The sequence below is a fragment of the Phyllobacterium endophyticum genome, from assembly GCF_003010935.1.
GTDB classification, from domain to species: Bacteria; Pseudomonadota; Alphaproteobacteria; order Rhizobiales; family Rhizobiaceae; genus Phyllobacterium; species Phyllobacterium endophyticum.
This window is the reverse complement of record NZ_PGGN01000005.1, coordinates 1-56,232: the sequence shown is the minus strand read 5'-3', so window position 1 is coordinate 56,232 and position 56,232 is coordinate 1. Positions and strand designations below refer to the sequence as shown.

Genomic DNA, 56,232 nt, shown 5'->3' with positions numbered 1-56,232 from the left:
ATGAAGGTTTCGGCACCCGGGAAGGCGATACGATCGGGCTGCGCATCGCCTCCGAAAATGGTCCTGCTGCGTTCTATATTCCTGGTTGCGCACGCATCGATGCCACCCTCGAAGACAGGTTGTCAGGTGCCGAATGTCTCCTCTTCGATGGCACTGTCTACACCGATGATGAAATGATCACTGCAGGCGTCGGCGCCAAGACTGGCGCCCGCATGGGGCACCTGCATATGGCCGGGGAGGGCGGATCGCTCGCCGCCCTGGCGGATCTCGGCATCAGGAAGCGGATCTATGTCCACATCAACAATACCAATCCGGTTCTGGACGCCGCATCGCCCGAACACGCGGCTGTCATCGCCGCAGGCTGGAGAGTAGCATTCGACGGCATGGAGGTCAGGCTTTGAGCGATTTCGCTGATGCGGCTCGCAACGGATTGTCACCGGCCGGGCTGGAAAGGGTTCTGAGGGAGGTCGGCGCCGAGCGCTACCACAATCGCCACCCCTATCATCACCAGATGGTCAGCGGCGCATTGACCAGGGGGCAGATGCAGGCTTGGGCGCTCAATCGCTATTGCTATCAATCGGTCATTCCACGCAAGGACGCGATGATCCTTGCAAGGTCCGAGGATCCGGAATTTCGTGCCGAATGGCGCAAGCGGATCGAAGATCATGATGGCGACGACGGCTGGAGCGGCGGGATCGCGCGCTGGCTCAAGCTGGCGACAGGTCTTGGTCTTGCTGCGGATGATGTCAAAAGCGAAAGGCTTGCGCTCCCGGGCACGCGTTTTGCCGTTGGCGCCTATCTTTCCTTCTGCACGAACCGCACGCTCCTCGAAGCAGTAGCGTCGTCGCTGACCGAGCTTTTCTCTCCCGTTATCATCGGCGAGCGCGTGCCCGCCATGCTTGCGAAATATGACTACGTTACGCCTGACATACTTGCTTATTTCGACAAGCGCCCGACACAGGCTTCGCGCGATTCCGATTTTGCACTGGCCTATGTGATGAAACATGCCGACACGCCGGAAAAGCAGCAGGCGGTCATAAATGCCTTGGTCTTCAAGTGCGACGTTCTCTGGGCGATGCTGGATGCGTTAGCGCACGCTTACGGCGAAAAGGGCAATATTCCGCCTGGCGCTTTCGCTCCGGAGGTGGCATGACTCACACCACGCGCGTTCGAGCGGTTGTTTCCCTGCAATCGCGTCCCATATTAAAGTCTCATGCGCGGCTCCAGTATGATAATGTGCGCGAAGCCTGGGCATTGCTGTCGCCGGAGCGGGTATTCTGGCCCAATGAGGTCAGCCTTGACATCCTGAGGCTGTGCGATGGCAGGCACAGCGTTGCACAGATGATTGCATTGCTGGCGGACCAGTATGCAGCCGACGAAGCGGAAATCGCACCTGATGTAACTGGTTTCCTGCAGGAATGGTCCGACAAATTTCTGGTGACGTTATGAACGAACCTGTTCTACCCCCGATCGGCATGCTGGCGGAACTTACCCACCGCTGCCCGCTTCAGTGCGCCTATTGTTCCAACCCGGTCGAGCTCCTTAAGGCCAACCGCGAAATGGATACGGCGGGCTGGCTTTCGCTGTTCGAGCAGGCCGCTGACCTCGGAGTTCTGCAGGTGCATCTTTCCGGCGGCGAACCGACGCTTCGCTCGGATCTCGTCGATCTCGTTGCCTGCCTCGCCCGCCGCGGCGTCTATACCAATCTCATCACGGCTGGCGTCGGCATCGCCGAAGGACGTATCGAGGCCCTGGCCGCTGCCGGTCTCGATCATATCCAGCTGAGTTTTCAGGGCGCGTTCGCCGCCACCACCGAGAAGATCGGCAATTCCCTCGGCGCCCACCAAAAGAAGCTCGAAACGGCGCGGCGCGTGCGCGCGGCCGGGCTCCCGTTGACGATCAATGCGCCGATCCATCGCCACAACATGGAAGAGGTCCCGGATTTCATCGATCTCGCGCTTGGCCTCGGCGCCGAGCGGCTGGAGATCGCCAATGTGCAATATGCAGGTTGGGCGCTGCTCAACCGCGAAGCACTCATGCCGGAGCGCGAAGCGGTCGAGCGCCAGGTGCAGATCGTCGAGGAAGCGCAGGAGCGGCTGCGCGGCATCATGACGATCGATTTCGTCACGCCCGACTATTTTGCCATCTACCCCAAGCCCTGCATGGGCGGCTGGGCGCGCGACGCGTTCATGGTTGCACCTGATGGGACCGTGCTGCCATGCCACGCCGCCGCCACGATCAAATCGCTGCATTTCGAGCGTTTCGGCGATTGGAGCCTCAGCCGCATCTGGCATGAATCGGCCGCGTTCAACGCGTTCCGCGGTACCAGCTGGATGCAGGAACCGTGCCGGAGCTGCGAGCGCCAGGAGATCGATTGGGGCGGCTGCCGTTGCCAGGCCATGGCGATCGCAGGTGATGCCGCCGCCACGGATCCGGCTTGTGTTCTGTCTCCGCTGCATGCGCGCATGGGCGCTCTGATCAACGAGGCCATCCGCACAAAGGCGGCGGATACGACATCCGGTGCCTTCACCTACCGCCGCATCGGCAAAGTGGCCGAACCTACGGTTTGACGATCGATTGCTGGATGGTCTTTGAAAGGCCGTAGAGGCGCTGTTCGATAATGGTCGGCACTTCGCAGACATAGGTCAGCGACTGCACGCGTTCCTCGTAGATGCGGGTTTCCCAGGTCAGCCTTTCATTCAGCCTGTCGAGCTCTTCCGGATCGGCGTCGGGCTTGGCCCGCATCGCGTCCACCATAGAGGCCTGCTTGCGCAGATCCTCTGCCATGGCCCGCTGCTTGTCGGCATAGCGCGAAATACCTGATATCACCTGCTCGCGCTCGCGGTTCAAGGTGTCGAACACGCCCTGGAACAGCATGAACATCTTGTCGTTCACCTGATCCTTCGGCAGTCCTCCTGCAAACTCCACGATCTTCTTTTGGGCAGCGTCCAGCGGATTTCGCCTTGCCGCAACCTCGCTGGTCAGAGCGTCGACTGCCGGGTCCTTATCCCAGTTCTTCGCACTCTCCGGAATCTCGGGGCCATTCCACACTTGGCCGACGGAAAGCTCCGGCACTTTGCGCTGGATGCAGGGCCAGCTCGGATCCTTGTTCGCCGCGGCGTATGCAGCATGGGAAGAAAACAGCAGGAAAATGCCCGCCGATGCAGCGAAAATCATGCCTGGCCGGCTCAATTGGTGCCTCCCTCTTGCTTCTTGATGACGAGCCCTCGCGAGGGGTCGTAGGCGATGATGGCGCCCGAGATGAATATGATGGTGAACGCGCAAACGACGGCCAGCGAAGTCCACTCGATCTGCCCATAGAAAGCGAAACGGATCAGTTCGACCGCATAGGTGAACGGGTTGAGCAGGCAGATCTTGTAGAGGAGAGGACTTGCCTCCTGCACGCGCCACAGCGGGTAAAGCGCCGAGGATGCGAAGTACATCGGGAAAATGACGAAGTTCATGATGCCGGCGAAATTCTCGAGCTGCTTGATCAGCGAGGAAAGCAGCATGCCCAGGGCACCCAGCATCATGCCCGAAAGGAACAGCGCCGGCAGCGTCAGCAAATAGCCGAGCGGCGGCGCCTTCACGCCCCAGAACCAGGCGATGAACAGGAACGCATAGACCTGGATGATCGAGACCGCGACCCCGGCGAGGAGCTTCGAGACCAGCAGGAACCAGCGCGGGAAAGGGCTGACGAGCAGCGTGCGCATATTGCCCATTTCCCGGTCATAGACCATGGACAGCGAGGATTGCATGCCGCTGAACAAAAGGATCATGCCGCAAAGCCCGGGCGTTATATAGACCTCGTAGAGCACATAGGTCTGATAGGGCGGGATGATCGAGACGCCGAGAACCTGGCGGAAGCCCGCCGCGAAGATGAACAGCCACAATAATGGCCGCACCAGCGAAGAGATAAAGCGCTCGCGCTGGTTGAGATAGCGCAGGCCCTCCCGGATAAGTATACCTTTGAGGCAGACCAGATAGTGCATGATGCCGAAGCGGCTGCGTACGATCGGGCGCTGGCTGGCGATGTCGGTCATACCCGGCTCCCCGTTTGCAGCGCCACGATTCCGGTGAGCCGCGAAAAGGCCTCGTTGATCGTTTCGGCGCCGGCATTCTTCACCACATCGCTCACCGGCCCATTGGCAACGAGCTTGCCCTGGTTGAGGACAATCACCTGGTCCGCGTGGCTGACCTCGTCGATCAAATGCGTTGCCCAAAGGACGCTGATGCCCTTTTCCTCCACCAGCTTGCGAATATCGGCGAGGATTGTCGCGCGGGACTTGATGTCGAGCCCCACTGTCGCTTCATCGAGCAGCAGAAGCGAAGGCTCATGCAGCAGGGCACGGACAATCTCGACGCGGCGGATCTGACCGCCTGACAGGCTTCGGGCTTTCTCGTGCAGCCGGTCGCTCATGTCGATGGATTTCATCAGATCGTGGATGCGCTGGTTGGCCTCCCGGGCGCGGATACCATGCAGCGAGGCATGATAGGCAAGGTTCTGCTGCACGGACAGGTCGAGATCGAGGGTGCGTGCCTGAAAGACGATCCCGAGACGCCGCAATGCGTCCCCGGGCTTGCGATCGATATCATGGCCGAACACGTGTATCCGGCCATGCCTTGTCGCAAACAGATGACTGATCAATGAGAACAGTGTTGTTTTGCCCGCGCCGTTCAATCCAAGCAGGACCGCGAACCGGCCGGCTTGTATGGAAAACGTGATGTTGTCGAGCGCTTGCCTTTTGCCATAGGCGTAGCTCACCGAGGCGAGATCAAGCGCCGGAAGGCTTGCATCCGGCATCGACTTGTCGTGAATGTTCCTCAGTCCCGCATTCGTACCCATCAAGCTCCACCCTTGGTACTCGATCTGACACTATCCTCGCGCCATCTGACGGCTATTTGATGGTGATCGTACCCTTCATTCCCTTGTCTGCAAGGTCTGGCACCGACCATGTGTATTTACCGGGTCGAACTGCAGTGAATTGAACATTGATCGTTCCCGGCGCGTCGAATTCCAGCCATGCCGGGCTGCCGTCCATGTGCACTTCGAGATCGTTGATGACGATCTGGTTCATCCATACATTGCGGAAGAGATCGGTAACGAACTTGTACTCCAGGCCGGCGGCAGACGTGATCTTCCAGCGATAGCCTTGTCCGGATACGAGTTCGAAGTCCTTCTGGTTGACTGTGAATTCATCGTCCTTGGAGCCAAGAATGAGTTCCGGCACAGTCTTGCTTGCTCGCGTGACTGCCGGCGGCTTTGCCTGCATCGCTGCTTTCGGTTCAGGCGCAGCCTTGGCGTCGTCATCATCGTCGTCGGCTTGCGCGAAGGCAAAGGATTGAGCCAGTCCGATGCTGAGAAACGTGGCCAGTGCGAGTGCTTTATAGTTCGTCATATTTCCTCCCTGTCATTGGATAGTTGGTCGCTGTTTTACTCTCCCCCGCAACGAGGGAGAGCAAGCCGGCTAGTTCGGTGATACCGCAACGCCCCAGGGCAATTGCCCCACCGTAACCGATTTGATCGGCTCGTCTGTTTCCGTGTCGATGAACGTGATGTCGTTCGACAATCCATTGGTGCTGATGATCTGCTTGCCGTCCGGAGTGAACGCCAGCTGCCAGACACGCTGGCCCACCAATATGTATTTTTCCACCTCGTAGGTTTCCGTGTTGACTACTGCGACGCGGTTCGCCGGTCCGAGCGCCACGTAGGCCTTCTTGCCGTCGGCGGTTATGCGCACGCCGACCGGCTGGATCTGTTCGGAACGCAGTCCCTGGATTTCGAAAGTGATCTTATGCGTCACCGCGCGCGATTTATTGTCGATGACGGATACTGTGCCGCCGATTTCCGCCGACACCCAGACCTCGGAACCGTCAGGCTTGAACTCGGCAAAGCGCGGCCGCGAATCGACCAGTACATTGTCGGTGATCTCGTGGGTCGACGCGTCGATGAAATGTGCCATGCTTGTGGTCTCGGAGGTGTTGACGATGGTCTTGCCATCGGGGCTCACGCCCATGCCTTCCGGTTCCACGCCGACCGGAATCTCTGCAAGAACGCTTTTGGCGTTGACATCGATCACGGTGACCAGATTGTCGTCCTCATTGGCGATATAAAGTGTCTCGCCATTGGGCGAGAGGACGAACAGTTCCGGATCCGGACCGGATGGAAGCGACCCCACGATCTCGTTCGTGCTGGTATCGATGATCTCGACCGTGTCGTCATCGCTGGCGCAGACGTAGAGAAGCTTGCCGTCGTGGGAAATCGTGATGCCGCGCGGCCGTTGTCCGACATCGATGGTCTTGACAACCTCCATTGTCTTGGAATCGACCACCGTTACCGTGTTGTCCTTTTCATTCGAGACATAAACCATATTGGCCCAGGCGGGCTGTGCAAGAAACGGCAGCGCTACAGTCACAGCGAGCAGGCATATATGATTTCGCATCTTGGTCCTCCCATTTAAGTTCATGTTCTAGTTGAGGGTGCATTTTGTTTCAGGCTTGTCCACGCCCAGCGTGTCGAGCTCTGAAAACTGGTGCAGAAAGCCTTCCTGCGGCGAAGTGGAAACGACGCCGTGCCCGTCGCCGATTATGATCGGCTGGCGCAGCTGCCAGTTCCACGTGCGGAAACTCAGCTTCTGCCCCTTGAAGGCGGCGATGGAGAAGTCATCGGCCTTGATGAAGTTTTCGACCTGTTTGGGATCGTTTCCCTTGGATCGCGTGACAGCCTCTCCCAATATGCGCACCGCAGTCCAGGCTTGCATATCCTTCGACAGCATTCGCCGTCCGGTTGCCTTGAAGAAACGATTTTGAATCTGCGACCCTCCCCATTGTTCACTGGCCGGATGCCAGCTCGAGGGCACAAGGCCCGCCGTTCCCGCAACAGGGCGAGGAGTCCACGTCCGGTAGGGAACGTAGCTGCCGAATACCTCGCTCTCGTCGGCGACGATGACGACGTCATGCTCCGGCAGGTTCTGTGTGAATACAGGCATCTGCTTTTGCACCTGGATTACACCCGTGTCGGTCCTGCGCGCTGTGCCCTTGTCTTCGTAGAGCCGCTCTTCCACGATGGTCGCACCGAAGCGCGTTGCCGCGCGGCGGATAGCGTCGGCATAGAGCTTGTCACGCTCATGCGAGCCATGGAGCAGCACCCATTTGCGCCACTGTTTCCAGACGAGGTACTGCGCCAGCCCGTCGGCAAGCATGCTGCGCGTCGGTGCCGTGTGGAAGACGTTGGAGCGGCATTGGTCCTCTCGCAAACTGTCGTCCGTGGCGCCCACGTTGAACAGCAAAACGCCGCTTTCCCTGGCGAGATCGGCTATCGACAGCAATTGCTTGGCCGAAATGTCAGCAAGAATGAAACGATCCCCGCGCGCGAGCATTTCCTTGAAGACGGGTACGACATCGGCATCGAACTTTGCCTCTGTCACGTCAAGAGCAAAACTCTGGCCGAGAAACTTGCCGGTCGTGTTGTTGTCATTGATCGCGACATTGGCGCCGGCCACGCCCTCGTCGCGCGGCGGTATGTCGAGTACGGAGAGAGCCAGCTGTGGCTCATAGGCGCGAAGATAGCCGATCCGCGTCTCGACTGCCGGTTTCGCGGGCTTATTCGTCGCAGCCTCTTGCGCGGGTCCGTCGGACACGTTGACGAAGAGCAAAAAAAAGCCGAATAAAACTGAGAGAGTGTATGGCACCGTACTCTTCATGATCATACCAATGAGACTAGCCGCCATTCACGTGATGGCGGTCGCTTAAGAACAGAGGTGCCCATAGTGGTTTTAAACAACCCCGCCATAATCTCAACCCTAAGTGTCATCTTTTCTGTCACGCGAGGCAAGATTTCGCTTCTCTCTCGGGGGCCGTGCCAATGACACAGATGCTGGCAAGCGTACAGGACGTCATCGAAGCGGAAATCGTTTTCCAGAACGGTGCGGATATCATTGATCTGAAGGATCCGGCCAATGGAGCGCTGGGTGCTGTCGAGACATCGAAGCTTCTGGAAGTCATAGCTTTTATCGCGCGTAGGCGGCCCGTCAGTGCCGCTTGTGGCGATCTTCCCATGCAACCTGAAGTGGTTCGCACAAAGGTCGAGGAGTTTGCCGCAACCGGGGTGGATTATATCAAGATAGGGTTGCTTCCGTCAGAGCACTTAGCCGGCTGTCTTCAGGCGCTGGCGGCTCTCGCGTCACACAATAAATTGATTGCGGTGCTATTTGCCGACTATCGCAACGCCTACAAGGAAACTCTTCTGCAGGAATTGTCTGCCGCTGGATTTCACGGCGTGATGATTGATACCGCCGACAAGGCGAAGGGCCGCCTGCTGGATCATATGACGCCGGACCAGATCGGAAAATTCGTCAAGGATGGCCAGTCGCGCGGTCTGAAGGTTGGCGTTGCCGGATCGCTTGAAGCGCCTGACATCCCGCGCCTCTTGGCCTATGCCCCGGATTTTCTCGGCTTTCGCGGGGCGCTCTGTTCGGGTCTCGATCGCACTGCGCCGATCGATGCACAGGCGACGGCGAAGATTCGCGGCTTGATCCCCGAGGCCCTCGAGGCAAGCGCGCCTTCGGGCGTGGACTACAAGTTGCTCGCGGCCCGCGGCTATTTCCCGGATCCTTCCGAGGCGGGGCTTGGAACCGACAAGATATTCGTCCGCGATTTCGTTCTGCCAGTCCATATCGGTGCATATAGTTTCGAGCATGGCAAAGCCCAGAAAGTCCGTTTCGATGTCACCGCCGATGTCCTGCGGGTGACACGCAACCCCGAAGACATGCGTCATGTCGTATCCTACGATCTCATCATGGATGGCATCCGTGCCATTGTCGCGCGCGGCCATATCGAACTGGCCGAGACGCTGGCAGAGCAAGTCGCGGCTTTCGTCCTTGAAAATCCTCGTGTGACCCGCGTCGTCGTGCGGGCCGAAAAGCTCGAACTTGGACCCGGCGGCGTCGGTGTCGAGATCGAGCGGAAAAACGATGTGAAGAATTCATCGGCAAGGCCCCGGCCGGTTCACGCCCATGGCGGGCGGAAATCTTCATGAAACCCCTCGTCGTCAAGCTCGGAGGCAGCACGGCAGGTCATGCTGAAATGCAGCGCTGGATCGACCTTCTTGCCAGCGCGACCTTTCCGCTGGTCATTGTGCCGGGCGGCGGTCCTTTTGCCGATCAGGTGCGGATTTCGCAAAAGCCGCTCGCATATTCCGGCGATGCGGCGCACGCGATGGCGATCCTTGCCATGGACCAGTTCGGCATCGCGATAGCCGAGCGCCACCCACGATTGCAGGTGGCGCGATCACTCGCGCAGATCGATGAGGTCCTCGATGCCGGTTCCATCCCTGTCTGGCTGCCGTCGTCGATGGCGCTTGGCGCTCCGGACATACCCTGTTCATGGGATTTGACGTCGGATAGCCTGAGTGCCTGGCTCGCGCGGCTTTTGGCTGCCGATGACCTGCTTCTGGTAAAGCAGACAGACGAGTACGTCCATTATGCGACTGTGCGCGAGCTTGCTGGCGCCGGGATCGCGGATCGCATGCTTCCCGACATGTTGGACGAGGCGACAAATCTTCATGTCGCCGGTCCGCATGTGCTGGACAAGCTCCTGCTCCCGTTGGATTCCGTTCCCGGGCGCAGGATGTTCCGGCACAGACATGTTGAAGCAATGGGTGCGCAATGACGAGGCTGCATACACCCCGCTGGGCCTGGGCTCTGACCGGTTCCGGCCATTTCTTCATTGAAAGCTTCGATCTGATCCGCACGCTCGAGCACTGCGACGTCTTCGTCTCGAAAGCCGCGAACGAAGTGCTTCGCATGTACAAGCTCAAGCTCGATTTTCCGGAGACAACGCGAGTTCTGCATGACAAGACTGCGAGTTCCGTCCCCATTGGCGGGTTCTACACCGGCGTCTATCACACGGCGGTCATTGCTCCCGCGACCTCCAACACGGTGGCGAAGTGCGTCGCCGGAATCTCGGATTCGCTCCCCACCAACGTCTATGCCCAGGCGGGAAAGTGCCTCGTGCCGTCGATCGTCTTTGCCTGCGATACGGCGCCGGAGCTCGAAACCATGGCGCCAAGCGGTATCGTCAAGGTCTACCCGCGTCCAATCGATCTGGAAAACACTGCAAGGCTCAAGACCTACGAGCGAACCCAGGTCGTCGAATCGCTGGCCGAACTCATCGAAGCCATCACCGCCCGCCAGAGGGTGATTTCCGACGATGGCTGAGCATCTGCTCTTCCTCACCGGGCATCTTGCCCGCGCGCGGCTGGAGCGTGTGCTCGCCGACCTTGGCAAGACTGCGTTCACCTATGATATCGTCGATATTGGTGTGAAGGTTGCGGCGTTGATGACCGAGGAGATCATCGCGCGCCGCCTGAAACCACCTGTCACGGCAGACCGCATCATCCTTCCCGGGCGCTACCGTGGTGACCTCGGGAGCTTGAGCCAGCGTTTCGGCGTCCCCTTCGAACGCGGTCCCGACGAGGTTGCCGATCTGCCGGCATTTCTCGGGCGCGCCGGCAAGCCGGTCGATCTTTCAAGGCATGACATGCGCATCTTCGCCGAAATCGTCGATGCCTCGGCGCTGTCGCTTGAGGCGCTGATGCAGCGTGCCGTCGATCTCGCGGCCGCCGGTGCCGACGTCATTGATCTCGGTTGTCTGCCGGAAACGCCGTTTCCGCATCTGTCCGATGCCGTTCGCGCCCTGAAAGCGCGAGGTCTCAAGGTCAGTGTCGACTCGGCCAATCTCGAGGAGCTTGAAACTGGCGCAGCGGCCGGTGCCGACTATCTCCTGAGCCTCACCGAACATACCATCGGTCTCGCAATCAAATATGGCGTCACGCCTATCCTCATCGCCGCCATTCCGGGCGATCTCGATTCGCTCGGCCGGGCCATTGACGCGGCGCAGGCGGTAAACATCCCGTTCATCGCCGATCCGGTGCTCGATCCCATCCATTTCGGCTTTGCCGTCTCGCTTGGGCGGTTCCTCGAAGCGCGCCGACGTTGGCCTGACATCCCGATGATGATGGGAACGGGCAATCTGACCGAACTCACCGACGCCGATTCCTCCGGCGTCACCGCTCTCCTTGCGGGGATTTGCTCGGAGCTTTCCATCGGTAATGTCCTTGTCGTCAATGTCAGTCCACATACGATCCGGACGGTAGAGGAACATGACAGCGCGCGCCGTACCATGTTCGCAGCCAAACAGGATCACGCCCTGCCGCGCGGCTATGATGCCGGTCTGCTGCAAGTGCACGATCGCAAGCCCTATCCGAACAGCGCCGCGGACATAGCGGCGCTTGCCGCCGACGTGCGCGATGCCAATTTCCGCATCATGACCGCACCGGATGGGGTGCACATCTTCAATGCCGGAGGGCATAGGATCGCGCAGGATGCGTTTGAACTTTTCCCCGGCCTCGACGTTGAGGGGGACGGTGCGCACGCCTTTTATCTTGGCGCTGAGCTTACCAAGGCGGAAATCGCCTGGAAGCTGGGCAAGCGCTACACACAGGACGAGCCGCTCACCTTTGGCGCGGCTCTCCCTGGCAAACAGCAGGACCGCCTGCGGCTGGCGGAAGCAGGGCACACCCTGCGGTTGAAGAAGGATAAGGCGCCGTGACCTATATCAGGGAAACGATTGTCACCACGGTCGACGCCAAGGGCGTTGCGCACATCGCCCCACTCGGGATCATCCAGCAGGATCATGGCTGGGTCATAGCGCCGTTCCGCCCGTCCAAGACCCTGGAAAATCTCGCCGCCATCCCCTTCGCTATCGCAAACTACACGGATGACGTGCTGATCTTCGCCGGCTGTCTCACCGGTCGCAAGGAATGGCCGACTGTTGCGGTAAAGAACTGCCCGGTGCCGCGATTGGAAGCGGCGCTCAGTCATTCGGTGCTCGAGGTGGTCTCGGTCGATGAGGATGCTCTGCGTCCGCGTCACTTGTGCAAGGTCGTGTCCGAAAAGATGCACGCTCCCTTCACCGGCCTCAACCGCGCAAAGGCAGCCGTGCTCGAACTTGCGATACTCGTCAGCCGGCTTTCCATGCTGCCGCCGGAAAAGGTGGAGGCCGAGGTCGCCTATCTGGCGATTGCTCTGGAGAAGACCGGCGGCCCCGACGAGCTTCAGGCATGGTCATGGCTGATGGAAAAGGTCAGGGATCACCAGGATGCGGCGGATGCGAAAGGTAAGAATGCCGTGCCTCATCGTGGCGGTCAAAGTTAGTGAATTTTGACCGGTTCCCGACGGGAGAGGGTGCGCGATTGCCCAAGACCTGACAGGCTCTAAGCGGGCAACGTACTGAACGGATTCTGATACTTGACGCCAAGCGGTCTGAAGTCTCTTTCGTTGATCGTGAGTACGGTCAGATCATTTTTCTGTCCGGTTGCCGCAATCGCAATGTCCTCAAAGCCCGGGCTGATGCCTGCCGCACGCGCTGTTGTCATCAGATGCCCGGTCATTCTTGCGGTGTCGAGGTCAAGCGGCAGAATACGGTTCCCGTAATAATGACGAATTTCCCCCCACCACTCTTCGAGGTGTTGCGATTTTCGTGTGGCGCCTTTGCGGGCGGCACTCGCTATTCCATCTTCGATCTCCGCGGCCGTGATGACTGATAGCCACAGATCCGCCGAACGGCTGACGATCCATTCGACGACTTTCTCGTCAGCTTCAGTCCTGCGCATTGCCGGGGCAAGCAAGCTGACAACATTCGTGTCGAGGAGATACACGATCAGAAAGCTGAGCGGTCCAGGCCCTTCGCAGGCTTGCGTTCGGGTAGGTCGCCCTTTTCCAAAGGTGAATTGGCAAGCAGCCAGCCAAGCGAAGGGACCCGGCTCAACCGTTCGTATTCGCAATAGCTGATGATCACAGCCTCCCGCTTGCCGTGACGTGTGATAACAGCAGTTTCACCGGCTACTGCTTCATCGATGACATGGGAAAACGTTGCCTTGGCATCCTTCAACTGAATCTCTTTCATCAGGACATGCTCCAGTGTGACCCTAGTGGTCATATAGAGGAAAAATGCGCCGTGACAAGGGTCCTGTAGGCCTAGGCGCCAGTTTGTTGATCCAGATGCATCGACATTGACGCAAGCAGTGCGACTGCCGCGGCCGGCGCTGCCTTGCTTGCGTCGTCCCGCGCATCTTCAGGGGCGGGTATGAGCGAACCGAAATCGACATAGGGCCGTTCCATTCGTTTCGCCAATTGCCTGATTTGCGGCCGTCCGATACCGGCACCGATGAGTGGCGCAGCGCCGTCCAGTTTGCGTGCGACGCGGAATGCGCCATCATGGATCATGCGCAACTGATGCTCGCTGAACCAGCGCGCAATATCGATCCATTCGCTTTCTTCAAGATCGCCGCTGTCGCGCCCGACCATGCGCGCTATGCGTTGTATGGAACCGGCAACAGTCTTCGGCAGGCGGTCTGCGGAAGGATATTTGTCATCCGCCTCGTCCAGCGTGCCGAGAATGCGGCCGAGATCGGCCGTATTGGCGAAATATTCGTTCATCAGCGGCGTCATGTGCCCGCGCACGGGCACCAGGGCGGCAATGCCTATCAGCGCGGAACGGGCAAAACCGGTATAGACCAGTTCGCCCGTCAAAAGCCGCTCGGCGTCGGAATACCCGTCATTGACCAGCTTGCCTTCCTTGAAAGCCAGTATGTCCGTCGTCGTGGATCCCATATCGACGAAGAGCCCTGTTTCGGCCAGTCTTGCTGCAAGGCTCGCGGTGGCGTGCCAGTTGGCCGAGGCGATATCGCTGCCAAGGCCGCGCGCTGAACTGATCTCGCAGAAGCCGGATCGGCCTGCATAGATCAGCGTATCCGCCGTACCGAATTCTTCTTCGATAAAGTCCAGCAGGCCGGCAATTCCCGCATCGCGCGAGCCGAATGTATCGGACAATTCTCCCGTCATGGTGAAGACATTGACGTTGCCGCCGCCCCGCAGCGGGCCGATCTCCCGCAATGCCTCGCGTGTCTGATCCAGCCCGAGCCAAAGCGGCGTCTTGAAAATTTGCGCCGAGACGATCTTGCCATCGCGGCACTGCGCCATCTTCAGATGAGCGCCGCCAATATCCCAGCCGGTCACAAGAGGCTTTCCTTCGCTGGCAAATCGGGATTTCATGGCCATATCATTCCTTCACAGGGCTTATCGTGCATATCATTCCGGTACTCGACATAAAAGACGGTCTTGTGGTTCGCGCGCGGTTGGGTGATCGCGATTCCTACCGGCCCATCGAGACGCCGCTTAGTGCAACTGCCGAAATACTCGATGTCGCGACCGGCTTGCGCAAACTCTATCCTTTCCCGGCTTTCTACGTCGCTGATCTCGACAGCATTCAAAGGCGCCCTTCGGCGGGAAGCGCATTGGAAAAATTGAAGCCCTTGCTCAGCAAGGCCGACGCCTGGCTCGATGCCGGATTTGCGGATCGCCACGCGATTGAGCAAGGCTTGGCGACAGACGGTATATTGCCGGTGCTGGGTTCCGAGTCCCAGACCGACAATTTGGTGCTTGAACATTTTCACAAGGATCCACGCCTGGTTCTCTCGCTGGATTTCCGTGGCGATCAATTTCTGGGACCTCCATCCATTATTGAAAATGCAGATCGCTGGCCATCGCGCATCATCGTCATGACGCTCGGCCGCATCGGGGCCAATTCCGGTCCCGATTTCGAGCGCCTGGCAGAGATCAAGCGTCGCGCTGGCGACCGTATGGTAATAGCCGCCGGCGGGGTACGCGGTGTGCACGATCTCGAACGATTGCAAGCGCTGGGCATCTCGGCCGCACTCGTCGCAACGTCGCTGCATAGCGGTGCGCTGACGCCGGATATGATCGCATCATTGATGAAGAGCTAAGCACAGCAGTAAAGCCAACAGGAAACAAGAAGGGAGAAAGATCGCTCTTTCCCCCTTCTTCCTGTCTAGAAACCCAGACTCTTTGCCAACCGGCGCAACAGACCCTCCGGTTTCACAGAGGGTATGCTCTGTGCGGGGTTGTCTCGTGTCTAAGCGCTGAACGGATGCTTGACTGAATCGCGCTGGGCCGTTGCTTCGGCGGCAGTCGGCTTGCCCGTTACTGCGCGCTGGATCGCTTCCTTGGTTGCGCGGTAATTGAAGTCCTGGATCTTCGCGTCGTCTTCGGCTTCCCAGTGGATGAAGACACCGACGCAGATAAACAGATCGTCAGCTTCGTCCGCTGGAATGGTGCCATCGGCAACACTGTCCTGAACCGCTTTTGCCACTGCATGCTGTGCAGGTCCGAACATCTGAACCGCCTGTTTGGCGCCTTTGATCGTAACCTTGTTGAACAATATAGTGTTCGGCTTGCACGCCATATTCGGCGCTATGACCGCAAGAAGGGAGGTGAACCCGTCCTTGTTGTTCGTCAGTGCATTGCAGAATGCCGTTTCGACAGCACTGCCACGCGGTCCGATCAGAAGATCGATATGCGCGACTTCATTCCCATCGCCTATGAGCGATTCGCCAACCATAACCTTGTTGATTTTTGCCACGGCCTAATACCTCCCTAAACCGTTGTCCCAATGGTTTGTCCAAAGACGCCGTACCTCGAGACACGACTCCCGATGGACAGCTATCCTTGTTCACAGCACCCTTTGAGCGGGGTCGGTTGGCCAGATAGCAGCGGACGAAATCCGCTGTCGAAATTCAAGCATTTACCTCGTCATTATGCAAGGCCAAGTTGAGATAGAACGTAAAAAGCGTCGCGACCGTAAGGTCCGCCGACGTTCCCGGATTGATGTTCGCCTTCTTTAATTGTCCGTCGAATGCGAGGAGAAGCTTTTCGCGCTCCCTGCCATCCCCGATGGCTTCGACACGGTGCAGAATCGCCTGCGCGTCCTCGCGGGTTTTTCGCGCTACCGGATTGCCGTGCTTGCGTGCCACATGGCTGTCGGGAAACGATGAGAGAAAATACAGATAGGTGAAAACGACCGGCCACATCCCGCTTTCGCCCCGGTCCACGGCAGCGCGGTATGCACCGAGCCCTCCGGTAAAAACATCGGCAAATCCGGTGACATATTGCCGGGCGATCATGTCCCGGTCCGCAGCCTCGCCCATTGCTTCGAGAAGCGGCACCTGCGGCACAGTCGAGACATCATGCTTTGGCGCTGACCCAAGTCCGCCCGGCTGGGCCAGCATGATCGCCGCGAAAACTTCGCGCGCGTCGTCGGTGCCGAGCTTTTCCAGCACTGAGCGGAGCGCCGCGCGCAGATCGGTGACGCCTGCCTCTGCCGCCTTCGCCAGGGGAGCACACAGAAGCAGGATTCCGAGATTGGTGTTGGTTTCCACCTTGCGGCGCGTTGCCTTCACGGCTGCAAAAATGCGCTGGCCGACAGTCAGGAGAGGGTCGGTGACAGCATGGGACGAGGCCTGTGCACTGTCGAAAAATTGCTCGGCGCTCATGCGGTGGCCATCGGCAAAACGATGCACGTTGCCCGGCTTCAGCGCGTCGATCTCGATATAGCACGCGTCGATATACGCTCGCCTTATCTGTTCGCGCGTGGGGGTCACGCGGCCGGCCTCTCGTCGAGTTCCTCTTCGATGGAAGCAGCCAGTGCCCGGGCGATACAATCGGCAATCCGCACGGGAACAACGGATTGCAAGCCTGTCCACGCCGGCATGCTGTTGACCTCGAGCACGAGGAGCCTGCCATCGGCCGCCGGAATGATATCGACCCCCGCGAAATCAGTGCCGATGGCAGCAGAGGCCGCAAGCGCCAGACTTTCCAGTTTGGCACGCAAAGGCCCTTCGACCGGCTCTGCCTTCGCACCCTTGGCAATGTTTGTTATCCAGCCCTCGGCGCGGCGCGCCATCATGCCAAGCACTTCGCCATCGCAGGTGAAGACGCGGTAGTCGCAATAGGGCGGGCCCGGGCGTGCCACAAAGCGCTGGAGGTAATAGACGTCGTCGACCTCCCCCGGCTCGGGCAGGTCTTCAAGGTTGCGGATGAGGCGGATACCCTTGCCCTGCGACCCGAAAAGCGGCTTCAGCACCAGCGGACCATGCATCAGTTCGCGCTCGGCGATGGCCTTCGCATTGGCGATGCTTTCCACCGCAAAGGTCTCAGGCGTCGGCAGTCCGGCCTGCGCCAGGAAGAACGTGGTGGTCGATTTGTCGACGCAGCGCTCGATTGCTTTTGCCGAATTCCACACGGGAACGCCAAGATGCGCGAAGGCATGCAGGATGCCGAGGCGGCGGGTGATCGCTTCGAACGTCCCCGACGATATCGAGCGGACAATGACCGCGGCGGGCAGGGCGCCATTCATGCGCGGCACCGCTATGCCGGAAGGGTAGCGGCTGTCAAAACCCACATCCACCAGCGGCAGCGCCAATACGTTGAAGCCAAGAGCGCGGAGCGAAGCGCGTAGCTGTTTCACCTGCCGGTCAGGCCGGTCGGAAAGGATCAGTATAGTGTCTTGCATTCTATCGCGCACCTCAACCCAGGGATTGTTCCAGCATTGCATTGTGAATTGCTCCGCCGCGGAACGTATCACCGGTTTCGATCGCCGTAACGATTACCTCCGCCGGGCTGAACAGGCGCGGATCGATGGCGTAGAAATCGCCTTTGAATTTCTTGAAGATATCGGCAAATGGCTGGCCATGGTCGCGGGACGTATGGCTTGGAAGTTGCTCGGCAAGATCTTGTGCCGCTTGTGCGCTGCCCTTGACGAAAAGCTGGACAGTTCCGCCATAGATGATCGCATCATTCGTCCGGCCCATGGCCCTCAGGAAATCGGGATGCGGCGCGGGGATAGGCGCGCGCCCCGCGCCATCGACAATATTGTCGAGCGGAAACTTCAGGTCGTGCGCCTTGTGCAGGGCAACTTCGAGGACGCGACCGACAATCTGCACCGATCCGGTTAGGCTTTGCGTCGGCGCATAGATGAAAGTCAGCCGGTCGGGAGCAAGACCGGTCGCCTTCGACACTTTTTCCACGATGGCGGCGGGCGGCGGTGTCGAGGCTTCGAGGATGACCACCGACGTCGCCGCCTCCGGCTCGCGATAGGCGATCTCATCGAACAGCGGTTCGACCCGTGCCAGCGCCCTGACCGGGCCGGAGCCCATGGCGAAATATTTCTCGAATGACAGGTTCCACCCGGCATATTGACTGCCGAGACAGGCGAGAACCGGTTGCGAAGAGCGGACGTCGATCGAATAGGGCCATTTTCCGCCATTGAGCGCCGCCGACACGTTGCCAAGTCCGCCAATGCAAATTTCGACGATACGCAGGCCTGCTTCAATGCCGCCACGCCGTTCGGCTCCCGCGTCGATCAGGTGTTCGCCAAGGCTGCCGCGGCTGTGACTGATGCCAAGCCGGTCCGCATCCTCGATCATTCCGTCGGCTATGCGTTGCGCATTTCTGTTGAGATAGGCATGACCGTCCCTCATGGAAAATCCCCCCTCCAGTTGATCGATAGTTCCTTGATGCGGTCCTTCACGGCACGCATGGCCGCAGCAGCCGAAGGCGCCGTGGCAAAGACAGTGCAGACAGGATCGCCTGCTGCGAGCGTGGTGCCTGACATCTGATGATCCGCCGTCAGCGCCGGCCAGTCGATCTTCGGGAAGACGTTGATGGCCTTCGCCGTATAGGCAATCCCGGAGGCGGCTGAACCGGAATACTCCGGCACTGAAATGTCAGCCCCCATGATCGCCCGCAGGTGTTCGCGCAGCAGCGGCGTGTGATCGCTGTCGAAGATGTCGAGCGTCGCACCCGGGCGCGGATTGATTTCGATCAGATGCAACCCGCCGTCACCTTCGATGAAATCGGCACTGTTGAGTCCCGCGAGTCCCGTACGTCCGGTCAGGGCAGTCAGCCAGCCCTCGACCTTTGATGTCTTGCTCCGTTCGAAACGTCGCAGCCGCACCGCGCCGCCATAACGGTAAGGTGTATGCCTTGACGGCGAGGACCATTGCCTGCTGAAGCCGACAATGTGGGCTTTCCTTCGATCCGCAACAAACAACACTGAAATGTTCTTGCCCGCCACGAAGCGCTGAAAATAGTGCTCGGCGCCTGCATCGCCTTTGGCGCGTTTCACATGCGAACCGCCCGCGCCGCCGGCGAGCTTGGTCAGCCATCCCTTGGGATTCGCTGGCGGATCGATGCGAATTTCCGGGTGCGGAATATCCAGCTCATCGCACAGAGCCGCCAGGCCCTGCGGGTCTTTCACGAGACGAACGGTCTTGCCCGAGTTGCCGGCGAGCATGAACCTGCCCGCGATGATGTCGATCATTTCGCTCTTGCGCTCGAAGCCCGAACCGTAGATCACCGCCAGCGGCCGGTCATCGCGCGCAAGGTCGGCGAGCGCCTCGATGATCCGCTCATCATCGATCCCGCCCCGCAGATTGCCCGCAAGCTTCACAGCGCGATCGGCCAGCGCCAGTGTATCGGCATCGTTGAAAAGGTCGGCGACCAGCGGGCGAAAACCGGCTCGCCGTGCCGCCGCCGCGAGCGAGCGTCCGGAGATTGCCGCGATTAGGATCGCGCTATTTGGCGAGGTCGCGGGCAAGGGTAAATGCATCCCGAAAATCATAGATGACCGGCTTTTTTGCCTGGATCATCTGTTCGAACAAACCGGCCTGCGTCTTGTATTTCACATTGCCGATGGAGAGCGGGCCAATGCCGACAGCCTGTGTCGCATCGAGCGGCTCGCCATTGGCGTTGACCTTCAATCCCTCGATACCCGCTGGCGGAACCGCGTTGACGTCAGCGGCGACGAGGAGGCCGCCCGCGGAACCGAGTTGCGCTCTGGAAATGACCTGAACCCCTGCCTTGGCCGCCGCAAGAACGACCTCCGCGGCCTCTATCAGCGCGCTCTTGGGGGTTTCGGTAGAGCCGTCGGCGGGCTCGACCGTCACGCCAAACCTTGCCTTGATGGAGGCCGCAACCTCCTGGACGCGAGCCAGGCCGTCATGCCCGACGATCGTCACCCGGGCACCCTGTTCGGCGGCGATTACGGCCGTGCAATAGCCGACGACACCCGTCGCGCCGAACACTGCCACGGAGGTTCCGTTCAGTTCGCGATCGTGATGTTTGACAAGCGCCTTCTCCACCTTGGCAACCATTGCGGCAGCCGTGGTGAACGAGCCTGCCGGATCGGCGAACACCGAGATTTCAAAGGGCGGCACCATGGCCTTCCTCGCGGCATCGAGCATATCCAGCGCCGTCGGCGCGTCCTTGCCCGCAAGGAAAATGCCTGTCGCGACACCCGCATCCGGCGGGCGCGAAAATATGGCGTCCTGAACGAGGTTGCCCACGTCGGCCAGGGTGACATCCGTATAGGGAACTACGGCATCGTAGCCTGCATCGAGCGCCATGTTGACGTCGAACGGGCTCATCTGCCGAAGTGGTGTCAGCATGTGAAGGATGGTCTTGCGGCTCACTGTTTCCGCTCCTTGTTGATAATGGGCCCTGAACTTAAGCTGTTGCGAAGTTTAATGTGGTGTGCGTGATATCCGCACCCGCGTTTCGGCCCGCAACGATCTGGATGGTGGTGCCGGGCGACCGCCCGCCAATGGCATCGACAATGCGCGTCGCCTCCGTCTGCGATGCGGCGAAGGCGAAACCCGTCGGTCCCCACGAGCTCTGGCCAGCGCCGGCGGCACCCGCCTCTGCAAGCCGTCGCATGGTGGCTTCGACATGCCTGCTCGTGAATACGCCGCCTTGCGCGGGTGCAAAATAGCTGCCGATAGCCGACTGGATCGCTTCGACAGCCTTGCCGAACGATGCCAGATCCCGTTCGATCAGAGCCGGCATCATGCCCATGACCACATGCCGGCAGATTTCGGCCGAAGTCTCTTGCGGAAACGCCGGTAGTGAGCGGAAGGCCTCGATCTCCGCCTCGCCGTGAATGCCCTGCGTCGCGGCATCGAAGACGAGAATGATGCGCCAGGCTTCAGGCAGTGGTATGCGCGAGACGACCGTAGGCGCTGCGCTGCCCGGTGCCTTGCCGGCATCGACGATCACGCCGCCTTCGTCGAACGCCGCAATGCCTATCCCGGAGCGGGAGCCGCGCCCGAGCAGCACGGCGTCGTTGACGGCATCGAGTGGCAGGCCGTGCAGAGTACGGATCGCTGCCGCCACGGCGAGCGCAATTTGCGTGCCGGAACCGAGGCCGACATGCCGGGGAATGGCGCGCTGAACGTTGATGCGGTGCTGTGCCTTGATGCCGAGATGGTCGCACAGGGTGGTCACATGCTGCTTTATGCGCGCCTGTTCGTCGCCATTGATCATGGTCTCGGCCGAACGCGAAACCGTCAGGATTGTCGCTATGTCCTGCACAGGCAAGCCGACGCTGCCGAAGCGTTCGCTGCCCGAGCGCGGAATGTCGAGAAAGCCGAGATGGAGACGTGCCGGGACTTTGATGGTGACGGATTCCGACATTTGCTATTCTTTACATAATCTCAAAAATCGGGCCCTGCGCTATGATATCGTCTTTCGACCGAGGTGCAAGAGGTTCATGGATTCATGCATCCGGCAATGAACGAGGAAGTGGGAGTGGCGCTGATGACCGACGATAAGAAACCGCGGGAAAGAGTATATTCCGAAACCGAAATTGCGGAAAAGCTCAGTGCGGAATTGCCGCACTGGCGTTACGAGAACGGCTGGATCCGGCGCAAGTACAAGACGCATGGCTGGAAATCGACTCTGATGGTGATCAACACTGTCGGGCACCTCGCCGAGGCAGCCTGGCACCACCCGGACTTGAAGGCATCCTATGCCTGGGTCGAGGTCCTGTTGCAGAATCATGCCGCCAAGGGCATTACGGACAAGGATTTCGAGTTGGCGAAGAAGATCGAGAGCGTCGTGCATTGGCAGCCAGGCAAGGAGGCGGGATCGCTGGAAGGAACGCCGCAAACCGACCAGCGCTTCGCCTATGTGAAATACGACGATTAATCCGAATATTTGCACGCCGCTATCGGGTGTGTCGAGATTCGCGACAATGACGCGGCGAAAACGGTGGTTTTTGGGGCCGCCCTTGCGGCGAGCGGCGCGTACTTGACCTACGAGAGCACCGGATCGCAGAAAATTACCGTTTGCAGACCGTCTTGGCGCGAATATCGACGCTCCCTAGGGTTCACATTCGAAAAAAAGGTCGCTAAGTATAGGCTGGCACCAGAAAGTTGCGGAATATGTCGGTTGCATGGGTTGGCAGCCAGCCGGTCTCTTTGACGGATGCTATTCGGAACGCTGCAAAGCTTCTGGGGTCCAGCCGCTGTCCAGTTTTTACGCTCGATGCCGATGTGCACGGCACGCGCAGTGCTATTGCGCTGGCCGAAAGGTTAGGCGGCGCTTACGACCACGCCATGGGCGAGGTGCTTGCCAGAGAGGTCGCGCTGTTCACCGATCACGGCGGCATGTTCACCACGCCCGGCGAAGCGAGACGCCGTTCCAGCCTGATTGTGATTGTCGGCGATATTCCTGCGGCTCATCACGATCTTCTGCAGGCGTGGGCGGGCTCGCAGCCGGATCTCGGCGACAGGCACAAGCGCAGCTGGTTCCACATCGATGGGGCGGACACGCCCCGCGCCGCCACGTTTGCGCGCAAATTGAAAGCGACGCCCCTGCGCGCCGAGGGCCAGTCCCTTGGCAGTGTCCTCGGAGTTCTTCGCGCCGGGTTGCAAAATCGTGCGACTGCCGTGTCGGTGTCCAATTTCGATCGCTTCAGGAAAGCTCTGGCCGGTGCACTGTTTCCGGTTTTCGTCTTCTCGGGCGCGTCCGGCGAGGCACCCGGCCTCGTCATGCTGCAGGGCTTGATCGCAGACCTGAACAAGACGGGCCGCGCCAGCAGCGTGTTCTTGCCTGCCGATGACGACGCGTGGGGCACCGCTCTCACCTCACTTTGGATGACAGGATTTCCCCCTAGAACAGGTTTTTCCAATAGCCTCCCAAGCTATGACCCCGGACGGTGGGACATCCAGCGCATGATCCGCGACAAGGAAGCGGACCTTCATGTCTGGATGTCGACGAGGGGCGGTGAAACTCCCCCCAAGGGGGGGCGTATTGCGTTGATATCGCTCAGCAAGACGGATGCCCCGACCCCCGGGGCGAAAGTCACCATATCTGTTGGAAAGCCTGGAATCGATCATGATGCGGTCTCCTATTCAAGCCGCATTGGCACGTTCAGGGCAGTGCCTGCCGGCAAGCCCTCCGAACTGCCGAATATATCGAGCATAATAAACCGGCTGGCCGAGGCCTTGCCCGGCCAGAGGGCCCTGCCATGCTGATCCGCCTGACCGGTGGAGAGGTCGTGGATCCTGTCAACGGCGCTACATCGAAGCGCGACGTCTGGATCAGGGACGGCGTGCTTGCCGACGCAGCGAAGGGCGAAAAGCCAGACGAGATCCATGATGTTTCGGGCTGCATCGTCATGGCGGGTGCGATCGATATCCATTCGCATATCGGCGGGGGAAACGTGAACACGGCGCGGCTGCTCTTGCCCGAGCATCACCGCGCTCATCAGCCGCGGCCTGCCAATACCCCCCTTTCAAACGCGGGTTGGTCGACCTTTCAGACCGGAACCCTTTATGCGCAGATGGGCTTTACAACCGTGGTCGAGCCTGCGATGCCGCCCTATACGGCGCTTCATACGCATCTTGAGCTTGCCGACATCCCGATTATCGACAAGGCGACGCTTGCGATCCTTGGCAATGACGATTTTACCTTGTCGCTGCTGCGCAACAACAAGTCGACGGCGATGCTGGACGACTATATCGCCTGGGTCGTCGGATCGACGCGCGCCCTCGGCGTGAAGGTCATCAATGCCGGTGCGGCAGCGGCGTTCAAGGAGAATGTCCGCTCCTTCTCGCTCGATGATGTGGTGCCGGAATATGGTCTCAGCTCGCGCAAGATCGTCAAGTCGCTGCAGGCGTCCGTCAACCGTCTCGGCATTCCGCATCCCCTGCATGTACATGCCAACAATCTCGGCATTGCCGGCAGCGCGGATACGGCCGCTGCAACCATCGCTGCGAGCGAGGGTGTGCCGATGCATCTTGCCCATCTGCAATTCTATGGCTACGGCACCGGGGGCAAGCGCAAGTTTTCCTCCGAGGCGGCACGCCTGGCGGAAGCGGTCAACGGCAATCCGGACGTAACCATCGATATCGGCCAGGTCATGTTCGGCCAGACGGTGACGATCTCCTCGGACGTGATGCGGCAGTTTTCGGCCATCGGTAACGCCAATCCTAAAAAGACCGTCATCATGGATGGCGACGGCAATGGCGGCGGCGGCATAGTGCCGTATCGCTACAAGCAGGACTATTACGGCTCCCTGCAATGGGCGGTGGGCCTTGAGCTTTTCCTGCTCATCGATGATCCCTGGCGGGTCTTCTTTACGACCGATCATCCCAACGGCGCCCCTTTCACCGCCTATCCGGAACTCTTCGAATTGCTGATGAGCAGCGATGCCCGCGATGCGAAATCCACCGAACTCAACGCAACGGCACTTGGCATGACGACCCTCGCTTCAGTGCGGCGCGAGTACACATTGGAAGAGATCGCCATCATGACCCGTGCAGCCCCCGCGAAGCTCCTCGGCCTCAAGGATCGCGGTCATCTCGGGACAGGCGCCATCGCCGATGTCGCGGTTTATCGCAAGGGAAAGGATATCGCCAAGATGTTCCGCGAGGCCGCCCTGGTCTTCAAGAATGGTGATCTCGTCGTCAAGAATGGCAAGGTTACCCATTATCGCTTTGGCAAGACGCTGCGGCTCAATCCTCCGCCGGACAAGGCAATGGTCAAGCGCATGCAAGCCTTCCATGAGGAGCGCTACGGCCTGTCGCTTGATTGGTTCACCTTCCCGGATTCTGCGATCCATCGCGAGGATCCATTCGCGGAGGTCCCATGGAACAGCTGACCCGCAACGGCGTACTCATCGATGACACGTTCGCCGAAGCCTTTGGCATGCGCGCCACGGCAATCATCATCACCGCCCCGACGCTGAAATGGGCGCGTCAGGCCGCAATCACGATGACGGGCTTCGCGACATCCGTCATCGGCTGCGGCTGTGAAGCGGCGATCGACATGGACCTGCCCGCATCGAAAACGCCCGATGGACGGCCTGGTTGCCGTGTCATGATATTCGCCATGGGCACGGACGAGTTGCAGAAGCAGTTGAAGAACCGGCTGGGACAATGCGTGCTGACATCGCCGGGCAGCGCCTGCTTTGCCGACCTTGAAGGAACCGCGCCTCTCGACCTCGGCAATGCGCTGCGCTATTTCGGCGATGGCTGGCAGATATCGAAGAAGTTTGGCGGCCGGCATTACTGGCGCGTTCCCGTCATGGACGGCGAGTTCCTTTGCGAGGCGACGACGGGACTGACCAAGCTTGCCGTCGGCGGCGGCAACCTGCTGTTTCTGGCGGCCGATAGTGCCAAGGCCATGCGCGCTGCCGAACGTGCCGTCGCTGCCATCGAAAAGGTTCCCGGCGCAATCATGCCCTTTCCCGGAGGTATCGTCCGGTCCGGCTCGAAAGTCGGCGGCAAGTACAAGGGAATGATGGCCTCGACCAACGACGCCTTCGCACCGACCTTGCGCGGTGTGGTCAAGAGTGCGTTGACGCCCGATATCAATGCGGTGCTGGAGATCGTCATAGACGGCGAAACCAGTGACGCCGTCGGCCTCGCCATGCGGGCCGGCCTCAAGGCTGTCATCGACCTTGGTCCCAAGCGCGGCGCGCTTCGCATCAGCGCCGGCAATTACGGCGGCAAGCTCGGCAAGTTTCATTATCATTTGAAGGATCTGTTGCCATGAAAGCGCTGACCTTCTCCCTTCTCGCCGAGCCGGAAGAGCGCCTTGACCTGTCGGCGCTCACTCCCGCAGGCCTGGCTGGATTGACCGATCTCGACATCGCCAGGCTGCGGATCGGATCAGGCCGCCAGCCTGCCACGGTTGGCGATGTCTTCAAGGTCACCGGCAGGAATGTGGAAAACATCGTCATCGAGGGCGGCAGCACCCGCATCGACAAGGTTGGGACAGGCCTTGCCCTCGGCGCCATACGTGTTACCGGAGCTGTCGGCTCGCAGGCAGGCCGGCAGATGACGGGCGGCTCCCTGCTCATCGAGGGCAGCGCCGGGCATCACGCAGGTTCCGGCATGAGCGGCGGCCGGCTTGAGATCAAGGGCAATGCCGGAGACTGTCTCGGCGGGCCGCTTGCCGGAGAAATCACCGGCATGGAAGGCGGCATGCTGATTGTTCGCGGCAAGGCCGGCAATTATGCGGGCGAGCGGTTGCGCCGCGGCATCATCGCCATCCTCAGGGGCTGCGGCGACTATGCGGGCTATCGCATGATCGCGGGAACGATCGCCGTCACCGGCCGCGTCGGAGCAACGCCAGGCTACCTGATGAAACGAGGTTCATTGCTGTTCGATCGGCGTCCCGAATTTCTCGCGCCGACTTTCATTGACTGCGGAGAGACGGACATTGCTTTTTCCGGTCTGTTCGACCGATTCTTGATCCGCGAAAAAATCATAGACAGGCCGTTGCTCGGAGCAAGCCCCGGCAAGTTCGGCGGCGACCTTGCGGTGTCCGGCAAGGGCGAGATTCTGTTCCGGCGAGGAAGATAGATTTCTGCACTCGCCCCTCAGATGCGCGAAAATTGACCTTTGCCTCCACATAGCTGTGATCTCGGAAAAATTAAAGAAACGCTCGTTCAATTAATTTTCCGGCAAAATGCAAGAACACGGCATTTCTCAGTGAGCCGGGCGCCCTTTTGGGGAAGAATCGCAGGGATTTTGATGGCTCTCACACAGGAAAATACATTTCTCATTTCAAAAGGCTTGAATTTGACGCGAGAAATTCAACGCGGACGTGCAATTTAATTGTACCAAGTTGAAAGGAACACAGGCTATGGGTGCTGCGTTGGCCGTGAGATGTGGAAATTCCAGCCAGCGCGACCTAATACAGGATAGTAACGCCGATGTCTTTCCAAGAAGAAAGTCGATGAGGTGACAAACCGCGTATCGCCACTCGCGCCATTTAGGCACGACACCTTCAAGACCATCTGGCTTGCGAGTCTGTCTTCCAATTTCGGTTCCCTCATCCAGTCCGTGGGCGCGGCCTGGATGATGACGACGATCTCCGATTCCGTCGACATGGTTGCGCTGGTCCAGGCCTCGACGGCCTTGCCTATCATGTTGTTTTCGTTGGTGTCCGGAGCTCTTGCCGACAATTTCAATCGCCGCCGTGTCATGCTGGTCGCGCAGAGCTTCATGCTCGGCGTCTCCGTGTTGCTGACGCTCTTCTCGCACTTCAATCTCATCACCCCATGGCTGCTTTTGTCCTTCACTTTCCTCATAGGTTGTGGAACGGCGCTCAACAATCCGTCGTGGCAGGCCTCCGTCGGGGATATGGTTCCGCGGGAAGACTTGGCCAGCGCCGTCGCCCTCAACAGCATGGGATTCAATATTACACGCAGTGTTGGTCCGGCCATCGGCGGTGTGATTGTCGCTATAGCAGGGGCGGCGGCTGCCTTCGCCGTGAATACTATCAGTTACATCCCGCTCATCTATGCCCTGTTTCGATGGCAGCCGAAATTTGATCCGAACCCATTGCCGCGCGAGACATTGGGGCGAGCGGTTTCGGCGGGCCTGCGTTATGTCGCCATGTCGCCGAACATCGGAAAAGTCATCTTTCGAAGCTTCATTTTCGGCCTTTCCGCGAGTGCAGTTCTCGCGCTCCTGCCATTGGTGGCGCGCGATCTGGTTCACGGCGGACCGCTGGTCTACGGCGTCATGCTTGGATCGTTCGGTATCGGCGCTATCGCCGGTGCGCTGATCAGTGCGCGCCTGCGGGAGTATCTCTCGAGCGAAGCCATTGTTCGCATTGCATTTATTGGCTTCGCTGTCAGCGCCGGTCTAGCCTCCATCAGCAGCAATGAATGGCCGACCAATGCGGCACTGCTTGTAGCAGGTGCCTGCTGGGTGCTCGCGCTCTCGTTGTTCAACGTGACAGTGCAACTGTCGACGCCCCGCTGGGTCGTGGGCCGCGCCCTCTCGCTATATCAGACGACGACGTTCGGCGGCATAGCTTCCGGCAGCTGGTTATGGGGTGTCGCCGCGGGCGAGTATGGCGCGGACAAGGCGCTCCTCGTTTCAAGTATAGTCATGTTGTTCGGCGCTGCCGTGGGCCTCCGCTACGCCTTGCCAGAGTTTAAAACGCTCAATCTCGATCCGCTCAACAGATTCAGCGAGCCGCTGCTGAAGCTAGACCTGAAACCGCGCAGCGGTCCGATCGTCATCATGATCGATTATGTCATTGCCGAGAGCGATGTCCCTGAATTCCTTGAGGTTATGGCTGCGCGGCGGCGTATCCGCATCCGCGACGGGGCAGGGCATTGGGCGTTGATGCGTGACCTGGAGAACCCGGAAATCTGGACCGAAAGCTATCATACGCCGACCTGGGTGGAATATGTGCGACACAATCAACGGCGAACCCAGGCTGACGCTGTCATAGGGGACCGCATCCGCGCGCTGCATCGTGGTCCCGCGGAACCGCGCGTGCATCGCATGATCGAGCGGCAGACGACGCTGCCGCATGATATCGCTGCGCACAAGACGCCTATCGATATGTCCTGAACGCGTAAATTACCCAATACATTCATAATGTTGTCGCATCCCGCCTTTATGCAGCCACCGAATGATTTTGCCAGAAGAGAGGCGTCGGAATGAGTGAGAAGATGCTGGGGATTGCTCCGTCGATCCACCCCACCGCAACAGTGCGCGACAGTAAGCTCGGACAATATACCGAAGTCGGCGAACGCACCGCCATCGTCGAAACCGAGTTCGGTGACTATAGCTACATCGTGCACGATGGTTCGATCATCTATGCGAAAATCGGCAAGTTTTGTTCCATAGCTGCCTTTGTCCGCATCAATCCGGGAAATCACGCGACATGGCGTGCCAGCCAGCATCATTATAGTTATCGTTCGCGTCAGTTCGGGTTTGATCTTGGCGACGACCTGGAATTCTTCCAGTGGCGCCGGGATCACCAGGTGAATATTGGCAATGACGTATGGATCGGCCATGGAGCCGTTATCATGCCGGGAATTACTATAGGAGACGGGGCAGTCGTGGGATCGTCTGCTGTTGTGACGAGGGATGTCGATCCCTATACTATCGTTGCCGGTGTTCCAGCCAGGTTCATCAAGCGACGCCACCCGGAATTGCTCGCGGAAAAGCTGGTTGCTCTGGCCTGGTGGGACTGGGATCATGCAAAGCTTGGAGAAACACTTCCAGACATGCGTTCCATGAGCGCGGAGGCCTTCGTAGAGAAGTATCTAAGTGCTTGAAACGAAAGGAAGTTCAGTCTTTCGCAAGTTGATCCAGATGCATGCGGATATGTGCGGCCTCGGCCGCCGTGTTTGCGAGCGAAATGGCACGATTGAACGCCTCCCTTGCCTCTTTCGTTCGGCCGACTTTGGTAAGCAAACCACCTTTTACACCGAAGTAATGGAAGTAACCCGACAGTCGTTCTTCGAGCGGTTCGAGCATCTCCAGCGCGTCTGCCGGTCCTCTCACCTTCGCGACAGCAACCGCACGATTGAGCGTTACTACAGGTGATGGCATTAGCCGTTCGAGCGCCGCATAAAGCAGGTCGATCTCAGTCCAGTCCGTGTCTTCGGCGCGGGTCGCGCGTGCATGCAGCGCGGCGATGGCAGCCTGTATCTGATATGGGCCGGGGGCTCTATGCCGCATGGCCTTGTCGATCATCGCCAACGCCTCGCCGATCATCGTGCGATTCCAGAGGCTTCTGTCCTGATTTTCCAACAGTATGACAGAGCCATCCGCGCCAAAACGAGCTCCGGCGCGGGCGTGCTGCAAAAGCAGGAGCGCAGTCAGACCCATGATTTCCGGCTCGGTCGGGTAAATGCGCAGGAGCAAACGCGACAGACGTATGGCTTCATCGCAGAGCGGGGAACGTGCCTCCGACTCGTCACTGCCAGCCGAATAACCCTCGTTGAAAATGAGGTAGATCATGGCTGCCACTGCGGCGAGACGCTCCGCCCGCTCGATAGGTCCAGGCGTCTCGAACGGAATCTCACCTCGGCCAATGCGGCTCTTGGCCCGTGTAATCCGCTGTTCCATGGCGCTTTCGCTTGCGAGAAAGGCTCGGGCGATCTGCCGAACCGACAGACCTGAGACGATACGCAGCGCCAGGGGAATTTGTTGCGCCGCAGGCAGATCCGGGTGGCAGCAAATGAACAGCAAACGAAGAATATCGTCCCGGTAATCGGAGCCATCGATCTTCTCCGCGACGATCGTCTCCGTATCGTCGAGATCGGAAAGAAGTTCTTCCGGCGGCAGTGGCTGCTGCTTGGCCTGACGCCGCACCACATCGATTGCGCTATTGCGTCCGACAAAGATCAGCCACGCCGTGGGATCGCGTGGCGGACCGTTCTTTGGCCAGCTTTTCAGTGCACGCACGCAGGCCTCCTGAAAAGCCTCCTCTGCGGTATCCAGATTTCGGAAGTAACGGAGCAACGCCCCTACCGTCTGGGGACGTGCTGCGGTAAGTATTGCGTCGATGGAACCGGCGTTATTCATGGAAAACTGGATCCTGGCTTGAAGATTCCGATTGGCCTTATTTCATAGGAGCCACTACCCGGGTTCGCTCTGGCAAGGTCCCGCGCCGTTTCCAATGCCTCATCCAGCGACGCACATTCGACAACGTAAAATCCGAGCAGTTGTTCTTTGGTTTCAGCAAAGGGCCCGTCGATGACAAGGGGTTCGTCCCGGCCCTTGCGAAGTGTCGTGGCAGCCGTCGTCGGAAGAAGCCGAGCCACCGGACCAAGACGCCCTTGCCGGCTCAGTTTCTCCTGAACGACGGCGAGGCGGGCCATGACGGCATCGTCTTCTTCCTTTGTCCAGGAACCGACGACGTCTTCGGGATTATAGCAAAGTATGGCGTAGAGCATCTGGATCGTTCCCTCTCAAATGAAGACGAACCAGTATGTCAAATCCCGACAACCGGTCGAGAGAATTGTGCAGTAGAACCAGCGACAAAAGCGGAACAGCGCCGCGACACTTCTGGCGCGCCAGAATGTTGATACGCGTTTCATGTGCCAAGATCTCGCCGCGGGTGCAGCTTGCTCGAGGTTCGGTACGAAGATTTACATTTTCCGGTTGTATGTCCCACATCCGACGAGGCGGACCACGAGAAGTCAGTGGGGCCGGGACTAATCAGAATGGCTGATATCAGCTTCTTGTAGATGAATTCGCCTCTCGCGTTATATCACCTGATCGGATGCACTATACATACGGTATTAGGTCGCGCTGATTGTCCTTGAAAGAGGTCAGTCACAATAATTCGTAGTATTGCGCTTAGAAATGACAGATCAATACTTAATAACTACAACAAGTCAGCAAATCGGAATTTCTCGCTTCCCTAGGTAAACCGTCCTGGAGAAATAGTCGAAGTAGTGCGGCTTCACTGTGCAGTTCAGCGAATCGCTCAACCTCGTCATGTGTCACAGAATTGTCATTAATATTGTTTTGATAAATAAGTAATTGGGATTACCTGAGACAAAAGAATGTATTATTCTGGAGGGGAAGGCGTCACTAGTTCCGGACAATCACTGGCACAGTTTTCAAGATCATTCGGTTTCGCTCCGGCGTTGCACGCAGTCAGAGTTTTTGTTTGTTAGTAGCATCTCGGGAGGATGCACATGACAATGCGGCTGCTTTCGATTATTCCACTTTTGGTTGTGCCTGCACTCGTTTTTTGGCCGGTTAAAAGCAGTCACGCTGCCTCAGCCAGTTGCGCGATGTTGCAGCGACAATTGGCAAACACATCGAATAGTAACAGCGTCTCGCCAAGAAATGGCCCGCTGATACAGCGACAGGCGCGACAACTTCAGCAGATGCGGGCGAAGGCAAACGCGCAGGGCTGTGGTGGCTTCCTCTTCTCCCGAGGCGAAACGGCTGTATGCAAGCGCTACACGCAGGCCCTGCAGGCGATGTCGGCAAGACTGGCAAAGCTGCAGAAGGCGAGCGACAGGTCCGGTGCCGCACAACCCTCGCGCCAGCAGATATTGGCGTCGCTGGAGGCGAAAGGCTGTAATGATCGAGTGGCGTCGGCAGACCGAAAAGACAATGCACCGGGTATCCAGCGTAGGACGCTGCTGGAGGTTCTTTTTGGTGGCACCAGATCCCATGAACCGACTGCATCCGCGCCGAAGGCCATGCTCAAAAGGCAATTGGATGCACGTGAGGCGCATCGCCGAAGATCGGCGGGACCGGAGACATTGGCAGCTACGTATGAAGGGACAGAGCCGAGTGTGAACGGCATTGTCAAGAAGGGCTACCGGACCCTTTGCGTCCGCACATGTGACGGATATTACTTCCCTATTTCGTTTTCCACCAAGCCAAAATATTTCGCACGCGATCAGAATGCCTGTAGTGCCATGTGCCCGGCCGGAAATGCAAAATTGTATTTCCACGCTGTGCCGGAGCAGGAATCAGATGCAATGATCTCCGTTGCCGACCGCAGGCCCTACACTGACTTGCCAAACGCATTCAACTATCGCACTGCGGGCGTCAGAGCCGTGCCGGGCTGCACATGCCATGCTCGATCTGAGATAACGGCGGCAGTGCCAAATACCTCCGATCCCCAGTCCGAGAGTGTCAAAACCCCGGGAAAGCCCGGAGAAGCGCAGATAGATGCTCAATCTCAAGAACCAGAACAGGGAGACGCCGGTGAAAACGAGATAGCTCGACGCGATGTGAGGATTGTCGGTCCGGCATTTTTTCCGAACGAAACCGACGCGACCGATTTTGCTGCGAAACCGCGCGAAGAAGATGTTCAGGAGAGCAGGGCCAGCATCCTCACGCCTGAAAACATCGTCGAGACGATCGCATCGGATATCATCCGGCGAATACAGTAAAATAGAATTCAGTTTCAGCTTCGTTGTTGTGATCTCCAATGTTATTGCTTGGACTATCGACAGGAGCATAGATGTACATGAGACAATCGGATTGGTCGCCCGGCCAGTATCTCAAGTTCGAGGATGAAAGGACCCGCCCGGCCTATGATCTTCTATCCGCCGTTCCCGACCAGGGTGTGAAATATGCGGTGGACCTCGGATGCGGTCCGGGCAATTCCACCGAGTTGATCATAGAGCGATATCCGCAGGCTGAGGTCGTGGGAGTTGATTCTTCTGCGGACATGGTGGCAAAGGCGAAGGAGCGGCTTCCCGGCCGGAACTTCACCGTGGCTGACATTGACAAGTGGGAGCCGACGAAGGCTGCTGACCTACTCTACGCCAATGCCGTCATGCAGTGGCTACCCGAGCACGACAGGCTCTTCCCGCGGCTCTTGGGCTATCTCAATCCTGGCGGTTGTCTGGCGATACAGATGCCGGATAATCTGGAGGAGGCGACGCATGTTGCCATGAGGGACGTGGCGGCAGACACGCGCTGGGCAATACGCATGTCGGAGGCCGATGCCACACGCAGCAAGATCGGAACAGCGTCGTCTTACTATCGATTACTGCGCCCTTACTGCCGGCGCATCGACATCTGGCGAACGACCTATCATCATCCCCTGCAAGGACTGGATGGTATCATTGAATGGTTCACCGGTTCGGCGTTGCGGCCGTATCTTGCTTTGCTCAACAAAGAAGAACAGGCGGATTTCCTCGAGAAGTACAGGCAGATCTTGGCTCGGTCCTATGAGCCGGACGACGGTGGCATGGTGCTGTTGCCATTCCCGCGCCTCTTCATCGTAGCAACGCATTAGTTTGGAATAGAGAGAATGGCATCGAAGACAGAAATCCTCGACAAGCTACTGCATGCGATCGAGCACAGGATAATCCCGATGACACAAGAGGGTGTGGCGGCGGGCAACAAGATCTTCGGCGCGGCTTTGCTCCGCAAATCGGATCTTTCGGTTGTGCTTGCAGAAACAAACAACGAGATTGAAAACCCGCTATGGCATGGTGAAGTTCATGCGTTGAAGCGGTTTTACGAAGTAGATAGCGCCATTCGCCCAGATCCGCGGGACCTTATATTTCTCTCGACGCACGAACCCTGCTCGATGTGCCTTTCAGCGATCACATGGGCCGGCTTTGACAATTTTTATTACTTCTTCAGCCATGAAGATTCACGTGATGCATTTGCGATCCCGCACGATCTGAAAATCCTCAGGGAAGTTTTTTCGCTGGAGCCGGGCGGCTATAATGCCGAGAATGCTTTCTGGAAGAGCTATTCAATTCAAAAGATGATCGGCGAGCTTCCTCAACCCGATCACGACCGGGTACGGTCTCGCGCTGCGGCAATCAGCCGGAAATACGCCGAATTGTCGGAGCGCTACCAGTCGGGAAAAGGCGAGAACTCGATCCCGCTCAACTGAGTTCATCGATCGATGCGTCAGGGACCGTGCCGCCATTTCGCGTCACTACACCAAAATTAAAACGCCAAGTTGAGAAAGCCGCGCCGTTTTGGACGAATCTCGCGCAAAAGTCGGTATTTTCTCTGCAACAGTTGGCTCTTGCCATGCAGAAGACAATTCGCCCTCGGGTAAACCCATCGAAACTCCGTTCAAGAATTGTTGGCCGGGGCGGTTGCCAGGAAACCGCGTGAGAAGATAAGACGCTCCCCACAAATCCCGTGTCCAGTTCTGGCGAAAGTCCCAACCATGGCGAGCAATACACAACCGCGGATACTCTGTGTCGGAGCGTTGACCATGGACACGATTTTTCGGCTCGACCGGTTGCCGTCGGGGCCGGGCAAATTCATCCCGCTCGAGGCAATCGAAATTGCGGCCGGCATGGCGTCGAGCGCCGCGACAAGCATCGCCCGCCTTGGCGGCAATGTTTCGCTGTGGGCTTCGGTTGGAGAAGATCATATCGGGCAGCGTGTCTTGGAAGACTTGACGGCCGAGGGCGTGGACTGTTCCAGCGTCCGGCGCATCGAAGGAGCGCGTTCGGCTTTTTCGAGCATTTTCGTGGATGCGGCAGGCGAGCGGATGATCGTGCCCTATTACGACCCGAAGCTCCTGTCCGCGCCTGAGACAATGCCCGCGATCGCTGCCGGAACCTATGATGTGGTGATGACCGATGTGCGCTGGCCGCTTGCCGCCGCTCAGGCGCTGACGGCGGCACGGGAAGCGGGCGTCGATGGTGTGCTCGACGCCGATACCGCCTCGCTGGAGACGCTGGAGAAACTGATGCCGCTTGCCTCACACATCGTCGCCTCCGAGCCTGCAGCCGAGAAGGTGACAGGCGAGAGCGACCCGGAACGCGCCGCCGTTGCGCTTGCGGCACTATATGGGCGGGATGGCGCGTTCATCGCGGTCACCGCCGGCGAAAAGGGCTCGTTCTGGTACGATGATCTGGAAGGCGAGGTGCGGCACATGCCGGCTTTCCGCGTAGACGTCGTCGATACGCTTGCCGCGGGCGATGTCTTCCACGGAGCATTCGCCTTTGGGCTCGCTCGTGGTTATCCGATCTATCAGATAATGCGCTTTGCCAGCGCCGCAGCCGCCATCAAGTGTACCCGCTTTGGCGGCCGGATCGGCGCTCCGGCGAAATTCGAAGTCGAAGCGCTTCTTTCCGGAAATCCAGAAAACTGAAAGCAGGCATTAAAACTCAGTGCGGGGTCATTGACCTTTGACTAACATGTCAGTAGGTTCTCAGCCATACCTGACATGGGAGAAACGAAGTGTCCTGGGATCGATTTGGCCTATCCGCCGCGCTGACCACGCGGTTCAATGCCGAGATGCGCATCGATGTGCCCAAGGCGGTCGAGCATGCGCGGCATTGCCTGGACAGTGGCTGCAATAGCGTGACGCTCTTTGGCACGACAGGCGAAGGCTCTTCCATAGGCGATGAAGAGCGTGGAATAGTGATTCAGGCGTTCCTGGACGCGGGGATCGAGCCGAAGCAGATCGTGGTCGGCGTGATGGCCAACTCCTATATCGATGCGGCTGTGCAGTCACGCCATGCGCTCGAAGCGGGCTGCCGCGGTGTATTGCTCGCTCCTCCGTCTTATTTCAAGAATGTCAGCGATGATGGGCTTTTCGTCTGGTTCTCGTCGGTATTCGAGCAGACCGGTCCGCAGGCACGGGATATTTTCCTCTACAATATTCCCTCCGTTACCGCCGTCGAAATCTCGGTCGATCTTGTTACCCGTCTGCGCGAAACTTTCCCGCACGTTGTGGCGGGTGTAAAGGACTCGTCGGGAAACTGGCCTTTCACCGAGAAGCTCCTGGAGAGACACAAGGATCTTGCGATTTTGATCGGAGACGAGCGCTCGCTCGCCGCTGGCGTTCGTCTCGGCGGGCAGGGGGCTATTTCCGGCATGGCAAATCTCTATGCGGACCGGTTGTTGCCGATGGTCAACGAGGGGCGCGATGATCCCGCAATGATCGAGGCGGTCAACGAGCTCTTGAAATTTCCGGTCACGCCGGCCGTGAAAGCCCTGGTGGCCTATCAGGCCGGTGATGACGGCTGGCGCCGGGCGCGCGCACCATTGCAGGCTCTTTCGGATGCCGATTGCAGGCGACTGGCAGGCATCTTCGACCGCCTGTTTGTAGCCGCCGCAGCGTAACGACAGCGGGAATTACGACGCGACCCGGGAGGACGGACATGGACGATGGCAACGAGCCGGTAAGATTGCGAGAGAAGGCTTACGTGAGCTTCACCGAGCATCTTCTGGCTCGCGATATCAATCCCGGACAATTTGTGTCGCAGCGCCAGCTTGTCGCGATGACCGGCATGCCGCTGGGAGCCATCCGCGAACTCGTGCCTCGCCTCGAAGCCGAGGGACTGGTGAAGACTATCCCGCAGCGTGGTATCCAGATCGCGCATATCGATCTCAACCTGATCCGCGAAGCCTTCCAGTTTCGACTGTTCATGGAAAAAGAAGCCGTCGGTCTTTTCTGTCTTTCCGCGACCGACGAGCTTCTGGCGCGACTGCGCAAGGAGCATGAGGACACGCTCGAGGAGGCACTGCAAAGCAGGGAAACACCCGAGCTTGAACTGCGCGCGCAGACAATTGACTGGAATCTGCATGAAACCATCATCGATTCGCTTGGCAACGGCATCATCGCCAGGGCCTACCGCATCAATGCGATAAAGATGCGCCTGATCAATCAGGAGCGCTTTCGCATCACAGGCCGCGTGGTTCCGGTCATGCGTGAACATCTCGCTATTCTGACCGCAATCGAAACCCGTGATCCACAGACCGCAATGGATGCGATAGCCGTTCACATCAACAATGCAAGGAATTTGGCACTGAAGCTTTAGCCGGCAATGGGAGTTGCCGTGGGAGTCACCAGAGGAGGAAATAATGAGCATCAAATTCATCACATCGACGCGTCGCCAGTTCCTGGCCGGGTCAGCGGCGCTTGGCGCCGCAAGCATCACCGGATTGAGGCCGGCATTTGCCGCTGTCGACTGGAAAAAACATGCGGGCACGACCATCGAGGTCAATCTGATCAAGAGCCCGCGCGGCGACATCCTGCAGAAATACCAAAAGGAATTCGAGGACCTGACGGGTATCAAGGTTAACGCCGAACAGACCCCCGAGCAGCAACAGCGCCAGAAGGCGGTCATCGAGCTGACATCCGGCAAGCCCAGCTTCGACGTCATTCACATCAGCTACCATGTGCAGAAGCGCCAGTTCGAAAAGGCCGGATGGCTTGCCGACCTGACGCCGTTCATGAAGGACCCGAGCCTTACCGAGGCTTCCCTGACGGAAAGCGACTTCGCTCAGGCCGGATTGGATTTCGCCAAGGACAAGAACGGCCGCTTCGGCGGGCTTCCCTTCTCGGTGGATTACTGGATCATCTACTGGAACAAGGAACTCTTTGCCGCGAAAGGTGTGGAATTTCCGAAGACGTTCGAAGAACTCGTCGCAGCTGCAGAAAAGCTGACCGACAAGGACGCCGGCACCTATGGTTTCGTCGCCCGTGGGATGAAGAACGCCAATACACCCGTATGGGCAAGCTTCATGCTCGGCTATGGCAAGAGCACCGTAAAGGACGGAAAACTCGAAACGGATAGTCCCGAGTCGATCGAAGCCGCCAAGCTCTACCAGCGCCTGATGACGAAGTCCGCGCCGCCCGGCGTGACGGGGTTCAACTGGGCCGAGTGCCAATCGAGCTTCCTGCAGGGCAAGGTCGGCATGTGGATGGATGGTATCGGCTTCGCGCCGCCATTGGAGGACCCGAAGAAATCGCGCGTCGTCGGAAAAGTGGGATACGGGGTCATGCCGAAGGGCCCCGGAGCTCAGGCCGCCCCGACATTCGGCGACGGTATCGGCGTCACGGAGGGTTCGTCGAAGAAGGAAGCGGCCTATCTTTACTGCCAATGGGCGATATCGAAGGAAATGGGCGCGCGTCTGCTGCAATCCGGCTCGGGTGTGCCGTTCCGCAATTCGGTGCTCAACGACCCGGAAATCCTGAAAGGTGTGACCATGCCCGCCGAGTGGGCAAGTGTGCTGTCGGAATCGGCCAAGGTTAGCCAGCTCTGCCTGCCGGTCATCGTTCCGGTTACGGAGTTCCGCGACGTGATGGGCGTGGCCTTGACCAACGTCATTGGCGGCGCCGATCCGGCAGCGGAGATGAAGCGTGCGACGGAGGAATTCCGTCCGATCCTTGAACGAAGCGAAGCGTAAGCACTGACAATGACTATCACCGCACCGACCATGACCAGTGACAATACGGAAACCGAAGTGACGGCCGGCGACGGCCGCTTTACGCCGAGTTACTGGCCGTTCGTTGTTCCCGCGCTGGTCATCGTCGTGGCGGTGATAGTCTTTCCATGGGTATTCACGCTGTGGATGAGCGTGAATGAATGGCATCTTGGCGGGGAGAAGAGCTTCGTCGGCTTCGCCAATTTTTTACGGCTCGCGAGTGATGCCCGCTTCTGGCAATCGATGGGCCATACGCTGGTCTACACGTTACTCTCCGTGGTAGCCCCGCTGTTTCTCGGCACGATAGCCGCGTTGGTCTTCGACACCAAACTGCCGATGCGCGGGCTGTTGCGCGGTATTTTCGTGATGCCGATGATGGCGACACCTGTCGCGGTCGCGCTCGTCTGGACCATGATGTATCATCCGCAGCTCGGGGTCCTGAATTATCTGCTGTCTCTGGTAGGCATCGGGCCACAGGAGTGGATATTCAACCAGAACACGGTGATACCATCCCTGGTGCTGGTTGAAACCTGGCAGTGGACACCGCTGGTGATGCTCATCGTTCTCGGCGGTCTTGCTGCCATGCCACGCGATCCTTTCGAAAGCGCCGAGATCGATGGCGCCAATGGCTGGCAAAAGTTTCGCTACATTACCTTTCCGATGATCCTGCCGTTCATGATGGTGGCTGTGATCATCCGTTCCATCGATGCCTTGAAAAGCTTCGACATCATCTTCGCCATGACGCAGGGCGGGCCGGGAACGGCTTCCGAAACGATCAATATCTATCTCTACAATGTGGCGTTCGCCTATTACGATATTGGATATGGTTCGGCCATCGCCGTCGTCTTCTTCATCGTCATCATCACCATGTCGCTGGCGCTGCTGCATTTGCGCCAGCGGACAAAGTGGAACAGTTGAGGGACGCGGAAATGCTGCTTCGCAAATTGCTGAAATGGTCCGGCACCACTTTCATCGTTTTCATCATCGTGTCGCCGGCGATCTTCTTCTTTCTCTGGATGCTGTCCCTCTCGCTCAAATATGAGATCGACAATGGCGCCTATCCGCCGATCTTCATTCCGGAGCAGTTCGCCTGGTCGAACTATACCGACATATTCGCCACCAACGACTTCCTGCATTATTTCTGGAACAGTCTCCTGGTGACGGGAACCGCGACTATTCTCGCTCTTCTCGTCGGCGTACCCGCGGGCTATGGCATTGCCCGCCTCAAAGCCGACAACTCGGCGATCGTCATCATGATCGCCCGGATGACGCCGGGACTTTCATATCTGATCCCGCTGTTCCTGCTGTTCCAGACACTAGGTCTGCTCGGTACCCTATGGCCACAGATCATCATCCACCTCGTCGTCACTGTGCCTATCGTGATCTGGATCATGATCGGTTATTTCGAAACGACGCCCATCGAACTCGAAGAAGCCGCCATGATCGACGGCGCGACCTCCTGGCAGGTTTTCCGGCTTGTCGCGTTGCCCATCGCCAAACCCGGCGTCGTCGTGGCACTCATCCTTGCGGTGATCTTTTCCTGGAATAATTTCGTTTTCGGTATCGTTCTGGCCAGCCGGGAAACACGAACGCTGCCGGTCGCGGTCTATAACATGCTGTCCTTCGAACAGGTCAGCTGGGGGCCCCTTGCGGCGGCCGCGTTCGTGGTAACGCTGCCGGTGCTGTTGCTCACGGTTTTCGCCCAACGCCAGATCATTGCCGGTCTCACGGCGGGTGCAGTGAAGTAGGCCCAGGGCCTTGCAAGGCTCTAGGCCGAGGCGTTGCCGTAGCGTTCGGTGCGGATGATTCCGGCGGGAATATTCGCTGCAATCAGCGCATCGGCCGCGGCGGTGACAAAGGCGTTCGAGCCGCAAACGAACACTTCTTTCGGCGGCGAGGGCAACCGTTCGAGCATATCCGCAATCATGGGCGGGTCTATGCGTCTCGTATACTCGCTTGCTTGCGAGTTTGGTTCCCGCGTCAACGTCAGGGCGAGATCGAAACCGTTTCCGGACTGTTTGAACGCCAGCAACTCGTCGTGAAAAATCAGCTCTTCCGCGGTACGGGCCGAATAAAGCAACAAGATGGGCGCCAGTGATTGTTGCGCCGCGCGGTGACGGACCATTGAAATGAGCGGGGCCACACCCGAGCCGCCGCCAATGAGCAGGATCGGCGCGCCATCCTCGACGGTCCAGATGAAATGGCCGCCGATAGGGCCGCGCAGTTCAATCTCATCGCCGATGATTGCAATATCGTGGAAGAAGCTCGACACCTCTCCATCATCCAGCCGTTCGATGGCAAGTTCGATGATCTCGCCCTGTTCGGGTGTCGAGGCGATCGAATAGCTGCGCTGCGTCTGGTACCCGTCAGGGGCGCTCAAGCGTAGATCGACGTGCTGCCCGGGACGATAAGCCAGGGGCTTCGATGGCTGAAGGAAGAAGCTCGTAACGCGTGGCGTTCGCCTGACGATTTCGGTAATGGTTGCGGGCTGCCATTCGGCCTTGGCAAGAGCCGGATCCTGCATGCTCAATCGCCGGTGTAGCGTTGTTCGCGCCACGGATCGCCATAGATGTGATAGCCGCGCAACTCCCAGAAGCCCGGTTCGTCACGCGTGGTGAACTGCAGCCCGTTTATCCACTTGGCGGATTTCCAGAAATAGAGGTGCGGCACGAGCAGGCGGGCCGGGCCGCCATGCTCCGCTTCAAGCGGCTTGCCACTGTAGAACGTGGCGATCATCGCCTTGCCGCCGGTGAGGTCCCGGACCGGAACATTGGTCGCATAACCATCGAAGGAATGGGCCAGCATGAATTCTGTCGGCGGCTCAAGACCTGCCTCGGCGAAGATATCGTCGATCAGCACACCTTGCCAGGCCGTGTCCAGCTTGGACCAGGCAGTGACGCAATGGATATCGCGGGTAAACTTCGTCTGCGGAAGCTTGTTGAACTCGTCCCAGTTCCACTTGATGAGCGGTTTCGGTCCTTCCTTCAGTGTAAAGGACCAATCCTCGGTACGGACCCTCGGGGTGGGTCCCGCCGACAGGACTGGAAAGTCCTCGGTGAGAGACTGGCCCGGCGGGATGCGATCAGTTGTTTCCGGCGATGGGCGCCGGCCAGTGAAGCCGCGTGTCGTCATGATTGTGAACTCCTGATGACTTATACAACCACAAAGGGCTGCATTGGCCAAGGTCCGGGCAGGTCAACCATGATTGATCATGATGTGTCTCACCGCGGTATAGTCCTCAAGTGCATAGACCGACATGTCCTTGCCGTAACCCGATTGCTTGACGCCGCCATGCGGCATTTCATTGGTCAGCATGAAATGCGTGTTGATCCAGGTGCAGCCATATTGCAGACGCGAGGCGGCTTTCATCGCCTTGGAGATATCCTGCGTCCACACCGATGAGGCGAGGCCATAATCGCTGTCATTGGCCCAGGTGACAGCCTGATCGTCATCTTTGAAACGCGTCACCGAGACGACGGGACCGAAGACTTCGCGGCGGACGATCTCGTCCTCCTGCGTGGCCCCGGCAACCACTGTCGGCTGGAAGAAGAAACCGTCCTTGCTGCCTGCGCCACCGCCGGTGGTGATTTCGATATGTTTCTGCTCCGTGGCGCGCTCGACGAAGCTTGCAACGCGGTCGCGCTGCCGGCCGGAGATGAGGGGGCCGATCTCGTTGACCGTATCGTCGGCATCGTTGTAGCGGATGGTCGAGACTGCGGCGGTGAGGTCCGCGACCAGCTTTTCGTAAATGCCGTCCTGCGCGTAGATTCGGCAGGCAGCAGTGCAATCCTGACCGGCATTGTAATAGCCGAACGTGCGGATTCCGCTGACTACCGCCTCGAGATCGGCGTCGTTGTAAATGATTACGGGCGCCTTGCCGCCAAGTTCGAGATGCGTGCGCTTCACGGTCTTGGCCGCCGCCTGCAGCACTTTCTTGCCGGTGGCGATATCGCCGGTGATCGAAACCATGGCGATTTTAGGGTGGTTGATCAGGGCATTGCCGACGGTTTCGCCACGCCCGAGGATAACATTGACCACCCCCTCCGGAAGAATATCCGCGAGCAGGCGCGCCATTTTCAGTGCCGTCAGCGGGGTCTGTTCGGACGGTTTGAACACGACTGTGTTGCCCCCGGCGATGGCAGGAGCGAGCTTCCACGCCATCATCATCAACGGATAGTTCCATGGCGCGATCGAACCGACCACGCCTATGGCGTCACGGCGGATCATCGAGGTATGGCCCGGCAGGTATTCGCCTGCGACAGGTGAGGTGAGATTGCGGACGGCTCCGGCAAAGAAGCGCCAGCAATCGATGATGGCGGGCATCTCGTCGTTGCGCACCGCATTGATAGGCTTGCCGCAATTGAGCGCTTCGAGCGCGGCGAAATCATCCGAATGCTTTTCGATGGCATCGGCGATCTTGAGCAGATATCCGGAACGTTCGGCCGGCGTCGTACGCGACCACGTCGAGAATGCGCTCTCCGCCGCATCGACCGCGGCATCGATCTGGCCATGCGAGGCCTCGGCGAGGTCGATGATCCTTGCGCCGGTCCTCGGGTTGAGCACGTGCTCCTCCGCTTCCGTCCCGGCTTCGAATTTTGAACCGATCAGCAGTTTCGTATCCATGGCATGTTCTCCCTGATCTATTTGCCTGAACCGGCGATCTGATCGCCATCACGAGTGAGGTAGTATGCGCCGAGGATCGGCAGGAAGGTGACGATCACCACGACCATGGCGACGACGTTCGTCACCGGGCGCTGGCGGGGCCTGATCAGTTCCTGCAACATCCATATGGGCAGCGTGGATTGCTGTCCCCCGGTGAAGGTCGTCACGATGACTTCGTCGAAGGACAGCGCGAAAGCGAGCATCCCGCCAGCCAGAAGCGCCGTGCCGATATTCGGCAGGATGATGTACCGGAACGTTTGGAAGCCGTTGGCTCCGAGATCCATCGAGGCTTCCATCAGAGAGCCGGATACCCGGCGGAAACGCGCCACCGCATTGTTGTAGACGACGACGATGCAGAAGGTCGCGTGGCCGAGGACGATGGTCCAGAACGAGAACGGGATATCCGCGAGGCTGAATGCCGAGCGCAGGGCAATGCCGGTGATGATGCCGGGCAGGGCGATCGGCAGGATGACCAGCAGCGATATCGTCTCGCGTCCGAAAAAACGCGTCTGGCTGACGGCGGCGGCGCAGAGCGTGCCCAGCACGAGGGCGATGATGGTCGAGATAGACGCGACGCGCACCGAGAGCCATAACGCTTGCCAGACGTCAGGGCGTTCCCATGTCACGGCGAACCATTTAAGAGTGAGGCCGGGCGGCGGGAACTGATAGCTCTTTTCCTCGGTGGTGAAGGCGTAAAGGAAGATCAAAAGCAGCGGCAGATGCAGGAAAAGCAGCCCGCCGGCGGCAGCGATCTTGAGTCCTAGGGGGGCGGAGACGGTTTTATCAGAGCGCATCGAAGGCTCCCATCCTGCGCGCCATCCACAAGTACAGGCCCATGATGACAATCGGCACCACGGTAAAGGCGGCGGCAAGCGGAATATTGCCCGCCGTCCCCTGCTGGGCGTAGACGGCCTGGCCGATGAACAGTCGCGATGAGCCGATGATCTGCGGAATGATGTAATCGCCGAGCGTCAGCGAGAATGTGAAGATCGACCCAGCCACGATGCCTGGCAGGGCAAGCGGAAACAGCACATGGCGAAAGGTCTGCTGCGGCGTGCCGCCAAGATCGGATGAGGCCTCGATGAGATTGGTCGGGACGCGCTCCAGTGCTGCCTGGATCGGCAGGATCATGAACGGCATCCACACATAGACGAAGACGATGAAGGTGCCGGTATAGCTCACCGAGAGGGAATTGCCGCCGATGACGGGAATGGACAGCCAGGCGTCAAGCAGCCACAGAAGGTTCAGCTTGGTCACGATCCAGGTGAGGATGCCTTCCTTGGCAAGGATGAGTTTCCAGGCGTAAATCTTGACGAGATAGCTGGACCAGAGCGGCAGCATGACGCCAAGGTAGAAGATCGCCTTCCATTTTCCCCTGGCATAACGGGCGGCATAATAGGCGATCGGGAAAGCAATGACCGCAGAGAACAAGGTGACGGATGCTGCCATCACGACCGTTCGGACGATGATGTCGAAATTGGCGTCGTTCAGCAATTGACGGTAGGTCGCGAGCGTGAACTCGTAGTTGATCAATCCGGAATAATCGTCGATCGAAAAGAAGCTTTGCAGCAGCAGGGCGAAAAGCGAGCCCAGATAGACGATACCGAGCCACAGCAGCGGCGGCCCGAGCAGGATAGCGAGCAACACATGCGGGTGTCTCCACAAGAAATCCGAGATCCGGCCGGCCACGCTGCCACGGCTCGCATCGCCGGCGTGATGATGAGCAATGGCGCTCATGACGCCGTTTCCATCAGATGAAGGTCTGCGCGGTCGAAGCTGAGTTTGACCGGATCGCCCTCGGCGGGGACCGGCGCGACCGCCGGGCTCATGACGTTGATCCTGGTACCATCGACGCTCACGAGCACGCGGTTGGCCGCACCAAGGAAACTGCGCGAAAGGACGGTGCCGTCAAGGACGAGCTTGCCGCTGTCGCCATGGCCAAGTGCGATCGCCTCTGGCCGCAAGCTGGCAAATTGCGGTGCCGCACCGAGGCGGGCAACGAACTCCGGCGGCAGGATGTTCGACGAGCCGACGAAATCTGCGACGAAACGGGTTCGCGGCTGCTTGTAGACCTCCTCCGGCGTGCCGAGCTGCTGAATTCTGCCATCGTTGAACACGGCAATGCGGTCGGCCATCGACAGGGCTTCGCCCTGGTCATGGGTGACGAAAACAAAGGTGATGCCGAGGGATTTCTGCAGGGATTTGAGTTCCTCCTGCATTTGTTCGCGCAGCTTCAGATCCAGCGCGCCAAGCGGCTCGTCCAGAAGCAGCACCTTTGGCTTGTTGACCAACGCGCGAGCCAGCGCCACGCGCTGACGCTGGCCACCGGAAAGCTGGCCCGGACGGCGTGGTCCATATCCCTGCAGCTTGACCATGGCGAGCGCGTCTTCCGCCGCCCGGCGGCGGTCCTCCCTGGCAACACCCTTGACCATGAGGCCATAGGCAACATTGTCGAGAATGTTCAAGTGCGGGAACAACGCGTAGTCCTGGAAAACCGTGTTGACGCTGCGCCTGTATGGCGGCACGCCTTCCGCCGTTATGCCGAATATCTCGATGTGACCGCCTGTGGGCTGTTCGAACCCCGCCATCAATCGCAGGCAGGTGGTCTTGCCCGAGCCGGAGGGCCCAAGCATGGCAAAGAACTCACCCTCGGCGACAGCAAGGTCGACAGCGTCCACGGCGCGCACGGCACCGAAATGGCGCGATACGTTTTCGAACAGCACAGCAGCGGTCATGGCTTGCTCCGGGGTTGCTCTGGTTATCTCCCCCTCGTGGGGAGAAAGCGTTTTCAGCATCTTAGCTCTTGCCAAGTGATAAAAATCGCCAGAGAGGGGATAATCGCGGATTAGATAAAGTCCCCTCACTTGGATTTTCCAAGGATTTAGCGAAGAGGCTAAATCCAGGAAAATCCTTTCTCTCCCACAAGGGGAGAGATAATCGGCATCTGCTGTTGCAGCCAATCAGCGCCCGCCGATGACGCCGATATAGTCGGAGACCCACCGATGATAGGGCACGCATTCACCCTGGGTTTCGCACTTGGAGACCGGTGTCCTCCAGAACTTGATCTTGTCGAAGTCATTGTAGCCATTGGTGCCACAACCCTCGTCCGTCAGAAGCTCGTTACCCTTGCAGGCAGCTCCTACCGAAGGGTTTGCGCCGAACCATGCGGATACGTCGCCCTGAACCTTCGGGGATAGCGAATGCTCCATCCACATATAGGCGCAGTTTGGATGCTTGCTGTCGACGTGCAGCATGGTTGTGTCAGCCCAGCCCGTCGCTCCTTCTTCGGGGACGACGGAGGCGATGGGCTTCTTCTCGGCCTTCAGCAGATTGACCTGGAACGGCCATGAACCCGAGGCGACCACGCCCTCATTCTTGAAGTCGTCGATCTGGATCATGGCATCGTGCCAGTAGCGCCCGACGAGGGTACGCTGCACGCGAAGTATATCGAGCGCCGCCTTGTACTGGTCCTCGTTCAACTCATAGGGGCTTTTGATGCCGAGATCCGGCTTGTGGGCCATAAGATAGTTGGCAGCATCGGCGATATGGATCGGACCGTCATAGGCCTGGATGCGACCCTTGTTGGACTTGCCATCGGGCAGTGTCATCTCTTCGAAAACGACTTTCCAGCTCGTGGGTGCCTTGTCCTTGAAGACTTCGGTATTGTACATGAGGACGTTCGGGCCCCAGACATAGGGGACGCCATAGTGAACGTCCTTGACTGTGTGCCACGGTGCATTTTGCATGCGTTCGTCGAGGGTCTTCCAGCTCTTGATGAGGTCTGTGTTGACCGGCTGGATCCGCTTGCCCGCTACGAGACGCAGCGAGGCATCGCCGGATGCGGTGACAAGATCGAAATCCCCTTCGTTCATCAGCGCGACCATCTCATCGGACGTCGCAGCAGTTTTCACGCTGACTTTGCAGCCGGTCTCCTTTTCGAAACCTGTGACCCAATCATAAGCCTTGTCCGTGTCGCCGCGTTCGATATAGCCGGGCCAGGCAACGATGGAGACCTCGCCTTCGCCCTTGCCGATTTCTTTAAGCGCTTCCTGGGCGAGGACCTGTGTGGTGAAGGCGAGGGAAAGCGTAAGTGCAGTGCAGGATTTCAAAAACTGCTTCATATCAATTCTCCCGTTGAGCCCTGATTTCCAGGGCATATGTTCCCGGCGAGAAAAGTGCCTCGATTTCTCCGCATTCGCAAATTCATTTATCAGAAGGGCGCTATCGGAAATTCCGATATGTCACCTTGTGCGGCCGCTGCGGAGCGCTTCTGCAATCCCAACGAAATCCCGGGCGGCTTGGGGTAAACTCGATCCTTTGCGCCAAACCATGCCGACCTGCACCACGGGCAGGGCTCCGGATACATCGCGGCTCTCGATCCTGTCACCTTCGAGCGACCATGGACGATAGACAAGGTCGGGCAGTAGTGCGATCCCGGCGCCGGTGGCAACGAGACTGCGCACCGCCTCGACCGACCGCGTGCGGAAGGCGACGTGCGGACGCGCCCCCAGAGCGGTCAAAAGCTTGCCCGTGTTCTCCTCGATTTCATCGACGGTCAGCATGATCAACGGCTCTTTGGCGATATCATTGATGGAGATGATGTCCGCACTGACCAAGGGATGACCGAGCGGAAGCCATAGCCTGTAAGGCGAGGTTTCAATGATCTCGGCCTGCAGAGCCATGCGATCGCGCAAATTGGAAATGACCATCACCGCCACATCGAGTTCGCCGCCCACGAGAAGATGTTCGAGATAAGAGCCATTGTCTTCGATGGCGCTGACCTCGACGCCCGGCGAGGCGCGGCGGAAACGGGCGAGAAGGTCGGAAAGGACGTAGCCGGCGACAAGGGATGTCACGCCAAGATGCAGCTTGCCGACCTTCTTTGGTAACTCCTCGGAAAACGAGCGGCGCGCATCGGAGACATCGGCCAGGATTTTGGTAGCATGGCGCAGGAATTGATGGCCATTATGGGTGATATCGAGGCCGCGCGGGTGCCGGTCGAAAAGTTCGACCCCAAGGTCATTTTCAAGTTCCTTGACCGCCTCGGTGATCGACGACTGCGAAATGGACAGGTTCTGCGCTGCGCGGGTTATGGAGCCTTGCTCCGCCACGGCGACAAAATACTGCAATTGCCGGATGGTGAATGCCATGAATTGACTTAATAGAGGCGGCCCGGAATTGGCAAGCCTGACAACGAAAACGTGGCTCTGCGATATTGCCGATTGTTAATGATATTATAATATTATAAATAGGAAGGAGAAGTGGGGGAGCACGCTGGGAGGCCGTGCCGTTTGCACAATCAGCAGCGGCTTTTTCTGGTCTATTCCCCTATCAACGCAAGCAATTAGCAGGCAAGCATTTGGCAGGCAACCAGCTCATCAACTATGATTTCCGCACGGCCGGACAGGCGCGAACGCACCATGGCCACGTCATGCGCGATCTCGGGCTGAAGATTATCAGCGGTGCCTATGCCGAAAACACCATACTGCCGGGCGATGCGGAATTGCTCGAACGTTTCGGCGTCTCCCGCACTGTCCTGCGCGAAGCCTTGAAGACGCTGGCCGCCAAGGGCCTGATTCAGCCCAAGGCCAAGATCGGCACGCGGGTCCTCGAACGGGCGCACTGGAACCTGTTCGATCCCGATATTCTGGTCTGGCATTTCGAAGCCGGAGCAAGCGCACATTTTCTGTCGAGCATCGTCGAGATGCGTCTGGCGCTTGAGCCGGAGGCCGCGGGCCTTGCGGCTTTGCGGCGCTCGCAAGCTCAGCTCGACGACCTCTTCCACTGGGTGGAAAAGATGGGGAACGCGCGCGAATCGGCAGCCGACTTCGTATATAACGACCTGCAATTCCATATCGGAATAGCCGAAGCTTCCGGCAATCCGTTCATGCGTTCGATCAGCGCGCTGATCGAAGTCGCCCTGGTGACGACCTTCACCATCAGTTCGCCAATACCCAATTCGGAAAGCCACGTGCGCTCGGTTGCACGCCACGCGGCCATCGCCGAAGCGATCAAGGCCGGTGACGTGGATGCAGCCAAGCAGGCGATGCGTGTGGTCATCGAGGAAGGTGCAGAAAGGGTGCTGACAGCGGGGCAAACCGCTGCCAAGGCCTTCAATGTCTAAAGCGTAGTCACTTTCACCTTGACGGGCTTCTCGATCTTCAGAGGGTTGCGCAAGGGCAAGCCGAATGTGGGCGCTTCGATCTCGAAAACGTCACCGTTCTCGACCCTGATGCCATCGGCGAAAGACAGTGTCGCCGTGCCGAACATGTGCACGTGAATGTCACCCGGCTGGCGGAAGACCGAATATTTGAGATGGTGATGCTCGAGATTGGCAATGGTGTGAGACATGTTGTCTTCACCTGACAGGAAAGGCTTTTCCCATATCGTCTTGTTTTTGCGCAAGATGCGCGACATTCCCTGGACGTCGGAAGGCAGATCCCCGAGGATGAGTTCCGGGCCGACCGAGCACGGCCGCAGCTTGGAATGCGCGAGGTAGAGATAGTTCACGCGCTCCATGACGTGGTCCGAGAATTCATTGGCAAGCGCGAAGCCGATGCGAAACGGCGAACCATCCGGGCCGATTACATAAATGCCGGCAATTTCGGGCTCTTCGCCTGCATCATCTGCAAAGGCGGGCGAGAGAAGCGGCTGGCCCGGGCCTGTCAGCGCAGAACCGTTTCCCTTGTAGAACCACTCGGGCTGTACGCCGGTCTCGCCCTTCTTCGGCTTGCCGTTCTCCAATCCCATGCGGAACATCTTCATGGAATCCGTCAGGGTTTCCTCCTGGACGTCGCCAGCCTTGCGGTGCATCGCGTCGCGCGTTGCCGCCGACCCGAGATGGGTGAGGCCTGTCCCTGTCAGATGGATATGCGCGGGATCATGGGTATCGATGGGGGGAAGCAGACGCCCTTCCGCATAGGCGGCCGCCACCTCGATCTTCTTGCCCAATCCGCGGTTATCCACAATGTCGGATATGCTCGATTTCGCATCGATAGCCGCATGCGCAAGCTCCAGCACGGAACGCGTGCGCTTGACATGACGAAACTCTTCTCCGACACGTGCAGCAACCTGCCGCTTGCCATTGGCATTCGTCAACTGGACCAGATTCAAGGCTTCCTCCCGGGATCAAGATATGGTGTGTCACGCTTATAAGCATGGTGGGTTAGGCTTATAAGCCGGGCTTTCCGTGTCGTCCAGCGGCTCTTATCAAAAAATATTATAATAGTATTATATGGTTCGACGGCTTTTTCAAAACACCGCGAAAGCGCTATTCCAAAAGTAATACTTTTGCGATAGATGTTGGAAAGACCCTGCTCTGGGAGGACTGGTCACGCGCCGAAGATGTCGGCCGGGACCCCTCGAAAAGCGATGGGCATGATTTTGAAACCGGGAGGATACACGTGAAAATACTCAATCTGTTTGCCGCGGGAATGATCGCACTTGGTGCGATGGGTTCGCAAGGCTACGCCCAGGACAAGGGCTCTGTCGGTATCGCGATGCCGACCAAATCCTCGGCACGCTGGATTGCCGATGGCGACAACATGGTAAAGGCGCTGAAAGAACGCGGCTACACCACGGACCTGCAATATGCTGAAGACGACATTCCGAACCAGCTGGCGCAGATCGAAAACATGGTCACCAAGGGCGTCAAGGTCCTCGTGATCGCGGCGATCGACGGCACGACACTTTCAAACGTACTGCAGCAGGCACATGATGCCGGCATCAAGGTTATTTCCTACGACCGCCTCATCCGCGATACGCCGAATGTCGACTACTATACGACCTTCGACAATTTCCAGGTCGGCGTTCTGCAGGCAAGCTCGCTCGTCAAGGCGCTCGGCCTGCCGGATGCGAAGGGCCCGTTCAACATCGAGCTTTTCGGTGGTTCGCCTGACGATAACAACGCCTTCTTCTTCTATAATGGCGCCATGTCGGTCCTGCAGCCTCTGATCGACAGCGGCAAGCTCGTCGTCCAGTCCGGCCAGATGGGCATGGACAAGGTCGGTACGCTGCGTTGGGATGGCGCCGTGGCGCAGGCGCGCATGGATAACCTCCTGTCTGCCTACTACACCGACAAGAAGGTCAATGCAGTGCTTTCACCCTATGACGGCCTGTCGATCGGTATCCTGTCGTCGCTGCGCGGCGTAGGCTACGGAACGCCCGACCAGCCATTCCCGTTCGTATCCGGCCAGGATGCGGAAGTGCCATCGGTGAAGTCGATCATCGCCGGCGAGCAGTATTCCACGATCTACAAGGACACGCGTGAACTTGCCAAGGTCACGGCCGACGTCATCGACAAGGTCCTGAAAGGCGAAGAGCCGGAAGTCAACGACACCAAGACCTACAACAATGGCGTCAAGGTCGTTCCGGCCTACCTGTTGAAGCCGGTCGAAGTTGACAAGACCAACTGGAAGGAAGTTCTGGTTGGCGGCGGTTACTACACGGAAGACCAGCTCAAGTAGGTCTTTGATCGATGACGAACCCTGCGTGAAGACGCAGGGTTCGTTTCCATGTCGGCTCTCCGATGATTTCGGTGGCGCAAGTACGCAGAGCCAAATATAAATTGCAGAAGGAACGGCGCCACGGCAGGTCATTTTGCTGCAGAAGCGCCGGTGAGGATATCGATGGAAACCATCCTCGAAATGCGCAACATCACCAAGATATTTCCTGGGGTGAAAGCGCTCAACAATGTCAACCTGAACGTCCGTAAAGGCGAGATTCACGCTCTGGTAGGCGAGAATGGCGCGGGCAAATCGACCTTGATGAAGGTGCTCAGCGGCGTCTATCCGCATGGCAGCTATGAGGGCGAGATTTTCTACAATGGCCAGGAGCAGCACTTTCGCGACATCAGCGACAGTGAAAAGCAGGGCATCATCATCATTCACCAGGAACTGGCGCTCGTGCCGCTCCTGTCGATCGCCGAGAACATCTTCCTTGGCAATGAACCGGCGAAGTTCGGTATCATCGACTGGCATGTCGCAGAGAACCGCACGCGGGAACTTCTGGCCAAAGTCGGCCTGAAGGAAGACCCGCTGACATTGATCACCAATCTTGGCGTCGGCAAACAGCAGCTGGTAGAGATCGCCAAGGCGCTGTCGAAGGACGTCGAACTGCTGATCCTCGACGAGCCGACGGCCAGTCTCAACGAGAAAGACAGCGATGCATTGCTGGCGCTTCTACTGGAATTCAAGGCGCAGGGTATTTCCTCCATCCTGATCTCGCACAAGCTCAACGAAGTCGGCAAGGTAGCGGACCGTATCACGGTCCTGCGCGACGGAGCGACCATCGAGACGCTCGACAAGCAGGATATTTCCGAAGACCGGATCGTCACGTCGATGGTAGGACGCCAGCTCGCCGACCGTTTTCCGCAGCGGGAACCGAATATCGGCGAAGTGGTGTTCGAGGTGAAGGACTGGGTGGTCCATCACCACATCCACAGTGACCGCGTCGTCATCAATGGCATAAACCTCAACGTGCGCAGGGGCGAGGTTGTCGGCATTGCCGGATTGATGGGCGCCGGCCGTACCGAATTCGCCATGAGTGTCTTCGGCAAGGCCTATGGGCGGCATATCAGCGGTGAGGTTTTCATCAAGGGCAAGCCGGTCGATGTCTCCACCATCAACAAGGCGATCGATAACGGAATCGCCTACGTGACCGAAGACCGCAAGACCTATGGGCTCAACCTGATCGACCACATCAAGCACAATACCACCATCGCCAATCTCGACGGCGTTTCCAATAGCGGCGTGCTGGACGACATGGCCGAACTGAAGGTGGCGAACGAATATCGCCGCAAGACCAATATCCGCTCCTCGAGCATCTATCAAAAGACCGGGAATCTTTCCGGAGGCAATCAGCAAAAGGTCGTTCTGTCGAAATGGCTGTTTGCCAATCCGGATCTGCTGATCCTCGATGAGCCCACGCGCGGCATCGATGTCGGTGCGAAATATGAGATTTATACCATCATCAACCAACTGGTAAGCGAAGGTAAAAGCGTGCTGATGATCTCGTCGGAAATGCCAGAGCTGCTCGGCGTCTGCGACCGGATCTACGTGATGAACCAGGGCAGGCTTGTCGGCGAAATGCCGGCCAGCGAAGCCAGCCAGGAAAAAATCATGCGCGCCATTATCCGTGCCGAAGGGAAAGCATCATGACGATCGAAACCGCAGCAACCCAAGGGAAGAAGGACCTCAAGACGGACGGTTCGGCGTTGAAGGGCAATTACCGGGAATACGGCCTGGTACTGGCGCTGATCCTCATCATGATCTTCTTCCAGTATACGACGAGCGGCGTTCTGTTCAGGCCTGTCAACCTGACCAACCTCGTCCTGCAAAACAGCTACATCATCATCATGGCGCTCGGCATGTTGCTGGTGATCGTGGCCGGACATATCGATCTGTCCGTAGGCTCGGTTTCGGGATTTATCGGCGGGCTCGCCGCCGTGATGATGGTCCGATGGCAAATTCACTATATTCCTGCGGCGATCATCTGCCTGGTCATGGGCGGCGCGATCGGAGCGGCGCAGGGGTACTGGATCGCCTATCATAAAATTCCGTCCTTCATCGTGACGCTGGCAGGCATGCTCGTCTTCCGCGGTCTCGCGCTGTGGCTTCTGGGTGGACAGTCGGTGGGTCCGTTTCCGCCGCAGTTCCAGCTCTTGAGCTCCGGCTTCATTCCTGATGTTTTTGCCAATCCCGGATTCAACATCACCTCGATGCTCGTGGGCATTCTGCTCGTCGCCTTGATGATCTATTTCAGCGTCCGCGGCCGTGCCAAGCGCGAGAAACATGGTTATGAGGGTGAGCCTTTTGTCCTTTTCGTCTCCAAGAACCTGATCATTGGTGGCATCATCCTGTTCCTGACTTATCTACTGTCGTCCTATAAGGGACTGCCGAACGTGCTGGTCGTCATGTCGCTGCTGATCGCCCTGTTTGTCTTCGTGACCAAGCGCATGACCGTCGGACGCCGCATCTATGCCATGGGCGGCAACGAAAAGGCGGCAAAACTCTCCGGTATCAAGACCGAGCGGCTGACCTTCCTGACCTTTGTCAACATGGGTGTTCTCGCAGCGCTCGCCGGCCTGATCTTTGCAGCGCGTCTCAACACTGCGACACCCAAGGCCGGCCTCGGGTTCGAGCTCGACGTGATTGCCGCGGTGTTCATTGGCGGCGCATCTGCCATGGGCGGTGTCGGCCAGGTCATGGGTGCCGTCATCGGCGCCTTCATCATGGGCGTGATGAACAATGGCATGTCGATCATGGGCGTCAATATCGACTGGCAGCAGGTGATCAAGGGCCTCGTTCTTCTCGCGGCGGTGATCTTCGACGTCTATAACAAGAACAAGGCCTGAAGCCCGTTTCGTGAAGTCTGATACATCAAGGTGGTGCGTGGTTCGACAGGCTCACCATGAGGGGCGTCGTGGGCTTAAGTCCACGATAGCAAATGTTGGCGCCCCTTGCCCTGTAACACCCAAGTTCCTCATGGTGAGCTTGTCGAACCACGCACCACTTTTTCGAAGAAAAGGAGCGACAAGATAATCCGACCGCCGACGGCGTTTCGGTTTTGACTCCCGAATGGCGTAATGCATGAATGCGTCGCGCGAAGGTGGCCGGAACGGGAGTGATCATGAAGACATTTTATGCGGACGAGCAGAAGCACCACAACCCGAAGGGTTTTCTGTCGAGTGGCGCACCGCGCGCCAATCCGGAAAGGCCTGAGCGGATCGAGCGGCTGCTCGCCGGAGCCCGGGCAGCAGGCAGTTCCATTCATCGCCCCGCCAATCATGGGCTTGGCCCGATCGCGGCGGTTCACACGCCTGAATATCTCGAATTCCTGCAGCACATTCACCGGCGCTGGCAGCAGATCCCCGGCGCTTCCGAAGAGGTGATCCCCAACATCCACCCGTTCAATCGCTCCGGCAGCTATCCGGCTTCGGCGGTGGGACAGGCAGGCTACCACATGGCCGATACGTCATGCCCGATCTCAGCCGAAACATGGGAAAGCGCCTGCTGGAGCGCTTGGAGTGCCGTCGAAGCGGCGGAAGCGGTGATGTCGGGAGAAGCCACGGCCTATGCACTCTGCCGCCCGCCGGGTCATCACGCCTTTGCCGCTGTCGCTGGAGGTTTCTGCTTCCTCAACAATTCCGCGATAGCTGCGCAGGCGTTGCGCAGGAGTGCCGCCCGCGTCGCGATTCTCGATGTCGATCTGCATCACGGCAATGGCACACAGGGCATCTTTTATGCCCGCTCCGATGTGCTGACCGTCTCCATTCACGCCGATCCGGCGGGATTCTACCCATTCTTCTGGGGTTATGCTGATGAGCGGGGCGAGGGGGCCGGCCTCGGCTACAATCATAACCTTCCGCTCGAATGCAAATCCGGCGACGCCGTGTTCCTGGAGGCGCTGGCTGCCGCACTCGGCCGCATAGAGGCCTTCGCACCGGATGCGCTGGTCGTGGCGCTGGGGCTCGACGCTTTCGCGGGCGATCCATTCGCCGGGCTGGCGGTTTCCACGCCGGGCTTTGCGCGTATCGCGGAAGCGATCGCAGGATTGCGCCTGCCGACGGTGATCGTGCAGGAAGGAGGCTACCTCTGCGATGCGCTCGGTGACAACCTGACGTCTTTCCTTGGTGGTTTCTCCGGCAGGGTCTGATTTTTGTTTTTTTGCCGCCGGAAGGCAATTGGGGTCAAATCAACCCGGAAATGAACGGTACGGCGGCTTGATCGAAAGGTTTATCCCCAGACTGGGTTATGATTTTCGAAAAAGTTCTGGTTTTTGTGAAATGGTGTGTTGACAGTTTTGTGGGGTGGGGTCTATATACCGACACAACGAGGGCGGGGCGCCGCTGGCGGTTGCCGAATGCGCCCTATGGTTTGGTTGCTGGTTTGCTTTGCTTTCTGGTTGATCGATCGGTTCTTGTGACAAGATTA

At 58.6% G+C, this 56,232-nt stretch carries 59 protein-coding genes (1 of these 59 only partly in view); 32 read left to right on the top strand and 27 right to left on the bottom strand.

The window, feature by feature from the left end:
* The 4 genes in view from pqqB to pqqE are tightly spaced (each overlapping or abutting the next) and all read left to right on the top strand, a layout consistent with a single transcriptional unit that may run on beyond the window.
* Positions 1–401 carry the 3' portion of a pyrroloquinoline quinone biosynthesis protein PqqB gene (gene pqqB / locus CU100_RS21920; protein WP_106718765.1) on the top strand. 535 nt of this gene lie to the left of the window's left edge, so 401 of the gene's 936 nt are visible here — the last part of the coding sequence; the start codon falls outside the window, past its left edge; it ends in the stop codon at positions 399–401.
* Entirely contained in the window at positions 398–1,153 is a 756-nt protein-coding gene (gene pqqC / locus CU100_RS21915) for a pyrroloquinoline-quinone synthase PqqC (RefSeq protein ID WP_106718764.1), read from the top strand. Before pqqB ends, pqqC begins: the two co-directional genes overlap by 4 nt.
* Complete coding sequence (gene pqqD, locus CU100_RS21910) at positions 1,150–1,449, top strand: pyrroloquinoline quinone biosynthesis peptide chaperone PqqD (protein ID WP_106718763.1); 300 nt, start codon at positions 1,150–1,152, stop codon at positions 1,447–1,449. Before pqqC ends, pqqD begins: the two co-directional genes overlap by 4 nt.
* On the top strand, positions 1,446–2,570 hold the full coding sequence (gene pqqE / locus CU100_RS21905; RefSeq protein WP_106718762.1) for a pyrroloquinoline quinone biosynthesis protein PqqE: 1,125 nt from the start codon (positions 1,446–1,448) through the stop codon (positions 2,568–2,570). The genes pqqD and pqqE overlap by 4 nt, the downstream gene beginning before the upstream one ends.
* On the opposite strand, the gene CU100_RS21900 is transcribed toward pqqE, so the two are convergent.
* From CU100_RS21900 to CU100_RS21875, 6 genes are all read right to left on the bottom strand, one after another.
* Positions 2,560–3,192, bottom strand: coding sequence for a hypothetical protein (locus CU100_RS21900; RefSeq protein WP_245419187.1), 633 nt, complete (start codon positions 3,190–3,192; stop codon positions 2,560–2,562). The two genes, pqqE and CU100_RS21900, sit on opposite strands and share 11 nt — an antisense overlap.
* A complete protein-coding gene (locus CU100_RS21895) occupies positions 3,189–4,043 on the bottom strand; it encodes an ABC transporter permease (protein ID WP_106718760.1) in 855 nt (284 codons plus the stop codon). Before CU100_RS21895 ends, CU100_RS21900 begins: the two co-directional genes overlap by 4 nt.
* Positions 4,040–4,846 (bottom strand): ATP-binding cassette domain-containing protein, encoded by an 807-nt coding sequence (locus tag CU100_RS21890; RefSeq protein WP_170113928.1) that lies wholly within the window; start codon positions 4,844–4,846, stop codon positions 4,040–4,042. Before CU100_RS21890 ends, CU100_RS21895 begins: the two co-directional genes overlap by 4 nt.
* A 52-nt stretch (positions 4,847–4,898) precedes the next feature.
* Positions 4,899–5,399: a cupredoxin domain-containing protein gene (locus CU100_RS21885; RefSeq protein ID WP_106718759.1), complete on the bottom strand. Its 501-nt coding sequence runs from the start codon at positions 5,397–5,399 to the stop codon at positions 4,899–4,901.
* A gap of 69 nt (positions 5,400–5,468) precedes the next feature.
* A complete protein-coding gene (locus CU100_RS21880; RefSeq protein WP_106718758.1) occupies positions 5,469–6,443 on the bottom strand; it encodes a YVTN family beta-propeller repeat protein in 975 nt (324 codons plus the stop codon).
* A gap of 27 nt (positions 6,444–6,470) precedes the next feature.
* The gene (locus CU100_RS21875; protein WP_106718968.1) at positions 6,471–7,703 is read right to left on the bottom strand and encodes an ABC transporter substrate-binding protein; all 1,233 of its coding nucleotides are present in this window, start codon (positions 7,701–7,703) and stop codon (positions 6,471–6,473) included.
* Positions 7,704–7,864: 161 nt separating this feature from the next.
* On the opposite strand from CU100_RS21875, the gene CU100_RS21870 reads away from it, so the two are divergent.
* From CU100_RS21870 to CU100_RS21850, 5 genes are read left to right on the top strand one after another with little or no spacing between them, the layout of a single operon-like run.
* Complete coding sequence (locus CU100_RS21870) at positions 7,865–9,037, top strand: (5-formylfuran-3-yl)methyl phosphate synthase (protein WP_106718757.1); 1,173 nt, start codon at positions 7,865–7,867, stop codon at positions 9,035–9,037.
* The gene (locus tag CU100_RS21865) at positions 9,034–9,669 is read left to right on the top strand and encodes an amino acid kinase family protein (RefSeq protein ID WP_106718756.1); all 636 of its coding nucleotides are present in this window, start codon (positions 9,034–9,036) and stop codon (positions 9,667–9,669) included. Before CU100_RS21870 ends, CU100_RS21865 begins: the two co-directional genes overlap by 4 nt.
* Positions 9,666–10,217, top strand: a complete 552-nt coding sequence (locus tag CU100_RS21860) for a flavoprotein (protein WP_106718755.1) — start codon at positions 9,666–9,668, stop codon at positions 10,215–10,217. The genes CU100_RS21865 and CU100_RS21860 overlap by 4 nt, the downstream gene beginning before the upstream one ends.
* Positions 10,210–11,610, top strand: a complete 1,401-nt coding sequence (locus CU100_RS21855) for a DUF6513 domain-containing protein (protein ID WP_106718754.1) — start codon at positions 10,210–10,212, stop codon at positions 11,608–11,610. Before CU100_RS21860 ends, CU100_RS21855 begins: the two co-directional genes overlap by 8 nt.
* Positions 11,607–12,215 (top strand): DUF447 domain-containing protein, encoded by a 609-nt coding sequence (locus tag CU100_RS21850; RefSeq protein ID WP_106718753.1) that lies wholly within the window; start codon positions 11,607–11,609, stop codon positions 12,213–12,215. The genes CU100_RS21855 and CU100_RS21850 overlap by 4 nt, the downstream gene beginning before the upstream one ends.
* A gap of 59 nt (positions 12,216–12,274) precedes the next feature.
* Here CU100_RS21850 and CU100_RS21845 read toward each other — a convergent pair whose 3' ends face one another.
* The 3 genes from CU100_RS21845 to CU100_RS21835 form a co-directional block, all read right to left on the bottom strand.
* Positions 12,275–12,718, bottom strand: a complete 444-nt coding sequence (locus CU100_RS21845) for a type II toxin-antitoxin system VapC family toxin (RefSeq protein WP_106718752.1) — start codon at positions 12,716–12,718, stop codon at positions 12,275–12,277.
* 2 nt (positions 12,719–12,720) lie between these two features.
* A complete protein-coding gene (locus CU100_RS21840) occupies positions 12,721–12,966 on the bottom strand; it encodes a type II toxin-antitoxin system Phd/YefM family antitoxin (protein WP_170113927.1) in 246 nt (81 codons plus the stop codon).
* 71 nt (positions 12,967–13,037) lie between these two features.
* The gene (locus tag CU100_RS21835) at positions 13,038–14,114 is read right to left on the bottom strand and encodes a hydantoinase/oxoprolinase family protein (protein WP_106718966.1); all 1,077 of its coding nucleotides are present in this window, start codon (positions 14,112–14,114) and stop codon (positions 13,038–13,040) included.
* A gap of 29 nt (positions 14,115–14,143) precedes the next feature.
* Here CU100_RS21835 and CU100_RS21830 point away from each other — a divergent pair, with 29 nt between their 5' ends.
* Entirely contained in the window at positions 14,144–14,845 is a 702-nt protein-coding gene (locus CU100_RS21830; protein WP_106718751.1) for a HisA/HisF-related TIM barrel protein, read from the top strand.
* A 149-nt stretch (positions 14,846–14,994) separates the two neighbouring features.
* Here the strand turns inward: CU100_RS21830 and fae are convergent, their stop codons facing one another.
* From fae to CU100_RS21795, 7 genes are all read right to left on the bottom strand, one after another.
* Positions 14,995–15,501: a formaldehyde-activating enzyme gene (fae, locus tag CU100_RS21825; protein WP_106718750.1), complete on the bottom strand. Its 507-nt coding sequence runs from the start codon at positions 15,499–15,501 to the stop codon at positions 14,995–14,997.
* Positions 15,502–15,655: 154 nt separating this feature from the next.
* Positions 15,656–16,519: a triphosphoribosyl-dephospho-CoA synthase gene (locus CU100_RS21820; RefSeq protein ID WP_106718749.1), complete on the bottom strand. Its 864-nt coding sequence runs from the start codon at positions 16,517–16,519 to the stop codon at positions 15,656–15,658.
* Positions 16,516–17,430 (bottom strand): ATP-grasp domain-containing protein, encoded by a 915-nt coding sequence (locus tag CU100_RS21815; protein WP_106718748.1) that lies wholly within the window; start codon positions 17,428–17,430, stop codon positions 16,516–16,518. The genes CU100_RS21820 and CU100_RS21815 overlap by 4 nt, the downstream gene beginning before the upstream one ends.
* A 13-nt stretch (positions 17,431–17,443) precedes the next feature.
* The gene (gene mch / locus CU100_RS21810; protein ID WP_106718747.1) at positions 17,444–18,397 is read right to left on the bottom strand and encodes a methenyltetrahydromethanopterin cyclohydrolase; all 954 of its coding nucleotides are present in this window, start codon (positions 18,395–18,397) and stop codon (positions 17,444–17,446) included.
* Positions 18,394–19,527: an ATP-grasp domain-containing protein gene (locus CU100_RS21805; protein ID WP_106718746.1), complete on the bottom strand. Its 1,134-nt coding sequence runs from the start codon at positions 19,525–19,527 to the stop codon at positions 18,394–18,396. Before CU100_RS21805 ends, mch begins: the two co-directional genes overlap by 4 nt.
* Complete coding sequence (locus tag CU100_RS21800; RefSeq protein ID WP_106718745.1) at positions 19,493–20,389, bottom strand: NAD(P)-dependent methylenetetrahydromethanopterin dehydrogenase; 897 nt, start codon at positions 20,387–20,389, stop codon at positions 19,493–19,495. The genes CU100_RS21805 and CU100_RS21800 overlap by 35 nt, the downstream gene beginning before the upstream one ends.
* 34 nt (positions 20,390–20,423) lie before the next feature.
* Positions 20,424–21,389 (bottom strand): beta-ribofuranosylaminobenzene 5'-phosphate synthase family protein, encoded by a 966-nt coding sequence (locus CU100_RS21795; protein ID WP_106718744.1) that lies wholly within the window; start codon positions 21,387–21,389, stop codon positions 20,424–20,426.
* 123 nt (positions 21,390–21,512) lie between these two features.
* On the opposite strand from CU100_RS21795, the gene CU100_RS21790 reads away from it, so the two are divergent.
* From CU100_RS21790 to CU100_RS21760, 7 genes are all read left to right on the top strand, one after another.
* On the top strand, positions 21,513–21,902 hold the full coding sequence (locus CU100_RS21790) for a 4a-hydroxytetrahydrobiopterin dehydratase (protein WP_106718965.1): 390 nt from the start codon (positions 21,513–21,515) through the stop codon (positions 21,900–21,902).
* Between the two features lie 236 nt (positions 21,903–22,138).
* Positions 22,139–23,233, top strand: coding sequence for a molybdopterin-binding domain-containing protein (locus CU100_RS21785; RefSeq protein ID WP_106718743.1), 1,095 nt, complete (start codon positions 22,139–22,141; stop codon positions 23,231–23,233).
* Positions 23,227–24,861 carry a formylmethanofuran dehydrogenase subunit A gene (locus CU100_RS21780; protein WP_106718742.1) on the top strand — a complete coding sequence of 545 codons (1,635 nt, stop codon included), beginning with the start codon at positions 23,227–23,229 and terminating at the stop codon, positions 24,859–24,861. The genes CU100_RS21785 and CU100_RS21780 overlap by 7 nt, the downstream gene beginning before the upstream one ends.
* Complete coding sequence (gene fhcD / locus CU100_RS21775) at positions 24,849–25,757, top strand: formylmethanofuran--tetrahydromethanopterin N-formyltransferase (protein WP_106718741.1); 909 nt, start codon at positions 24,849–24,851, stop codon at positions 25,755–25,757. The genes CU100_RS21780 and fhcD overlap by 13 nt, the downstream gene beginning before the upstream one ends.
* Positions 25,754–26,569, top strand: a complete 816-nt coding sequence (locus tag CU100_RS21770) for a formylmethanofuran dehydrogenase subunit C (protein ID WP_106718740.1) — start codon at positions 25,754–25,756, stop codon at positions 26,567–26,569. Before fhcD ends, CU100_RS21770 begins: the two co-directional genes overlap by 4 nt.
* A 381-nt stretch (positions 26,570–26,950) precedes the next feature.
* Positions 26,951–28,579 carry an MFS transporter gene (locus CU100_RS21765; RefSeq protein ID WP_106718739.1) on the top strand — a complete coding sequence of 543 codons (1,629 nt, stop codon included), beginning with the start codon at positions 26,951–26,953 and terminating at the stop codon, positions 28,577–28,579.
* Between the two features lie 89 nt (positions 28,580–28,668).
* Positions 28,669–29,292, top strand: coding sequence for a DapH/DapD/GlmU-related protein (locus CU100_RS21760; RefSeq protein ID WP_106718738.1), 624 nt, complete (start codon positions 28,669–28,671; stop codon positions 29,290–29,292).
* Between the two features lie 13 nt (positions 29,293–29,305).
* Here CU100_RS21760 and CU100_RS21755 read toward each other — a convergent pair whose 3' ends face one another.
* Together CU100_RS21755 and CU100_RS21750 are read right to left on the bottom strand one after the other, a co-directional pair.
* On the bottom strand, positions 29,306–30,547 hold the full coding sequence (locus tag CU100_RS21755; RefSeq protein ID WP_106718737.1) for an RNA polymerase sigma factor: 1,242 nt from the start codon (positions 30,545–30,547) through the stop codon (positions 29,306–29,308).
* Entirely contained in the window at positions 30,544–30,918 is a 375-nt protein-coding gene (locus tag CU100_RS21750) for a YciI family protein (protein ID WP_106718736.1), read from the bottom strand. The genes CU100_RS21755 and CU100_RS21750 overlap by 4 nt, the downstream gene beginning before the upstream one ends.
* Before the next feature lie 750 nt (positions 30,919–31,668).
* On the opposite strand from CU100_RS21750, the gene CU100_RS21745 reads away from it, so the two are divergent.
* The 9 genes from CU100_RS21745 (at position 31,669) to CU100_RS21705 (ending at position 40,386) form a co-directional block, all read left to right on the top strand.
* Entirely contained in the window at positions 31,669–32,886 is a 1,218-nt protein-coding gene (locus CU100_RS21745; RefSeq protein WP_170113926.1) for a DUF2865 domain-containing protein, read from the top strand.
* Positions 32,887–32,963: 77 nt separating this feature from the next.
* Positions 32,964–33,740 (top strand): trans-aconitate 2-methyltransferase, encoded by a 777-nt coding sequence (gene tam / locus CU100_RS21740; protein ID WP_170113940.1) that lies wholly within the window; start codon positions 32,964–32,966, stop codon positions 33,738–33,740.
* Positions 33,741–33,755: 15 nt separating this feature from the next.
* The gene (locus CU100_RS21735; RefSeq protein ID WP_106718733.1) at positions 33,756–34,352 is read left to right on the top strand and encodes a deaminase; all 597 of its coding nucleotides are present in this window, start codon (positions 33,756–33,758) and stop codon (positions 34,350–34,352) included.
* 285 nt (positions 34,353–34,637) lie between these two features.
* Positions 34,638–35,573: a sugar kinase gene (locus CU100_RS21730; RefSeq protein ID WP_106718732.1), complete on the top strand. Its 936-nt coding sequence runs from the start codon at positions 34,638–34,640 to the stop codon at positions 35,571–35,573.
* A gap of 89 nt (positions 35,574–35,662) precedes the next feature.
* On the top strand, positions 35,663–36,550 hold the full coding sequence (locus tag CU100_RS21725) for a dihydrodipicolinate synthase family protein (protein WP_280951626.1): 888 nt from the start codon (positions 35,663–35,665) through the stop codon (positions 36,548–36,550).
* A 38-nt stretch (positions 36,551–36,588) separates the two neighbouring features.
* Entirely contained in the window at positions 36,589–37,248 is a 660-nt protein-coding gene (locus tag CU100_RS21720) for a GntR family transcriptional regulator (RefSeq protein WP_106718731.1), read from the top strand.
* Between the two features lie 43 nt (positions 37,249–37,291).
* Positions 37,292–38,620 carry an ABC transporter substrate-binding protein gene (locus tag CU100_RS21715; protein WP_106718730.1) on the top strand — a complete coding sequence of 443 codons (1,329 nt, stop codon included), beginning with the start codon at positions 37,292–37,294 and terminating at the stop codon, positions 38,618–38,620.
* A 30-nt stretch (positions 38,621–38,650) separates the two neighbouring features.
* Positions 38,651–39,556: a carbohydrate ABC transporter permease gene (locus CU100_RS21710; protein ID WP_245419205.1), complete on the top strand. Its 906-nt coding sequence runs from the start codon at positions 38,651–38,653 to the stop codon at positions 39,554–39,556.
* An 11-nt stretch (positions 39,557–39,567) separates the two neighbouring features.
* Complete coding sequence (locus tag CU100_RS21705; RefSeq protein ID WP_106718728.1) at positions 39,568–40,386, top strand: carbohydrate ABC transporter permease; 819 nt, start codon at positions 39,568–39,570, stop codon at positions 40,384–40,386.
* 20 nt (positions 40,387–40,406) lie between these two features.
* On the opposite strand, the gene CU100_RS21700 is transcribed toward CU100_RS21705, so the two are convergent.
* The 8 genes from CU100_RS21700 to CU100_RS21665 all read right to left on the bottom strand — a co-directional run bounded on the left by CU100_RS21700 (position 40,407) and on the right by CU100_RS21665 (position 48,450).
* Positions 40,407–41,162, bottom strand: a complete 756-nt coding sequence (locus tag CU100_RS21700) for a ferredoxin reductase (RefSeq protein WP_106718727.1) — start codon at positions 41,160–41,162, stop codon at positions 40,407–40,409.
* Between the two features lie 2 nt (positions 41,163–41,164).
* A complete protein-coding gene (locus tag CU100_RS21695; RefSeq protein ID WP_106718726.1) occupies positions 41,165–41,770 on the bottom strand; it encodes a sulfite oxidase-like oxidoreductase in 606 nt (201 codons plus the stop codon).
* 63 nt (positions 41,771–41,833) lie between these two features.
* Positions 41,834–43,261 carry a gamma-aminobutyraldehyde dehydrogenase gene (locus CU100_RS21690; protein WP_106718725.1) on the bottom strand — a complete coding sequence of 476 codons (1,428 nt, stop codon included), beginning with the start codon at positions 43,259–43,261 and terminating at the stop codon, positions 41,834–41,836.
* 17 nt (positions 43,262–43,278) lie between these two features.
* Positions 43,279–44,094, bottom strand: coding sequence for an ABC transporter permease (locus CU100_RS21685; RefSeq protein WP_106718724.1), 816 nt, complete (start codon positions 44,092–44,094; stop codon positions 43,279–43,281).
* Entirely contained in the window at positions 44,084–45,037 is a 954-nt protein-coding gene (locus CU100_RS21680; RefSeq protein ID WP_106718723.1) for an ABC transporter permease, read from the bottom strand. The genes CU100_RS21685 and CU100_RS21680 overlap by 11 nt, the downstream gene beginning before the upstream one ends.
* Positions 45,034–46,035, bottom strand: coding sequence for an ABC transporter ATP-binding protein (locus tag CU100_RS21675; RefSeq protein WP_106718722.1), 1,002 nt, complete (start codon positions 46,033–46,035; stop codon positions 45,034–45,036). The genes CU100_RS21680 and CU100_RS21675 overlap by 4 nt, the downstream gene beginning before the upstream one ends.
* 225 nt (positions 46,036–46,260) lie before the next feature.
* Positions 46,261–47,421, bottom strand: coding sequence for an ABC transporter substrate-binding protein (locus tag CU100_RS21670; RefSeq protein WP_106718721.1), 1,161 nt, complete (start codon positions 47,419–47,421; stop codon positions 46,261–46,263).
* A 120-nt stretch (positions 47,422–47,541) separates the two neighbouring features.
* Positions 47,542–48,450: a LysR family transcriptional regulator gene (locus CU100_RS21665; RefSeq protein ID WP_106718720.1), complete on the bottom strand. Its 909-nt coding sequence runs from the start codon at positions 48,448–48,450 to the stop codon at positions 47,542–47,544.
* 209 nt (positions 48,451–48,659) lie between these two features.
* Here CU100_RS21665 and CU100_RS21660 point away from each other — a divergent pair, with 209 nt between their 5' ends.
* Positions 48,660–49,424: a FadR/GntR family transcriptional regulator gene (locus CU100_RS21660; RefSeq protein WP_245419184.1), complete on the top strand. Its 765-nt coding sequence runs from the start codon at positions 48,660–48,662 to the stop codon at positions 49,422–49,424.
* Here the strand turns inward: CU100_RS21660 and araD1 are convergent.
* A complete protein-coding gene (araD1, locus tag CU100_RS21655; protein ID WP_106718718.1) occupies positions 49,421–50,413 on the bottom strand; it encodes an AraD1 family protein in 993 nt (330 codons plus the stop codon). The two genes, CU100_RS21660 and araD1, sit on opposite strands and share 4 nt — an antisense overlap.
* Before the next feature lie 320 nt (positions 50,414–50,733).
* Between araD1 and chvE the strand changes: the two genes are divergently transcribed.
* The 5 genes from chvE to CU100_RS27110 all read left to right on the top strand — a co-directional run.
* Positions 50,734–51,765: a multiple monosaccharide ABC transporter substrate-binding protein gene (gene chvE / locus CU100_RS21650; RefSeq protein ID WP_183635567.1), complete on the top strand. Its 1,032-nt coding sequence runs from the start codon at positions 50,734–50,736 to the stop codon at positions 51,763–51,765.
* A 162-nt stretch (positions 51,766–51,927) separates the two neighbouring features.
* Complete coding sequence (gene mmsA, locus CU100_RS21645) at positions 51,928–53,457, top strand: multiple monosaccharide ABC transporter ATP-binding protein (RefSeq protein WP_106718716.1); 1,530 nt, start codon at positions 51,928–51,930, stop codon at positions 53,455–53,457.
* On the top strand, positions 53,454–54,653 hold the full coding sequence (mmsB, locus tag CU100_RS21640) for a multiple monosaccharide ABC transporter permease (protein WP_106718715.1): 1,200 nt from the start codon (positions 53,454–53,456) through the stop codon (positions 54,651–54,653). The genes mmsA and mmsB overlap by 4 nt, the downstream gene beginning before the upstream one ends.
* 275 nt (positions 54,654–54,928) lie before the next feature.
* On the top strand, positions 54,929–55,954 hold the full coding sequence (locus CU100_RS21635) for a histone deacetylase family protein (RefSeq protein WP_106718963.1): 1,026 nt from the start codon (positions 54,929–54,931) through the stop codon (positions 55,952–55,954).
* 98 nt (positions 55,955–56,052) lie between these two features.
* Positions 56,053–56,232: hypothetical protein (locus tag CU100_RS27110; RefSeq protein ID WP_210204111.1), on the top strand; the 180-nt coding region annotated here is incomplete at its 3' end.

Bases quoted from the DNA above. Each gene is read 5' to 3' on its own strand.
- CU100_RS21890 (WP_170113928.1), bottom strand. From the start codon at position 4,846: ATGGGTACGAATGCGGGACTGAGGAACATTCACGACAAGTCGATGCCG.
- CU100_RS21675 (WP_106718722.1), bottom strand. From the start codon at position 46,035: ATGACCGCTGCTGTGCTGTTCGAAAACGTATCGCGCCATTTCGGTGCC.
- CU100_RS21795 (WP_106718744.1), bottom strand. From the start codon at position 21,389: ATGTCGGAATCCGTCACCATCAAAGTCCCGGCACGTCTCCATCTCGGC.
- CU100_RS21880 (WP_106718758.1), bottom strand. From the start codon at position 6,443: ATGCGAAATCATATATGCCTGCTCGCTGTGACTGTAGCGCTGCCGTTT.
- CU100_RS21695 (WP_106718726.1), bottom strand. From the start codon at position 41,770: ATGACGACACGCGGCTTCACTGGCCGGCGCCCATCGCCGGAAACAACT.
- mch (WP_106718747.1), bottom strand. From the start codon at position 18,397: ATGAGGGACGGTCATGCCTATCTCAACAGAAATGCGCAACGCATAGCC.
- CU100_RS21875 (WP_106718968.1), bottom strand. From the start codon at position 7,703: ATGAAGAGTACGGTGCCATACACTCTCTCAGTTTTATTCGGCTTTTTT.
- CU100_RS21680 (WP_106718723.1), bottom strand. From the start codon at position 45,037: ATGAGCGCCATTGCTCATCATCACGCCGGCGATGCGAGCCGTGGCAGC.
- CU100_RS21665 (WP_106718720.1), bottom strand. From the start codon at position 48,450: ATGGCATTCACCATCCGGCAATTGCAGTATTTTGTCGCCGTGGCGGAG.
- CU100_RS21895 (WP_106718760.1), bottom strand. From the start codon at position 4,043: ATGACCGACATCGCCAGCCAGCGCCCGATCGTACGCAGCCGCTTCGGC.
- CU100_RS21750 (WP_106718736.1), bottom strand. From the start codon at position 30,918: ATGCTCTACGCCATACTTTGCTATAATCCCGAAGACGTCGTCGGTTCC.
- fhcD (WP_106718741.1), top strand. From the start codon at position 24,849: ATGGAACAGCTGACCCGCAACGGCGTACTCATCGATGACACGTTCGCC.
- CU100_RS21805 (WP_106718746.1), bottom strand. From the start codon at position 19,527: ATGCATTTACCCTTGCCCGCGACCTCGCCAAATAGCGCGATCCTAATC.
- CU100_RS21710 (WP_245419205.1), top strand. From the start codon at position 38,651: ATGACCAGTGACAATACGGAAACCGAAGTGACGGCCGGCGACGGCCGC.
- CU100_RS21685 (WP_106718724.1), bottom strand. From the start codon at position 44,094: ATGCGCTCTGATAAAACCGTCTCCGCCCCCCTAGGACTCAAGATCGCT.
- CU100_RS21865 (WP_106718756.1), top strand. From the start codon at position 9,034: ATGAAACCCCTCGTCGTCAAGCTCGGAGGCAGCACGGCAGGTCATGCT.
- CU100_RS21885 (WP_106718759.1), bottom strand. From the start codon at position 5,399: ATGACGAACTATAAAGCACTCGCACTGGCCACGTTTCTCAGCATCGGA.
- CU100_RS21745 (WP_170113926.1), top strand. From the start codon at position 31,669: ATGACAATGCGGCTGCTTTCGATTATTCCACTTTTGGTTGTGCCTGCA.
- CU100_RS21770 (WP_106718740.1), top strand. From the start codon at position 25,754: ATGAAAGCGCTGACCTTCTCCCTTCTCGCCGAGCCGGAAGAGCGCCTT.
- CU100_RS21855 (WP_106718754.1), top strand. From the start codon at position 10,210: ATGGCTGAGCATCTGCTCTTCCTCACCGGGCATCTTGCCCGCGCGCGG.
- CU100_RS21815 (WP_106718748.1), bottom strand. From the start codon at position 17,430: ATGCAAGACACTATACTGATCCTTTCCGACCGGCCTGACCGGCAGGTG.
- CU100_RS21720 (WP_106718731.1), top strand. From the start codon at position 36,589: ATGGACGATGGCAACGAGCCGGTAAGATTGCGAGAGAAGGCTTACGTG.
- tam (WP_170113940.1), top strand. From the start codon at position 32,964: ATGAGACAATCGGATTGGTCGCCCGGCCAGTATCTCAAGTTCGAGGAT.
- CU100_RS21690 (WP_106718725.1), bottom strand. From the start codon at position 43,261: ATGGATACGAAACTGCTGATCGGTTCAAAATTCGAAGCCGGGACGGAA.
- CU100_RS21790 (WP_106718965.1), top strand. From the start codon at position 21,513: ATGACCGACGATAAGAAACCGCGGGAAAGAGTATATTCCGAAACCGAA.
- mmsA (WP_106718716.1), top strand. From the start codon at position 51,928: ATGGAAACCATCCTCGAAATGCGCAACATCACCAAGATATTTCCTGGG.
- CU100_RS21870 (WP_106718757.1), top strand. From the start codon at position 7,865: ATGACACAGATGCTGGCAAGCGTACAGGACGTCATCGAAGCGGAAATC.
- CU100_RS21700 (WP_106718727.1), bottom strand. From the start codon at position 41,162: ATGCAGGATCCGGCTCTTGCCAAGGCCGAATGGCAGCCCGCAACCATT.
- CU100_RS21835 (WP_106718966.1), bottom strand. From the start codon at position 14,114: ATGAAATCCCGATTTGCCAGCGAAGGAAAGCCTCTTGTGACCGGCTGG.
- CU100_RS21760 (WP_106718738.1), top strand. From the start codon at position 28,669: ATGAGTGAGAAGATGCTGGGGATTGCTCCGTCGATCCACCCCACCGCA.
- CU100_RS21860 (WP_106718755.1), top strand. From the start codon at position 9,666: ATGACGAGGCTGCATACACCCCGCTGGGCCTGGGCTCTGACCGGTTCC.
- CU100_RS21715 (WP_106718730.1), top strand. From the start codon at position 37,292: ATGAGCATCAAATTCATCACATCGACGCGTCGCCAGTTCCTGGCCGGG.
- CU100_RS21635 (WP_106718963.1), top strand. From the start codon at position 54,929: ATGAAGACATTTTATGCGGACGAGCAGAAGCACCACAACCCGAAGGGT.
- pqqD (WP_106718763.1), top strand. From the start codon at position 1,150: ATGACTCACACCACGCGCGTTCGAGCGGTTGTTTCCCTGCAATCGCGT.
- CU100_RS21705 (WP_106718728.1), top strand. From the start codon at position 39,568: ATGCTGCTTCGCAAATTGCTGAAATGGTCCGGCACCACTTTCATCGTT.
- pqqE (WP_106718762.1), top strand. From the start codon at position 1,446: ATGAACGAACCTGTTCTACCCCCGATCGGCATGCTGGCGGAACTTACC.
- CU100_RS21730 (WP_106718732.1), top strand. From the start codon at position 34,638: ATGGCGAGCAATACACAACCGCGGATACTCTGTGTCGGAGCGTTGACC.
- chvE (WP_183635567.1), top strand. From the start codon at position 50,734: ATGATCGCACTTGGTGCGATGGGTTCGCAAGGCTACGCCCAGGACAAG.
- CU100_RS21780 (WP_106718742.1), top strand. From the start codon at position 23,227: ATGCTGATCCGCCTGACCGGTGGAGAGGTCGTGGATCCTGTCAACGGC.
- CU100_RS21785 (WP_106718743.1), top strand. From the start codon at position 22,139: ATGTCGGTTGCATGGGTTGGCAGCCAGCCGGTCTCTTTGACGGATGCT.
- CU100_RS21670 (WP_106718721.1), bottom strand. From the start codon at position 47,421: ATGAAGCAGTTTTTGAAATCCTGCACTGCACTTACGCTTTCCCTCGCC.
- CU100_RS21735 (WP_106718733.1), top strand. From the start codon at position 33,756: ATGGCATCGAAGACAGAAATCCTCGACAAGCTACTGCATGCGATCGAG.
- mmsB (WP_106718715.1), top strand. From the start codon at position 53,454: ATGACGATCGAAACCGCAGCAACCCAAGGGAAGAAGGACCTCAAGACG.
- CU100_RS21840 (WP_170113927.1), bottom strand. From the start codon at position 12,966: ATGAAAGAGATTCAGTTGAAGGATGCCAAGGCAACGTTTTCCCATGTC.
- CU100_RS21755 (WP_106718737.1), bottom strand. From the start codon at position 30,547: ATGAATAACGCCGGTTCCATCGACGCAATACTTACCGCAGCACGTCCC.